The organism is Streptomyces sp. NPDC087263 (genome assembly GCF_044744645.1).
Classification (GTDB): domain Bacteria; phylum Actinomycetota; class Actinomycetes; order Streptomycetales; family Streptomycetaceae; genus Streptomyces.
Window position 1 is genome coordinate 330242 of record NZ_JBIUYT010000003.1, and the last position, 56297, is coordinate 386538.

A 56297-nucleotide genomic window follows, 5' to 3' on the forward strand; every position below is an offset into this window, starting at 1 on the left:
TCTAAAATTCTTTTTTGTGCCCCGCACCGCCCCGCCGGGGGCCCCCCCTCCTCAAAAAAAACCACCCCCCCCGCGGGGTCCACCCCCCCCACCCCACCCCCCCCGCCGCTCGACTCGATCAACAACTTCTGGTGAGGGCTTTCAGCCGACGGTCAGCACCAGCTTGCCCGCGGTCCGGCCGGTGTCGCCGAGTGCGTGCGCCTTGGCGGCCTCGGCCAGCGGGAACGACCCGGCGATGGTCGCGCGCAGTTTCCCCGCCTCGACCAGCTCCGCGACCCCGTTCATCCCGGCGTGATCGGCCTCGACCAGCAGCTCGATCGCCCGTACGCCGAGCTTCTCGGCCTCCTCGATGAGGTCCTTCGCACCCCGGGGCAGGATCGACACCAGGAGGCCGCCCTCGCGCAGGACGCGCAGCGAGCGGGATCGGTAGTCGCCGCCGATCGTGTCCAGGACGACGTCCACGTCGCTCACGGCCTCGGTGAAGTCGGTCTCGCGGTAGTCGATCGGCTCGTCGACGCCCAGTTCGCGCAGGAAGTCGTGCTTGCCCGCGCTGGCGGTACCGATCACATACGCGCCGCGCGCCTTGGCGATCTGCACCGCCAGATGTCCGACCCCGCCGGCTGCCGCGTGGATCAGCACCCGCTGCCCCGGCCGTACGTCGGCGGTGTCGACGAGGGCCTGCCAGGCGGTCAGCGCGGCCAGCGGAATGGCACCCGCCTGCTCGTGGTCGACGTTGGAAGGCTTACGCGCGAAGGCGCGCGCGGGACCGGTGACGTACTCGGCGTGCGCACCGACGCCGAACGGATAGGGCAGCATGCCGAAGACCTCGTCACCCGGCTTGAACAGGGTGACCCCCACCCCGACGGACTCCACCACACCCGAGACGTCCCAGCCCAGGACGAACGGTGGTTCCTTGAGGAAATGGCCGCCCGCGCGGTGCTTCCAGTCGGTCGGGTTCAGCCCCGCCGCGTGCACCCGGACCAGCAGCTCGCTCGGCCCCGGTACGGGCCGTTCCTTCTCCACTTCCTTGAGCACCTCGGGCCCGCCGAGGACGTCCTGACTGATCGCGCGCATCGTGTTCGTTTGGCTCATGTGCATCAGCCTGCCGGGGTACGGCCACCAGGGAAATGGCAAGATTGCCAATAACCGATAAGATCGTGCCATGCCTCCTGTGGAACGTGTCGTGGTCCTCGCGCTCGACGGCGTCTACCCCTTCGAGCTGGGTATCCCCAGCCGGATCTTCGGTGCCGCGGACGGCCGGTACGAAGTGCTGACCTGCACCGTCGACGGCCGGCCGGTGCGGAGCAACGCGGATTTCTCGGTCACCGTCGAGCACGGCCCCGAAGTGCTGCGCACGGCGGACACGGTGGTGATCCCGGCCGTCAACCCGGACAGCGTCACCGTGGAACTCCCCGAAGAGGTGGCCCGCGCCCTCGCACTGATCCGGCCGGGCGCCCGCATCGTCTCCATCTGCACGGGCGCGTTCGTGCTCGCGGCGGCCGGTCTGCTGGACGGACGGCCGGCGACCACGCACTGGCTGCTGGCCGACCTGTTCCGGCGGATGTTCCCGCAGGTGGCACTGGACCCGGACGTGCTGTTCGTCGACGACGGCACGATCCTCACCTCGGCCGGTGCCGCGTCCGGAGTCGACGTCTGCCTGCACATCCTGCGCAAGGACCACGGCAGTGAACTGGCCAACAAGGTGGCCCGGCGCTGCGTGGTGCCGCCCTGGCGCGACGGCGGTCAGGCCCAGTACATCGAACAGCCCGTGCCCGAGTCCGCCGCGACGGGCACCGCCGCAACACGAGCGTGGGCTCTTGACCGACTGGGTGACCCGCTGGCGCTGTCCGATCTCGCCGGCCACGCCCGGATGAGCCCGCGCACCTTCGCCCGCCGCTTCAACGACGAGGTCGGTCTGAGCCCCGGCCGCTGGCTCATCCAGCAACGTGTCTCCCGGGCCCGCCATCTGCTGGAGTCCAGCGACCTGTCGGTCGACCAGATCGCCGGCGAGGTCGGCTTCGCCACCGGCACCTCCTTGCGCCAGCACCTGCACGCCGCGATCGGCGTCGCACCCCAGGCGTACCGACGTACCTTCCAGGCGGCCCGCTAGGCACTGAACGATCACTGCCGCTCCCGCGTCGGAGGAGGGAACGAGAGAACGGCAGTCGGCGGACAGGGGTGGGCATGCGTAAACGGATCGCGGCGACGGTGATGGTGCTGGGGCTGACCGTGGTGGGGTGCGGCGAGGGGATGCGCGAGGGCCTCGTGGTCACCGGAACGCCGCCGGCCACGCCGTACGCGGGGCGTCTGGACCTGCCGTTCAGGGAGAGCGCCGACGGCAGTGAGCGAGAGGCCGAGGAGGGTTCGGGCGCGGCCGGGCGGGCGCTGGAGTGCGACGGCGAGATCTCCTACGGCAGCGGAGGCGAGACGTGGACCAAGGGGGACGGCGGCTCGACACCGGAGGAGGGCCTGAACGCGTTCTTCGACATGGACCAGCCCGAACTGCCGGACCACGGCTACCGGATCGAGAGCAGGCAGGGAGACCGTGTCCTGTTCTCCTACGACGTCGACGGCAGGACGAAGGTCGCCGTCGTCGTCGCCAAGGACCAGCCGGACCGCCCTGGTTGGGGCCCGGAGACCAACGCCTCCTGCGACCCCGCCGAACTCCCCGCGAGCTACACCGACTCGATTTCGCAGGAGATCTGGACCGACCGCGCCGGTCACCGCGTGGCCACCACGGTGCTGTCCAGTTACGCGGGTGCGGAGCACTGCGGCTGGGAGAGCGCGCACTTCCTGGGGACGGGCCAGGACGAGGACAGCAGGCAGTACGCGCGGGATCCGAAGGGGGTACTGGGGAGCGAACTGCTCACCGCCGCGTACGACGGTGACGTCCCGATGCCCGCCGACGCGCACGATACCGGATACCGCTTCAAGGACTGGCAGCTCTGGCTGACGGACGACAAGGCGACGGCGTACATACGCACATCCCAGAGAGTCGAGGCCTGGCCCGAGTCGAAGGACTTCGTGGGCTGTATGTGAGGCGTCATCGGCTCCGGTGCAGGGTGACGAGCAACTGCCAGACCTGGTGGGCGACTTCCTCGGGAGTGGCGTCGAGCAGCCCGTGCAGCCAGTCCCCGAGGACCCCCGCGAAGGTGGCGGCGACGGCGGAGGCGACGAGCGGGGCGTCGGGCGCACCCAGGAGGGTGCGCTCGGCGAGGCTGCGGGCGCGCAGGTCGCGGTGCAGCACGCGGCCGAGCGGGCCGCCGCCGCCCGGGCTCAGGAGGGCGCGGTAGAGAGGTGCGTGCGGGGGGAGCCCGGCGAAGAACGCAAGGAGGGCGGGCGGCGCGGACACCGGGTCGGGCCGCCCGCGCCACGCGTGCAGTGCGTCCACTGCCTCCCGTACGACATCGGCGCAGGCGTCGACGGCCAGCGCCTCCAGGTCGGCGTAGTGCACGTAGAAGGTGGCCCGGCCGACCCCGGCCCGCCGCACCAGGGCGGCGACACCGACCTCCTCCAGCGGGCGCTCGGCGCACTCCTCCAGCAGGGCCTGGCGCAGCTTCGCCCGGGTGCGGGCGGCCCGCGGATCCTGCGGCGTCACCGTGCGACGAGGACGGCGGCCAGGGCGAGCGCGCCCGGCAGCGCCTGCGCGAAGAGGATGCGCCGGTTCGCGGTCACCGATCCGTACACTCCGGCGACGACCACGCACACCAGGAAGAAGACCTGGACGCGGAAACCGGTCGGGTCGGCGGCGATCAGCCCCCACACCAGTCCCGCCGCCAGAAACCCGTTGTAGAGACCCTGGTTGGCGGCCAGCGGCGCGGTCGCCCGCGCCATCTCCGCGTCGAACCCGTGCAGGCCCCGCCCCGGCCTGCGCTCCCACAGGAACATCTCCAGGACCAGGATGTACGCGTGCAGCGCGGCCACCAGGCCCACCAACACGTTCGCGACTGTCTCCATCGTTCGGCAAGCCCCGCTGCTCAGTCATGCACTTCTTGGACAGCTGTCCACTATACCTGGGCGGCTGTCCAAGAAGCCCCGCGGCTGCTGCACGAGGTGTCAGGCGTCGGGCGCCGCGTGGACGCGCTCTCCGCCCACATAGGTCAGCGCGACCTTCGTCCCGGCGATCGCCTCCGTCGGCCCGGCGAACGGGTCGCGATCAAGGACGACCAGATCCGCCAGGGCCCCCACCCGTACGCTCCCGGTCTCGTCGAGGTGGTTCGCGTAGGCCGATCCCGCGGTGTACGCCGTCAGCGCGGCCAGGAGACCGATGCGCTCGGCGGGCAGGAACACCGGGCCGCGCTCGTCCGGGGCCACCCGGTTGACGGCGACATGGATGCCCTGGAGAGGGTCGGGGCTGCTGACCGGCCAGTCGCTGCCCGCCGCGAGACGCGCCCCGGAGCGCAGAAGCGCGCCGAACGGATACTGCTGGGCGGCCCGTTCGGGCCCCAGGAAGGGGATGGTCAGCTGGTCCATCTGCGGCTCGTGAGCGGCCCACAGCGGCTGGATGTTGGCCGTGGCACCCAGGCGCGCGAACCGGGGTACGTCATCGGGGTGCACGACCTGGAGATGCGCCAGGTGCGGACGCGTGTCGCTCGGCCCGTTCGCCTTCCGTGCCGCCTCCACGGCATCCAGTGCGTCGCGTACGGCCCGGTCACCCAGCGCGTGGAAATGACACTGGAAGCCGAGCGCGTCCAACTCGGTCACGTACGAGGCCAGTTGCTTGCGATCGATGAAGCTGGTGCCCCGATTGGCGGTGGCGCAGCCGCACTTGTCGAGATAGGGGTCGAGCAGCGCGGCCGTGCCCGTCTCGGCGACTCCGTCCAGCATGAGCTTGACGCTCGTGGCGCTGAACCGTCCGTGGCTCAACGCGGCCCGCCGCTCGAGGAGTTCGGGAATCTGCTCGGCCCCGCGCTCCCGGTCCCACCACAGCGCGCCGACCACCCGCGCGGTCAGCGAACCCTCGCGGGCCGCCGTCAGACAGGCCTCGGACGGATCGTCCATCCCGAGGAACTCCCCGACCAGCGCGTCCTGCCAGGCGGTGATGCCGAGCGCGTGCAGATGCCGTTGGGCATGCAGCAGAGCGGCGAGCCGGTCCGAAGGCGTGGCCGACGGCGTGAGCCGGCCGACGTACTGCATGGCGCCTTCCTGAAGCATCCCGGTGGGCTCGCCCGACGCGTCCCGCTCGAACCTGCCGTCGGCCGGATCGGGCGTGTCCCGCGTGACGCCGGCGAGTTCCAGCGCACGGCTGTTGACCCAGGCGCCGTGATGGTCGCGGTTCGGCAGATACACCGGCCGGTCCGGTACGACCGCGTCCAGCAGCTCCTTCGTCGGCGTACCGCCCTCGAAGGCCTCCATGGACCAGCCGCCACCGGTGATCCACTCCCGGTCGGGGTGCGCGTCGGCATACGCGCGGACGACGGCGAGCGTGTCCCCGGCCGTCTTCGTCCCGGTCAGGTCGCACCGGGAGAGCTCCAGGCCCGCCGGCACGGGGTGGATGTGCGCGTCCTGGAACCCGGGCAGGAGCAGCCGTCCGGCGAGATCGACGACTTCGGTCCGCGGGCCGATCAGTTCGCGCACCTCGGTGTGCCCGACGGCGGTGATCCGGTCGCCGGTGACAGCGACGGAAGCCGCGGCCGGCCCCTCGGGGGTGAGGACGGGGCCGCCGGTGAAGAGGAGGTCAGCGTGCATGTTCCCTTTCCTTGGTTGACCGGGTACGAGAGGGCGACGACGATCCCGGCCGGGTTGACCGTCGCCACGACGATCCGCGCCAACTCTTCACCATCAAGCTCTACTTCAGGTGGCGCCACAGCGTGTACAGGCCTGGCGCGAGGTCAACGAGATCGCCGGGCGCCACCTCATGCGCGACGGTGAATGGCTCGTGGCCGACTGAATCCGCCGTACGCGGTAACACGGGAGGACGAGGCAGCGGACGCCCGGGGAGGCCGTCGGCGCCCGGGAACCCGTACGGAGGAAGCATGACACTGGTCACGGCAGGCGTCGTGGTGCTGGACTGCGCCGAACCCGAGAAGCTCGCCGCCTTCTACAAGGAGCTGCTGGACGCCGAGGAGACGGACGCGAACGCGAACCGCGTGGAGATCAGGGGTACCGACGGCATCCGGATGGCGTTCCGCCGGGACATGTCGGCGACACCGCCGAGCTGGCCGCGCCCCGAGAGCTCCCTCCAGGTCCACCTGGACTTCCACGTGGACGACCTCGACGCGGCGGAGCTCAGGATCATCGGCCTCGGCGGGCGCCCCATCGAGACGAAGGACCCGTCCGGCCCCTTCGAGGAACGCGGCTACTCCGACCCGGCCGGACACTCCTTCACCCTGCGCCACGCGGCGACGACCGCGCCGAAGCAGGACTGACAGCCCAGGTACGCCGCCGGAGCGGAGGCGGAACCGACAGCCGGAGCAGGTCCGGCGGCCGGCGAACGCCGCTGTGGCTGAAGTACGGGGCCGCGGCAGAAGCACGGCGCTGACTCCGCAGCGCGGGTCCGACGGCCGCATTCCGTCAGGGGCGCCCCCGCGCCGGAATCCTCTCGCCCTCGGGCACCGGGCCCGGCGCGGTGCCGTCGCCGAACGGCCGGCCACCGAGCTCATCGCGGTGATGAGGTGTCGGCCAGCCGGAGAGGTCGGGTCCGAGGGGGACGATGCCGGTCGGGTTGATGCCCGTGTGGACCTGGTAGTAGTGCCGTTTGATGTGGTCGAAGTCGACGGTGTCGCCGAAACCGGGCGTCTGGTAGAGGTCGCGGGCGTAGGCCCACAGGACCTGGTTCTCGGTCAGCTTCCATTGGTTGCACTTGAAATGGCCGTGGTAGACGGCGTCGAAGCGGACGAGCGTGGTGAACAGCCGGATGTCCGCCTCGGTGATCGCCTCGCCGACGAGATAACGCCGGGAGCCGAGCCGCTCGGCCAGGAGATCCAGCCGCCGGAAGACGCCGCGGCAGGCCACCTCGTACTCCTCCTGGTGCGAGGCGAAGCCGGCCCGGTACACGCCGTTGTTGACGTCCTCGTAGACGTCCGCCATGACCTCGTCGATCTCGTCGCGCAGCGCTGCCGGATACAGATCGGGCGCGCCGTCCCGGTGCAGGGCCGTCCACTGGGTGGCGAGGTCGAGTGTCAGCTGCTGGTAGTCGTTGGTGACCAGCTGCCCGCTGGGTACGTCCACGAGCGCGGGCACGCTGACGCCTCCGGGGTAGCCCGTCTCCCGCGCGTCGTAGGCCTCGCTGAGGAAGCGGATGCCGAGAACGGGGTCGCGGCCGTCCGGGTCCAGGGTGAACCGCCAGCTGCGGTCGTCCTGGATCGGATCGGTGATCGCCAGCGAAAGGGCGCCCTCCAGGCCGAGGAGACGGCGCGAGATCACCGCCCGGCTCGCCCAGGGGCAGGCGCGGCTGACCACCAGCCGGTAGCGGCCCGCCTCCACCGGCCAGCCGTCCCGGCCGTCCGCCGTGACACGGTCCGCGAAATGGCTCTTGGACCGCTTGAACGCCTTCTTGCCGAGTTCGGCGTTTCCCTCAGTTTCGCTCACGACGCCTCACTTCCTTGATGCGCGTTATGCCGCGATACGGGTTCCCAGGTGCATTCGTTCCCCGATTCCCGCCGAGTCCACGGTGTGAGGCGGGTGGGCCTGGGAAATCGGCCGGAATGAGCAGCCAATCGAAGGACCAACCGAACCCACCGGGCCAGCCCAACCAACAGGGCCGGTCCGATGGGGCGGACCGCAGGACCCGGGTGACCGTGCTGGTCGCGCTGGGCGCCAATCTGCTGATCGCCGTGGCCAAGGCGGCGGGCGGGCTGCTCTCCGGCTCGCCCGCGCTTCTCTCGGAGGCCGCGCACTCGGTGGCCGACAGCCTGAACGAGGTCTTCCTGCTCGCCGCGCTGCGCCGCAGCCGCCGTCCCGCCGACCGTCGCCACCCGTTCGGCTACGGCAAGGAGCGGTTCTTCTGGTCGCTGCTCGCCGCCGTCGGCATCTTCGTGATGGGCGGCTGCTTCTCCTTCTTCCAGGGCTTCGAGGCCCTCAGGAACGGCGCTGACGAGTCGTTCGGCGGCTACATCGCGGGGTTCGTCGTCCTCGGGGTGTCCCTGTTGGCCGAGGGCACCTCGCTGCTGCGGGCGCTCCACCAGGTGCGTAAACAGGGCGGCAAGGCCGGTCTGCGCGATCCGGCGCTGCGTACGGTCGTCGCCGAGGACGGCACGGCGGTGCTCGGTGTGACCCTCGCGATGGCCGGCATGGCCCTGCACATGGTCACGGGCCAGGTCGTGTGGGAGGCCTCCGCCTCGCTCGCCATCGGGATGCTGCTCGTCGGTATCGCCTACCGGCTGGGCAGTGACGCGCGCGAGCAGCTCATCGGGCAGGCCGCCGATGAGGAGCAGCGTCGCGAAATCCTTGCCGTACTGGACGCGCAGCCTGAGATCGACAGCGTGGAGGAGCTGTTCACCATGGAACTGGGCCTCGACTCGACCCTCGTGGCCGCCCGCATCGACCTCGCTCCCGGGCTCGACAGCGAGGAGGTCGAAGACGTCGCCATCCGCATCAAACGCTCCGTCACCCGGGCCGTCCCCCAGGCCGGCCACGTCTTCCTCGACGTGACCGACGCACGAACCGCACGGGCAGCCGCGCGTACGGACGGGACAAGGGAAAACCCCGCCGCGACGGGGGGACGCGGCGGGGCCTGATCCTCGGATGCCCGGCGGTCGGCCGGGCATGCGTGCCGACGCGAAGGAAATTTGGCGTCGGTCAGTCGCTCGTCGGCTCCAGCACGAAGACCGGGATCTGCCGGTCGGTCTTCTTCTGATAGTCGGCGTACGGGGGATACGCCGCGACCGCGCGCTCCCACCACCGCGCCTTCTCCTCGCCGGTGACTTTCACGGGCCGTGTAGTCCCGGCGCTCGGCGCCGTCCTGAAGCTCCAGGTGGGGGTCCGACTTGACGTTGAAGTATCAGACCGGATGCTTGGGGGCGCCGTAAATCATCCACTCGGGCCGGGCGCTCTCGGCTGGCACACCTTGTGGCCCGGTAAGAAGCTGCCAGCATGAACATCGACATCTCGATCTCGATCGACAAGGACGTCTGTATCGGCGCCGGGCAGTGTGCCCTCGCCGCCCCGGGCGTCTTCACCCAGGACGACGACGGAATCAGTGAGCTGCTGCCCGGCCGCGAGCACGGCGTGGGCCACCCGATGCTGCGAGAGGCGGCACGGGCCTGCCCCGTCGGGGCCATCACGGTGTCCGAAGTCTGAACGCCGCGCCTACCGCTGAGCCTCCACCAGCAGCCGCGCGGCCGCCCCCGCCTGCTCGGCCGGATCCGCGTTCCCCGTGATGCCCGCGGTCACCATGGCCCCCTCGGCGAGCAGATACAGCTGGTCGCCGAGCGGGGCGGGGAGCCCGGCGTCGGTCACGAGATCCCCGAGGTACTTCCTGAACGCCCGCTTGTGGGCGCGGACCTGGGCGGTCACGCGTGGCGACGTGGCGCCCAGTTCACCGTAGGAGTTGATCCAGGCGCACCCGCGGAAACCGGGCTCCGCGAACCACTGCCCCAGCCAGTCGAACACCGAAAGGACGCGCCGCTCGGGCTCTCCCTGCCGGTCGACGTACTCGGCCAGCCGCTGCCGCCAGCGGATGTCGCGCCGCTCCAGGTACGCCACCACCAACTGCTCCTTCGCCGGGAAGAGCTGGTAGAGGCGCTTGAGGGAGATCCCCGAGGCGCCGCGGATGTCGTCCATGCCGACGCTCTGGACGCCACGGCCGTAGAACAACTCCTCCGCGGCGTCCAGCGCCTGCTCGCGGGCGAGACCCAGTGCCTGTTCCCGGGCGAGATCCGGTGCCTGCTCGCGCGGGGCTGTGCTGTCCATGTACGGGCCAATCCTTGACGCGAGAACCACCGTTCTCTACGGTAGCAGTCACCAGGGAGAACGCTCGTTCTCCCTTTGTTCCAGGGAGACTCGATGTCCGACCGTCCGCCCCTCCCGCCGTTCACCCGCGAGACCGCCGCCCAGAAGGTCCAGGCGGCCGAGGACGCGTGGAACACCAGGGATCCCCAGAAGGTCTCGCTCGCCTACTCCGAGGACTCGGTCTGGCGCAACCGCGACGCCTTTGTCACGGGCCGCGCCGAGATCGTCGAACTCCTGACGGCGAAGTGGGCACGCGAACTGGACTACGCCCTCCGCAAGGACCTCTGGGCCTTCGACGGCAACCGCATCGCCGTCCGCTTCCAGTACGAGTCCCGCGACGCCGACGGCCAGTGGTGGCGCAGTTATGGCAACGAGCTCTGGGAGTTCGACGAGCACGGCCTGATGACCCGGCGCGAGGCGAGCATCAACGACGTACGGATCGAGGAGAGGGAACGCCGGATCCTCGGCCCCCGCCCCGACTCCGAGCGCGGGGACACCTTTCCGGTTCACTAGGGTCTGCCGCGTGAGCGAACACCCGGAGAAGCCCTTCCTCTATCTCGTCGTCTGCGCGGCCGGTATCGCCTCGGACATCGGCGAACTGATCACCGCGGCACAGGAGCGGAACTGGGAGGTCGGCGTCATCGCCACCCCGCAGGGCCTTGGCTTCATCGACGCCACGGCCGTCGAGGCGCAGACCGGCCGTCCCATCCGCTCGGCCTGGAGGGCCCCAGGAGACCCCCGGCCCTTCCCCCCACCGGACGCGGTGGCCGTGGCACCCGCCACCTTCAACACCGTCAACAAGTGGGCGGCCGGGATATCCGACACGCTCGCCCTGGGAACTCTCTGTGAGGCGTACGGACTTGGTGTCCCGATCGCCGTACTGCCCTGTGTGAGCAAGGCGTTGGCGGCGCATCCCGCCTACCGGGCGAGTGTCGACCGGCTGGGCGCGATGGGCGTCCGGTTCGGCACGCCGTACTCCGGGGAGGTCCCACAGGACGGCGGGAGCCCGGAGTTCCGCTGGGAGCGGGTGCTGGACCTGCTCACTCCTCGCACGTGACGGTGGGCCCGACGAGCATGCCCCCGGTGAGCACGGTCTGGCCCTGAGGCATCCAGTAACCCGCCTTGGAGACGACCGTGGAGCAGGTGTCCTGCACCGACACCTGGACGACGACGGTGGAGGGCCGGCCCGGCTGGAGATCGGTGAGCGCGCAGTCCAGCGCGTGGCCGCTCCTGGTCGTCGACGGGTAGCGGCCGGTCAGCGGATTCACGCAACGGGGGTCGGACGTGGTCAGCTCCACGTCGGACGACTCCTCCGCGATGAGACCGAGGCGTGCGCTGCCGTCCCCGCGGTCGCTGTCGCGCGCGACCGTGTACGTCAGCGCGGTCACGGAGTGGGGCCGCAGCACGCTCCGGTCGACCTCGATGCGGTGCGTCGGTGACGTTTTCGGCTCGGTCAGGGTCAGCGTGGCGTGGACCTCGCCGCGCAGATCGACACCGGCGGGCGACGAACGCACGTGCACGCTGCCGCTGATGTCGTAGGTCCCGGGGCCGGGGTACTCCTTGCCGCTGGGGAGCGGGCCCGTCGCGATGGTCTGCCCGTCCCGCCGTACGGTCCAGGTGCCCGACGTGAGACAGGTGTACTTCACGGTCCCGGGTCGCCCGCAACGGGCCGGAGCGGACACGGAGATGTTCGGACCGCCGGTGCCCACGCAGAGGCTGACCGAGGCACGCTGCCCGCCCTCACCCTTGAGGATGCCTGCGTCCGAACAGAGGGTCGCCGGAGCAGGCACCGGGGGAGCGGCGGACCGGTGAACGGCTTCCGCGGACGGCTGCCCCAGGAGGGCCACCTCGGCGGCGGCCAGCACCGCCAACGCGGCGAGCGTCCTACGAGACGTGGGACTGGTGAGCACCGGATCCTCCTGCACAGCCGCGACCGGCCCGGTGCCGGTCATGCGCTGTTGACGATGCGCGACCGGCCGACCGCCGCGGGGCTCCCACGCCGGACCGTCACCTGAGGGCAGGAGTGTCCGCAAGCTCCGGCTTACGGCCTGCGGAAGATCGTGATGGAGTGGCCCACGTCGTCGATCGGCGTGCTCCCGTCGAGCAGCTCCGCCAGCGGCCCCTCGGCCTTGGCGATCGAGGAGTCCGACACGACGAGCAGACCGTGCACCTGGCCCGGCGGCACCGTACGCGGGTCGTCCGCCTCGATGCCGTAGTACGACGGCTCACCGGCGCCTTTGTAGACGAGCCAGACCCGCTCCTGCGGGTAGCGCTCGTCCAGCCGGTCGGCCAGGCGGCCCAGGTCCTGGCCCCAGTCGACGTTCGAGTCGTGCAAGCGCAGATGGGTCTTCGACGGTCCGCCGAACGCCTCGTTCGAGTAGGGCAGGTAGTACGGGTACGCGCGCAGCGAACTGACGGCGACGAACAGCACCAGGGCCGCCGTGACGACGTACGCCCATCGCCGGCGGAGTGCGACGACGGCGGAGGCCACCACCGCGAGGAACAGCGGCAGGAAGAGGGCGTAACGGACGCCGAGATCGCGGGAGCCGCTCATCGCCGTGGCCAGCAGCAGAGCCGACGGGATCAGGAGGTACGGGGCCGCGGGCCGCAGTCGGGGAACGGCGACCATGGCCACCGCGCCGGCCGACCAGAGCACCAGCATGCCCAGCGGCGTCTTCACCAGCAGCGCGGCCGGCAAGTAGTACCAGAGCGTTCCGCGATAGTGCCGGCCGAACAGGAAGCTGTCCCACGTGTGGTTCTCGTAGCCGAACTGGACGCGCATGCCGTCCCGGTACGGCTGTGGGAAGGGCAGCAGGTCGCTGAGGAGCGCGCGCAGGCCATGGACGGCCGGGAGGTCCGCGGGCGTGGTCCAGCGCAGGTGCGGGTCCACCGCGAGATACGTCGCCCACACCACGGCCAGGGCCACCAGCGCGACGCCGGACGCCGCGGCCACGGCTCGCCGCACCTTCGCGCGCGTGTCGAGGCCGGGCGCCCGCCAGACGGACACGACCGCCAGGAGCAGCAGTACCGGAACGACGGGCAGCATGCTCATCTTCGTGGCCACCGTCGCACCCAGCGCCGCCCCGGCGAGCGGGAGGTGGAGCAGTGGACGCCGGCGCGCCCGCCACAGCAGCCACACCGACGTGAGCAGGAATCCGCACGCGGGTACGTCGAGGGTGGCGAGTGAGCCGTGTGCGATGACGTCGGGCGAGAAGGCGTACAGGGCGAGCGCCACCAAGCCGCCCTTGCGGCCCACCAGTTCACGGCCGAACGCGAGGACGACAAGTCCGAACAGCAGCGTCAGCACGATCACCGGCAGCCGGGCCCACAGCATCAGCCGCCAGGGATCGTTGCCCGACTCGTACAGCACCCGCTTTCCCAGCGCCGTCTGGTCACCCGTGAAGCCGGCGTCGAGATGTGGGTGGGCGAACACCAGCCCGCTCCCGATGATCAGTTTGCCCAGCGGCGGATGCTCGGGGTTGTAACGCAGGTCGTGCTGCTGGACGTAGACCACCGCTGTGCCCACGTACACGGGTTCGTCGATCGTCGGCGTCTGCCGCACGGCCGTCGTGACCATCGCGACCGCCATCTGGGCCAGCAGTGCGACCACCGCGAGCAGGAACAGCCACTGCCGGGGCACCCGGAAACGCCTCGGCGGGCGCCCGGGGTTCGCCGACGGGCGTTCGTGCTGCTCGACGGCGTGCAATGTCACCATGCCCTTTGGTACGTCCACTTCGTGGGCCCCCGTTCACCCGAGGGCACCTGTCTTCGTGTGCTCGTCGGCCCGCCGGAGGTGGTCATCGGGTCCTGCGGACATAGTCCGCGTCGCCGGGCGTCGACACCAGCACATCCCGGCGCACGATGCTCAGCCGGTCACCGAAGGCGGAGCAGGCCTTGCGCAGCCCCCGGTCGGTGTACTCGATGACGACCACCCGGTCGTCGAACGCCTTCGCGTACAGCCCGCACTCGTCGTACTCGCCGCACTCCTCCGCCACCGCGAAGTCGAGCCCGGCCCGCTTCCTGAGTCCCGCCAACTCCGCGGCGTTCTTCTGGCCGATGGCGAGATGCCGGGCGTGTGCGTGGGCCGAGAGCAGGGTGATGAACGCGGTGGCGTCGGCGGCGGTCAGCAGCTTGCGTGAGCGGGTGTAGCTGTCGTAGTTGTCCGGCTCGACCGCGTCGAAGCCCTTGTCCGCGCAGCCGTCGATCCACCGGTTGACCCGCGCGGCGACGCGCTTGCGCTTGGCCGCTGTGCGGATGTCGAGCAGCGTCTCGTCCCAGTCGCCGTCGACAACGACCTTGCCCCGGCCGTCGCGCAGCAGCAGGTCGGCGGGCCACTGCTTCTCTTCGCCCGGCTGGACCTGGAAGGCGTTGACGTAGCAGATGTTGTAGAGGCCGGGCGCCGGGGAGGCCGAACGGTCGCGGCTGACGATGCGGACACCGGTCGGCGGGGGATAGGCACCGCCGATCTGGTAGTCGAACCCCGCGTGCAGGGGCGGGAGGTCGACGGCCGGTGAGGTCGAGGCAGACCTGGAGGGTGGGGTTGCGTCAGGGCTTGGGCTCGAACTTGGTATCGGGGTGGGGGCTGGCTTCGAGGTCAGGGCCGCGGTGGGACTCGGCTTCCGCGGTGTGGCATCCGCGCCGTCGCTCGTGCCCTCGTCCTCGCCGGAAACGCAGCCCACGAGCAGGGAAAGAGCCACCAGGACGGCGACCGATCCGAGGCCACCGATGCGGGCAGCATGCTTGGCGGACATGTCCGCTCCATCAATCGCGAGTACGACCCCGCCTCGGACGCTCCCGCCGTCCTGGCGACTTTGGCCGGACTTGAACGGTGTCCGCTACCGGCTGGGCGTACCTCTGCGTACCGGGTCGCAACACGGCACCCGATGATCCAAGCGCCCGGTTCCGCCCGCGTCAAGTGCCCACTACCGAACGGTACGTCGGCCACGCGCAGGGGGGGATCAGTGCGGAGCCGGCGCCGCGAACTCGGTGCCGCAGGGGCCCGCGCCCTCGCTCTCGGGCAGCGGGACGGGTTCCCCGCTCATCGTCAGCGTCCGGTAGAAGCCGCCGATGCGCCGGGTGGAGCGGCCGACGTAGTGACCGATGAACGAACGACGGAAGCGGTCGGTGCTGCGGTTGGGCCCGGAGCCGTGCACCAGGCTGCCGTTGAAGAACAGCACGTCGCCCGGCGCCATGTCGACGGGCACGGCGGCCAGCCCTGGCGGCGGGGGCACGTATTCGCGTACGAACGACAGCTCCGCGTCCGCCTCCTGCGGGCAGAACAGGTCCATGCGGTGGGTGCCCGGCACGACCTCCAGGCCGCCGTTCTCACGGTCGATCACATCGCAGGCGATCCAGGCGGCCACACAGGTGCCCGGCTCGACCCGCAGATAGAAGTTGTCCTGGTGCAGCGCCTGGCCCCGGGCGCCAGGGGGCTTGAAGTAGAACATGCTCTGCGCGGCCAGGACTTCCTCGCCCAGCAGCGTCTCCACGATGCTCCCCAGCCGCGGGTCGAGGAGACGGCGCAGCGCGAGCCTGTTGATGCGGTGCGGGTGCAGGACGCGGGGATAGGCGTGCAGCGGATCGGCCGGGCCGTCGGCCTCCGTGGCGCGGGGCTCGAAGTGACCCGGTACCGGGCCCGCGGCGTGCAGCGCCGTGAACTCCGCGCACAGCGCGTCGATCTCGGCGCCCTCGAACAGCCCGCGCACCACCGCGAAACCGTCCTCCTCGAACCGGTGGCCCAGCCCGTTCCTGTCGTGACCGTCATCCGGCTGTCCCTTCCTGGCTGTGTCCAAGATGCCCCACGCCAGTGCGCCGCGCCCATCGAGGGAGTGGCCTCCGAGAACGTGTCTGCCGGACCTAGTGGGGTGGCAGTGTCGTGACGTCCGGTGCCGGTTCGGGCCAGACCAGCAGGACGGGGCAGGGCGCGTGGTCGACCACGAAACGTCCCTCCGGTCCCAGACTGCGCGGGCCGAGTCGGGAGCGGTCGCCGTCACGGGCCAGTACGAGCAGGTCGGCGCCCTCCGCGGCGGCGACCACCTCCCGCTTGGCGCGCCCGGCGCGCTCCAGCCGGGTGCAGGGGCGGGCAAGTCGCTCGGCCGCCGCGTCGAGGAGCCGCGTCGCGGACGAGGTGCCGAGGTCCGCCAGGCTGTCTCCGGGGTCGTGCCCGGAATGCGCGCGGCCGAGCAGTCCGGCGAAGGCGCCGTGCGCCAGGCCCGGAGCATCGGGCTCGTCGACGTACAGCAGGACCACATCCGTCGCGTGCGGTGCGTGCCGGTGCACGGCGTCCACGCAGGCGGGCCACGTTCCCTCGACGAGCCAGACGATCACCCGCATGTGTGTCAGCCTCCGATGACTTGGAGTGAGAGCCAGAGGGCCAGTACGGCCGGGATCAGCGCGGCCGGCACGGCGATCAGACCGAGCCGGGTGAACTCCTTGAGATCGACGCCATGGTCGTGCTGGTGCACGATACGCCGCCACAGCAGGGTCGCCAGGGACCCCGCGTAGGTCAGATTGGGGCCGATGTTGACCCCGAGCAGGACGGCCAGCACCGCGCCGGGTCCGGACGTGGCGGCCAGCGGGATCAGCACGAGGACCGCGGGCAGATTGTTGATCATGTTGGCCAGTACGGCGGCGAGCGCCGCGATGCCGAGCAGCGCGAGCAGGCCGCTGCCTTCCGGGAGCAGTCGCCCGAGGGCGTCGGCGAGCCCGTGGTCGACCACCGCCCGCACGACGATGCCCAGCGCGAGCACGAACGCCAGGAAGGCGGGCGCGGTGGCACGCAGCACGGTGAGCGGGGTGGCCCGGCGGCGGACGAGGGCTCGGGTGGCGAGCACCAGCGCCCCGGCCGCGGCCGACCACGCCGGATCGATGCCGAGGGCGGAGGCGAGGACGAACCCCGCCAGCGTGCAGCCCACCGTGACCAGCGCGAAGAGCGGCATGGCGGGCGGCTCGGCGACGTCCGGCGTCGGCGTGGCCGCCGCGCCCAGGTCGCGGGCGAAGAAGCGCCGGAAGACCAGGTACTCGGCGCCGATGGCGACCAGCCAGGGGAGAGTCATCAGCGCGGCGAAGCGGGTGAAGCTCAGACCGCTGGCGCTGAACGCGAGCAGATTGGTGAGGTTGGAGACCGGCAGGAGCAGGGAGGCGGTGTTCGAGAGGTGGGTGCAGGCGTACACGTGCGGCTTCGGGCGGGCGCCCATCCGCGCCGCGGTGGCGAACACCACGGGCGTGAGCAGCACGATGGTGGCGTCCAGGCTGAGGACCGCCGTGATCGCCGAGGCGAGCCCGAAGACCGCGGTGAGCAGCCGGCCGGGGCGCTCCGCCGCCCAGCGGGCCATCCACGCTCCGCAGGCCCGGAAGAGCCCCTCGTCGTCGCAGAACCGGGCGAGCACCAGCACCGCCGCGAGGAAGCCGATCACCGGTCCCAGGTGTGCCGCCTCCGCGACCGTGTGGTCCCAGGTGATCGCCCCGGTGACGATCACGATGGCGGCGGCCGGAACCGCCACGGCCGCCTCGGGCCAGTTGAAGGGGCGGATCACGGCGCAGGCGAGCACCGCGACGAGCAGGACGACGGAGAGGGTTTCGGCGAGCGGGGCGTTCAGGATTCGGTCCTCCGGGACACGGTCATGATGCCCCTTCATCAAATCAGGCAGACGGCATCAGGGCCCGTACCAGGGAGAGTCGCGGGGTCGGGTAAGCCCCGATCCCGAGCGGGTCCGGTAAGCCCGATCCCGGGCGGGTCCGTACGCCCGTTCCCGGGCGCGTCCGGAAAGCCCCGTTCCCGGGCCGGACCTCCTTCCTGGCCGTCCGCCGTCATTCCTCGACCAGCGTCAGCTCCGCCCAGATCGTCTTGCCGTCCGCCGTGTGGCGGCTGCCCCAGCGTTGCGTCAGCTGGGCGACCAGCAGGAGTCCCCGGCCGCCCTCGTCGAAGGTCCTGGCCCGGCGCAGATGCGGTGCGGTGTGGCTGCTGTCGGAGACCTCGCAGATCAGGGTGGTGGCGTCGTGGATCAGGCGCAGCCGGATGGGCGATTCGCCGTACCGGATGGCGTTGGTGACCAGTTCGCTCACCACGAGCTCGGTCGTGAACGTCGCCTCGCTCAGGTCCCAGTCGAGCAGCTGGGCGACGGCCTGCTTGCGTATCGGCGCGACGAGGGCGGGGTCCGCGGGAATCTCCCAGGTCGCCACCTGGGACGCGGGGAGCCCGCGGGTACGGGCGAGCAGCAGAGCCACGTCGTCCGGGGCGCTGCCGACGGGCAGGAGCGTCTGGAGGATCGCGTGACACGCCCCTTCCAGGGAGTCCGAGTTGCTCTCCAGCGACTCGCGCAGAAGCTGATGGCCCGCGTCTATGTCCCGCTCGCGGCTCTCGATCAGGCCGTCGGTGAACAGCGCGAGGACCGTGCCCTCGGGAACGTCGAGTTCGACGGACTCGAAGGGCAGTCCGCCGAGGCCGAGCGGCGGTCCAGCGGGGAGTTCGATCTCCCGGGCCGGGCCGCCCGGCGGAAGCATGACGGGCGGCGGGTGGCCCGCCCGGGCCAGGGTGCAGTGCCGGGAGACCGGGTCGTACACCGCGTACAGGCAGGTGGCGCCGACCTCGCCGGTGGTGCCGTCGGCGCCGGCCTCCGCGGACAGTCGTACGACGAGGTCGTCGAGGTGCGTGAGGAGCTCGTCCGGGGCGAGGTCGATGTCGGCGAGGGTGCGGACGGCCGTGCGCAGCCGCCCCATGGTCGCCGAGGCCTGGATGCCGTGGCCCACCACGTCGCCGACGATCATGGCGACCCGCATCCCGGACAGCGGGATCACGTCGAACCAGTCGCCGCCCACCCCGGCACGTGCCGCGGGGAGGTAGCGCGAGGCGGCTTCCACGGCGGCCGTCCGGGGCAGCGACTGGGGTAGCAGGCTCCGCTGCAGGGCCAGCGCGGTCGCGCGCTCACGGGAGAAGCGGCGGGCGTTGTCGATGCAGACGGCGGCTCTCGCCGTCACCTCCTCGGCCAGCAGGACGTCGCCGGAGGTGAAGGGGTCGATCCGCTGGGACCGGTTGAAGACGGCCACCCCGAGCGTCGTGCCGCGGGCTCGGATCGGTACCGACATCGTCGTGTGGATGCCGTACTCGCGTACGCGTTCGCGACGCACCTCGTCCCGGGCGAGCCAGCCGGCGAGCGCGGCGGTGGCGTCGGCTGCCACGATCGTCCGGTCGGCCGCCAGGGAGTCCGCCTGGGGCGAACCGGTGGGGTAGATGTCGCTCTGCCCGGGTTTGACCACCGCTTCGGGCGATCCGGGGTGGATCGACTGGTGTGCCGCACGGCGCAGCGCGACCGGTACCTTCGGCGGTCCCGACTCCCGATCGCCCCCGTCCTCCGGGGGATCCAGCAGGTCGACGCTGACGAAGTCGGCGAGGATGGGAACGCAGACGTCGGCCAGTTCCTGGGCCGTCCGTGTGACGTCCAGCGTGGTCCCGATGCGGACGCTGGCCTCGTTCACCAGTCGCAGGCGCTCCCGGGCCATGTAGTGCTCGGAGAAGTCGTGGGCGGTCATGCACACACCGCGCACCCGCCCGTCGGCGTCGATCAGCGGCGCCAGCAGTCCGAGCCAGGCGTGCGCGCGCTCCTCGCCACCCGCCCGCACATACCCTTGTGTCTCGCGCCCCTGACCCGACTCAAGGACGTGCCGGAGTTCCTCTTCGATCTCCTCGCCGTCCAGATTGCCGCCGACCTCGGGGGTCGAGAGGCCACGGATGTGCGCGGCCGGGAGACCGAGCACGGCGGCCATCGCCTCATTGACCCCGTGCAGGCGCAGCCGGTCGTCGTAGACGGCCGTGGCGCAGGGGGACTGCTTCAGGGCGGCAGTCATCAGGAAGTCGTCCTGCGGATCGGGAGTGTCGTCGTTCAGCGGGGTGAGCACCAGCCAGTCGCTGCCGCTCTGCCGCGGGGGCCCGTGGTGGGCGAGCAGCCACACGGACAGCGTGCGGCCGTCGCGGTGGCGCAGCTCGACGGTGCCGCTCCACCGTTCTTCGGCGGGGCCGGGCAGCGGGACCGTGTTCCCTGTGGCCAGCAGATCCGCGGCGGGCCTGCCCTCGACCTCTTCCGACGCATAGCCGAGCAGACGGCGGGCCCCCTCGCTCCAGCGGATCAGGGTGCCGTTCACGTCGATGACGACCCGCGCCGTGGCGGGCCCACCGAGGGTTGTCTCCGGGCTCATCGTCGCCACTCCATTGCGCACACACACAGTGAACAAGCGCGTCACTCGTGTTCCAGCCTAGTCCGTGGACGGCCTTCGCACGCGGCACACGGCTTACGTACCAGGAGCCACGCCACGCAGGCGTGCCACCCAGCAGGAGCCCGAGTGCCTCGACACCCGCGAGCACCACAACCCGGGCCGCCGCGCGACCGCACATCGAGCTGTCGCCTCCGGTCGGGGAGCCTTCGGTCCCGGGCGTGGGAGGTACCGCACCACATCGTCGCTGAACTGGGAGTATTTACGCGTAAGTACCCGGGCGGTACCGTGAGGGCATGCCAGCTCTCAATGTGGAGTTCAGCGACCGCGAGCTAGAGGACCTGAGGCAGATCGCCAAGGAGCGCGGTACGTCGATGAAGGCCCTGGTGCGGGAGGCGGCCGCGGCCGACATCGTGCGGCACCGAGCGCTACAGGAAGGCGCGGAGGTGTTCCGCCGGTTCTTCGCGGCGCACGCGGCGGAGTTCGCCGCCGCGTTCCCCGAGGACGAACCGCCCCGCAAGGGCGAGGGCCGGGCAGCCTGACCCATGGCACCCGTCATCCATATCGACGTGCCCTGGCTGCTCCAGCGCCACGACGAGGTCATGCCCGACCAGCCCACGGTCGACGACTTCTCGGCGCTCGTCGCCGCCGTGGCCCGGCACCGCGTCGACCCGCCCCGCCTCGGCGTGGACTCCGACCCGGCCTGGCGCGCGGCCGCGCTCCTGCACACCCTGGCCCTGCTGAAGCCCCTGCCGGCCGCGAACGCCCGCTTCGCCTGCGCGGCGGCGGTCGCCTACATGTTCGTCAGCGGTGTCGGCATCGACCCGCCGTACGGAGCCCTCGTCGACCTCGCCCGCGACCTGATCGACGGCAAGACGGACGTCTATGGCGCGGCGGACCGCTTGAGGTCCTGGCAGATCTGACACCGGCCGGGGGAGCGAGCAGGTCGACCCGCCCTCGGGGCCGCCGACCGAGGGCGGGAGATCAGGGTCGGCGGCCGGTTTCGCGCGGGAGAGCCGCCGTACCGCGCGGGGCCCCCGAGAAGGGCCGGTTCCAGTGGACCGCCCGGTGATGCGCGCCGGGAGCGTGCGCGGGCCACCGGCGCGTGCGTGCCGTTCACACGGGGCGCATGAAATTTCGAAAACCGGTACGAGTCGCGAGAGTTGCCGACCGGATCTGACTTTCTCTCACTGGGACGGAAGTTACTCATGTGTCTTGTTGGTCACGAGCTGTTGTGCGAAGGTGACCTTCCTGTGCTGGGCCAATGGCCGGGTCCGAATCGCTGTTCGGTATTCAAGGCCGTCGAGGAGCCCGAAAGGCTCTTGGCGACGGTTGTCGTTACGGACTTCGCCCCGGCCGTTTTCCCGGCGCTCCGTCATAAAGGTATGCACCAATGAGGAGCTCCTTTTCGGCGGTGAAGGAACTTCTATGTGCCACCTTGCGCCTTGGAAGGAACCCGCTCTGTGCCCACCCCCCACCCCCCACGTCCTCCCTATCCTCCCGGCGGCGCTCCCGGGGAGTCCGACGAGAGTCTCGCCGCACAGCTGCGAGGCCGGCCGGAGAGCGAGACGGCGCACCCCGTCGCCCTGCTGATGGCCCGGCACTGGCAGCCGGCGTACGACTACTCGGTCATCTGCCTCGCTTCCTCGGCGAACGTCGCCTCGATGGTGACCGCCGCCTCCTTCCGCCGGACACTCGACCGCCTGACGCGCGGCGAGTCCGGTGTCGCCGTGCGGCCCCGGATTCTCGTGGCCGTTCGGGACACCGTCGGGGAGTGGGCCGCGGAGGACCGGATAACCGGTGTACTGCCGGACCTGAGGAAACCCGCCGGGGGCCGCGGTTTGCGGGCCGCCAAGTCCATGACGGCCGAAAACCGGAAGCTCGCCGAGCGCGCTTTCCACGCGCTGCAGCCAATCGCCCAGGGCCTGCTGTGGCACACCGAGGTCGAAGCCGAGGACATATCCGTACCGACCGGTCTGTCGGGCATGGATACCGACACCGCGTCGGCCGCTCTGGAACAGGCCCGCGAGCAATTCCGTGAGGGCTGTGTACGCGCCCACCGGGAACTCGCGCCGACCCAGGAATGCGCGTTCCACAACCGGTTGCTCGACGTTCCGATTCGCCGCGGCGGCGCCTTGCTGCCCGATGTCCAACAGCACCTGATGGAGTGCCGCTACTGCCGTTTCGCCGCCGAACAACTCAGCCATTTCGAGGGCGGGTTGGGCGCGCTGCTCGCCGAAGCGGTACTCGGCTGGGGCGCCCGGCGCTATCTCGACTCCCGCCCCGGGCGCGCACAGCAAGGAGTGCGCCCCCGGGGTGGAGTACCGCTCGGCGGCAGACGCCAGGGCGGCGGTGGCGGGCTCCCGGGAAACAGCGGACGTCATCGTCTGCTGTCCCAGATACCCGCCCCTCGCGGCATGCCCCAGCCCGCACAGCGCCACGCCAAAGCCCTGATCACCGGAGCGGGCGTGGTCTCGGCCACCCTGCTGGTGACCGTCCTCGCCACCACGCTGTGGTCGGACGACGAGCCGGGCGCCGACCCCACAGCCTCCACCGGCGCGAGCAACGCCCGCACGCTCTCGCCCGAGCCCGGCTCCGCGTCACCGCCCCCCAACTCGGCCGGGCATCCCACGAACACCGAGCAGACCCGGCTGCGCAACCTCTCCGCCGATCTGTGCCTCGACATCCAAGGCGGCGAGGCGAAGGCAGGGGCCGCGACCGAACTCGCGGTGTGCTCCTCCGCCTGGACCCAGCAATGGTCGTACGGCGGCGACGGCCTCCTGCGCAGTGTCGCCAACCCCGAACTGTGCCTGGACTCCCGTGCCGACGACGGCTTCGTCGTGCTGGAGCCCTGCGCCGCCGAGGACGCGGCGCGCGGTGACGACGTGCGCTACGACCTCACCGCGCGGGGCGAGTTGCAGCCCCGCTGGAGCGACCGGCTCGCTGTCGCGCCCGATTCCGCGGATCCCGGGTCCGCCATCGTCGTCAAGGTTCGCGACGGCTCCGGCGCGCAGCAGTGGCGAACCGATTCCGAGTCGGCCAGCCCCGAATCACTGTCGATCTCGGGCACGACCAGCCCTTCGCCGCAGGCCTCCAGCGGTGTGCCGTCCGCCGGCGGCAGCGCGCCCGAGCCGCCGGACGGGCAGGCACCCGGTGAGCAGCCGCCGGGTGAACAGCCTCCCGGCGAACGGTCGACGGGCGTGCCGACCGATCCGGAGGCGACCTCGTCGGAGCCCTATCAGGAACCCCGCTCCGTGACGGTCGGCGACAACGCGAGCCCCGAGCCCGTGCTGCCTCTGCTCGTACAACTCGACGCGGTGATCAAGGGAATCGGCCTGTATGGGTTGAGCGAGCAGGAGTGACGGGACGACGTCCAGGGGCGACCGCCGTCCACGAAGGCGGAGGTGTTCCGGACGGCCGGCGGTGCGATCCGCCTGAGGGTCTCGCGCGTGACACCCGCGACATGCGGGAATCGCACCGCGCTCTGGGGCTCAGGGTCGAAGACGCCGAGGCCCGCTCGGGTCGGGGCGCTCGCGCGGTATTGCTGTCAGGCGGTTTCCTCGATCAGGTCGTCGGGACCGATGTCGCCGGGGCGGGCGTGGCCGGAGAGGGCGAGTGTGAGGTCGAACTCGGCGAGCAGGCAGCGGATGACGTGTTCGACGCCCGCCTGACCGTCGAGGCCGAGTCCGTAGGCGTACGGGCGTCCGACGAGCACGCCCTGTGCGCCGAGGGCGAGCGCCTTGAAGATGTCGTCGCCGGTGCGGATCCCGCTGTCGAAGAGGACGGTCAGACGGTCGCCCGCCGCCTCCACCACACGGGGCAGTGCGTCCGCTGCCGCGACGGCCCCGGCCACCTGACGGCCGCCGTGGTTGGAGACGACCACGCCGTCCATCCCGGCACTGGCCGCACGACGGGCGTCGTCCGGGTGCAGGACGCCCTTGAGGACGATCGGGCCGTCCCAGTTCTCCCGCAGGAACTCCAGGTCGGGCCAGGTCTTGCCGGGGTCCGCGAACATACCCACGAAGTGCATCACAGCGGCGTTCGGGTCCTCGTGCACCGGCTTCGCCAAGCCTGCCTGGAACGCCGGGTCGGTGAAGTAGTTGGCGGTGCCCACGCCGTGCAGGAACGGCAGGTACGCCCGGTCGAGATCGCGCGGCCGCCAGGCCAGCAGGGGAGTGTCGAGGGTGACGAACAGTGCGGTGAACCCGGCCGCCTTCGCCCGCTCCAGGAAGCTCCGGGTGACCTCGCGGTCCTTCGCCCAGTACAGCTGGAACCAGCGCTCCGCGTCACCCATCACCTCCGCGACCTGCTCCATGGATGTGCTGGAGGCCGAGGACAGGATGTACGGGACGCCCTGTGCCGCGGCGGCCCGTGCGGCGGCGGACTCCGCGTCCGGGTGCATGATCGACAGTACGCCGACGGGTGCGAGGGCCAGCGGTGCGGGCAGCGCCCGTCCCAACAGCTCGACGGACAGGTCGCGTTCGTGGACGTCGCGCAGCATGCGTGGCACGATCCGGCGCCGGTCCAGGGCGGTTCGGTTGGCCCGTGCGGTGCTGCCGTTGCCCGCGCTGCCCGCCACGTAGCCGACCGGGCCGGGGCCCAGGCGCTGCTCGGTGAGCTCTTCCAGCCGGGTCAGATCGGTGGGCAGCCGCGGTACGGCGCCTGTCATCCCGTTGAGATAGATCTCGTACTGGAAGTCGGCCCAGTGCTTCGCCATCCGTGCGTCCCCGTCCCTCGTCCCTGAGCTCGCGCAGTACGGGGTCGATCCTTGCGACTTGGACAAGATCCGTCCACTGTGGTGCGCGGATCGCGGAGCCGGGGTGGGGTTTTCGCCCCTCCGCCCCTGCCCGTCCCTTGTTCCTGGGCTGCCCCAGACCCCTGCTTCGGCCTGGACGGCCTCGTACTCGAACGCCGGACGGGCGGAAAGACCTACGGCATCTGCTCGGGGTCACTCCTCGGCGTCGGGACCCTGGGCCCGGACGCGCTGTACGTGCTCAAGCGAGTCCCGCAGCTCCGTGAGCCAGTCGTCGGTGTGCCGCTGCACCAGGCGTACGCACCAGGCGAGGGCGTCGCTGCGGCTGCGGGCCACACCGGCGGCGATGAGGGTGTCGAGGACCTGGCGCTCGGGCTGGCGCAGCCGGGTCATGACCGGCGCGGCGATGTGGGTGAACAGGGCGCGCTCGCCGCCGCACTGCGCACCCCACGAGACCTTCTTGCGGAACCGGTGCTCCGCCTCGTGCGCCACCTCGATCCGCTGCTCGCGGGTGCGCTCCCGGAATTCCTGGATACGGGACTGGAGGGCCGCCTCCTTCTCGGCGGCGGAGGCGCCTTCGGCGACCCGGGGCTCGGGGATGCGGCCGACGACGGTGATCTCCTCGCGGTCGACGGTCACCTCCGTCAGGCTCTCGAAGAGGTCGTCGGGCAGTCGGCCGGTGAACCAGCCGCGCAACTTGTCGTGCTGCTCCGTTGTAATCATGTAATAACGATTACTCGCGGAGGGAGGATAGGCAAGGGGATGACCAGGGGGTCCGCCGTGAGCTGAAGCGGAATGTTTCCGGCCTATTGCTGAGCCGTGGAAATCCGGCCATGAAGGCGCTCAGGACGATCAGTAAGCGCTCGCTTCCGGGCTGTTACGTTCGAATCCTGTGACTTCGCGCCACTGATTCAATACTCAAAGTTACTGAAACCCGTGGGTCGGATGTGTGTTTCCTGTCCGGACTCGGCAGACTCGCGCTCGCCGAACCGGCACAGACCGAGCCGGTCTCGCATTCAATCGAGCGGAAGGATGCACACAATGCCGACCACCGCGCGTTGGGCAGCGACTCTCACCCTGACGGCCACCGCCGTCTGCGGGCCACTGGGCGGAACCGCCCTCGCCGCCCCGGGCCCCGGCCCGTCCGCGCTCTACGCCCCCTCTGCCCTCGTGCTCAGCGTGGGCCACGGTCACAGCGCGGCCACCGCCACCGCGGAGCGCGCCGTCACCCTGAACTGCGCCCCGACCGCCTCCGGCACCCACCCCGACGCCCCGCGGGCCTGCGCCGAACTCCGTGAGACGGGCGGCGACTTCGACGCCCTGTCCGTGAGAGCCGGCGCGATGTGCACAAAGCAGTTCGACCCCGTGGTCGTCACCGTCGACGGCGTGTGGCAGGGCAAGAGGGTCGCCTATGAGCGCACCTTCGCCAACGAGTGCGTGAAGAACTCCTACGGGATGAACGTCTTCACGTTCTGACAGACCGGGATCGCGCGGTCCCCGTGGGCGTCCAACGAGAGCCCGATACTGGGGAAGGCGGGCCTCGTCGCGGGTGCCGCGTGATCTCGTACCGGAGGTCGGCCGGACAGAGTGGGGCTGTCGGCCGGCCTCCGGCGTTACCGCACAGGTCCTGACCCGGGCCGGCCCCGACCAGCACCCCGTGGGTCGCCGCGGGCCGTGCCGGGTGCTGCTCCGGTTGGAGGTGCAGCGGATGCCGATCCGCCTCCGCTCCCGGTAGGAGTGGGGCCATGGGCACACTCGGCGAACTGGATCTGCGGCTGTTCCGGCGGGTGGCGGGCTCCCGTTTCCCGGCCGCGGATCCGGCGCTGCGGCGGCTCAGCCGCGCCGCCGACCACGGACGGCTGTGGTTCGGCGCGGCCGCGGGCCTCACGCTTGTCGGCGGCCGTACCGCCCGGCGGGCGGCCGTGCGAGGCACCGGCTCGCTCGTCCTCGCCTCGCTGACCGTCAACACGGTCGTCAAGTGGAGTGCCCGCCGTCCCCGTCCGGTGCTGCACCATGTGCCGTCGATCCGGCACCTTCCACGTCAGCCGCACACCTCGTCCTTCCCTTCCGGACACTCCGCGTCGGCCGCGGCCTTCGCCACCGGGGTCGCCCTGGAATCCACCGGGTACGGGGCTCTGGTCGCACCCTTCGCCGCCTCGGTCGCCTTCTCGCGTGTCTACGTCGGCGTGCACTACCCAGGAGACGTGCTGGCCGGGATCGCGATCGGCGCCGGGGCCGCCGCACTGACCTGCCGCTGGTGGCCGCCGCACCCTGCACGCCCCGAGCGGGAACGGCCCGAGGCCGACGCGCCCGCGCTGCCCGCGGGCCGGGGGCTGGTCGTCTTCGTCAACAGCCGGGCCGGTACCGGTGCACCCCCGACGGGACTGCAGCCCGCCGAACGCCTGCGTGGTCTGCTGCCGGAGGCCGAGCTGATCGAACGCGCCCCGGACGACGACTTCGCCGAGCTGCTCGCCAAGGCGGTGGAGCGGGCCGCGGCGGCGGGCGGCGCACTGGGCGTGTGCGGGGGTGACGGCAGCGTCAACGCGGCGGCGCGCGCGGCGGCCGAGCGGGGGCTCGCGCTGGCGGTGTTCCCCGGCGGTACCCTCAACCACTTCGCGCAGGACGTGGGCGTACCCGACTTCGAGGACACCGCCGTGGCGGTCGCCCGGGGTGAGGCGGTGGCCGTCGACATCGGCGTGGCGCGCCCGGCGGCGGGGCACGAGGTGCGGTTCCTCAACACCTTCAGCATCGGCCTCTACCCCGAACTCGTCCGGATCCGCGAGCACTTGGAGGAGCGGTGGGGCAAGTGGCCGGCGGCCGCCGTCGCCCTCACCCGGGTGCTGCGCACCGCAACCCCCATCGAGCTGCGGATCAACGGCCGCCCCCGGCGCCTGTGGCTGCTCTTCGCGGGCAACGGCCGCTATGTCCCCGACGGCTTCGCCCCCGCCTTCCGGCCACGCCTGGACGACGGACTCCTGGACCTGCGGCTGATCGACGGCGACCACCGGCTCGCCCGCACCCGGGTCGTCGTCTCCGCGCTCGCCGGGGCCCTCGGCCGCTCCCGGGTCTACAGCTCCGAACGCGTCTCCTGGGTCGGGCTGGAGGGTCTCACCGGCACGGACACTCTCGCGTATGACGGTGAAGTCGCGCCCACATCAGGCGAGTTGAGGCTGGAGAAACGGGAGCGGGGACTCGTCGTGTACCGGCCCGCCGTACCGCAGAACGAGCTGGCCCAGCAGGCTCGCCTCGCGGCCGCGACGGCCCGCTATCGGAGGCGGACGAGGGGCCGGCCCGTGGAAGAGGGATGAGGGGCCGCCGTCTCCCTGCAGACGGCGGCCCCTCGGTTCAGGGGTGATCGTTGATCGTTGGGTCAGGACGCGATCACATGTGGACGACCGGTGCGGCGTCCGGGTCCTGCTCCAGCTTTCCGCGGTGGTAGAGCAGGAAGGTGATCACCGCGCCCGCGGCGAAGAAGCCGGCCGACCACCAGAAGGCGGTGGTGTAGCTCTCGATCGTCGCCTGCGCCTGGACCAGCTTGTCGGCCGGGTTCCTGCCGGCCAGGTAGCTCGTCGCGGCGCTCGCGGCCAGGGTGTTCAGCAGCGCCGTACCGATCGAACCGCCCACCTGCTGCATGGTGTTGACCGTCGCGGAGGCGACTCCCGCGTCCTCGGCCGCGATCCCGATGGTGGCCAGCGACATCGCGGGCGGCATCACGATGCCCAGACCCACGCCGATGAGGATCAACTGCGGCAGGACGGCGGTCGTGTAGGACGAGCCGACACCGATGCCGGTCAGCCAGGCCATGGCGAGCGCGGCGATCGCGAAGCCCGCCGGGATGACGACCTTCGGCCCGACACGGGGCACCAGGATCGTGGTGGAGACCTGGGCCATGACCATCAGGGCGGCCATCATCGGCAGGAACGACAGGCCCGTCTTGGTCGGGCTGAAGCCCAGGTTGAGCTGGAGGTAGTAGGTGAGGAAGAGGAAGACGCCGAACATGCCCGCGCCGGTGACCAGAACGGCGATGAACGAGGCGGCGCGGTTGCGGTCGAGCAGGACGCGCAGCGGAAGGAGTGGGTGCTTGGCACGGGTCTGCCAGCGGGTGAACGCCGTCAGCAGCACGCCGCCCGCGGCCAGGAAGCCCCAGGTGGCGGGCGAACTCCAGTCGTGCGTCTCGGCGTTGGAGAAGCCGTAGACCAGGGCGAAGAGTCCGGAGGAGACCAGCAGGGTGCCCGGCAGGTCCAGCTTGGAGTTCGCGGCGTCACGGTGGTTGTTCAGCAGCATCCAGCCGCCGACGAAGGCGACGATCGCGAAGATGAGGTTGACGTACAGGGTCCAGCGCCAGTCGAGCGCGTCGGTCAGTACACCGCCGAGCAGCAGCCCCAGCGCGCCACCGGCGCCGGCGATCGCGCCGAACACGCTGAACGCCTTGGCGCGGTCCTTCGCCTCGGTGAACGTCGTGTTCAGCAGCGAGAGCGCGGCCGGTGCGAGCAGCGCGCCGAAGATGCCCTGGAGGGCGCGTGCGGTGACCAGCATCCCGAAGCTGGTGGAGGCGCCGCCCAGCACGGAGGCCGCGGCGAATCCGGAGACACCGATGAGGAAGGCGGGCTTGCGCCCGAAGAGGTCGGCGATGCGTCCGCCGAGCAGCAGCAGTGAGGCGAAAGCCAGCGAGTAGGCGGTGACGATCCACTGCCGGTTGCCGTCGGAGAAGCCCAGGTCCGCCTGGGCGGACGGCAGGGCGATGTTCACGATGGTGGCGTCGAGGACCACCATCAGCTGCGCGATTCCGATGATCGCGAGGATCCACCACCGCTTCGACGCATTCGCCGCCGGGGCGTCCACGGCGCCCGTGCGGGCACCTTCGGTCACTGTCTGAGGCATCAGGGAAACTCCAGGGAAGTTGCAAAGGGTTTCGTGCAGGTAAACGAAACCGTTTCGTACACCTAGAGGCTAGACCCCTTCTATCGAAACTGCAACGTTTCGATGGGTGACCCAGGTCTCGTCGGAGTGTCACGCCGTGGACGGGCCCTGACCGGCGGGGTATTCCTTGACCGTGCCCGAAGCCCCAGCAGTGCCCTCCCCGAAGGACTGAGCCGCCATGTCCGCCGAGTCCCAGGCCTCCACCGGCAGCTACCTCACCCTCGACGACGGCCGCCCCGCCGTCCGTTTCCGCCGGACCTACGACCATCCCGTCGACCGTGTCTGGCAGTTCGTGACCGACCCCGACGAGCTGGCCCACTGGTTCCCCTCGCGCGCCGAGATCGACCTGCACCCCGGCGGGACCATCACCTTCAGCGGTGACCCGAACATGCCGGGGTCCACGGGCCGCGTCATCGCGGTCGACTCACCCCGGCACCTCTCCTTCGAGTGGGGCGGCGACGAGCTGCACTTCGGCCTGGAGGCACTGGACGAGAAGCGCACCCGGTTCACGCTCACCGACGTCCTGGAGGCCGAGAACACCGCCGCGCGCAACGCCGCCGGCTGGGAGGTGTGCCTCGGTGCCCTCGACGCGCAGGCGCGGGGCGAGGAGCACGGGGGACCGCACGCCGGGAGCACCGCGACCTGGCAGGAGATCTACCGCCGGTACGTCGAGGCCGGGCTCCCGTCCGGAGCACCGGTCCCCGGGCTCGACTGACCGCTTCACCGCATCTGCCGCCGCACCAGTTCGTGCAGCCGCCCGCTCGTGTCCGCGAGGAGCTGCGCGGGCGGGCCCTGCTGGGCGACCTTGCCGGCCTCCATCACGATGACGCGGTCCGCGTCCATCACGGTGGACAGCCGGTGCGCGATCACCACGCGGCTGGCGTTGAGCGCCCGGGTGCTCTCGATGACCGTGCGCTGGGTCTCGTTGTCCAGGGCGCTGGTCGCCTCGTCGAAGAAGAGGATGCGGGGGCGGCGGATCAGCGCCTGGGCGATCATCAGGCGCTGGCGCTGGCCGCCGGAGACCGCGCCGCTGCCGGAGACGAGGGTGTGCAGGCCCATCGGCATCCGCTTGATGTCCTCGGCGAGGCCCGCCATCTCGGCCGCCGCCATCGCCTCCTCGGGCGTGTACGGCTCGGTGCCGCAGATGCAGTCCAGGATCGATCCGGTGAACGGCTGCGCGTGCTGGAGCACGACACCGCACTGGCGGCGTACGGCGGACTGGTCGAGGGCCGCCAGATCCTGGCCGTCGTACAGGACGCTGCCCGACACCGGCTTGTCGAAGCCGATGAGCAGCCGCAGCAGCGTGGACTTGCCGCAGCCGCTGGGGCCGACGATCGCCACGAACTCGCCCGGCTGCACGTCGAAGGACACCTCGTCCAGGACCAGCGGGCCGTCGTCGGTGTAGCGGAAGGACAGGCCGCGGGCCTCGATCGCGCCGGACAGGACTCCGGGGCGGGTGCTCGCCACGCGCACCTCGGGTGTCGCGTCGAACACCGGCCTGATCTCCTCGAACATCGGCAGGGCGGCCGCTGCCGAGACGAACGCGCCGGTGATCGAGGTGACCGAGGTCAGCAGCATCGTCATCGAGGTGTTGAAGGTGAGGAACTCGGCGGCCGACAGCGAGTCGCGCGCCGGGCCGGCGAGCAGCATGAACATCAGCAGGGAGCAGAGGGGCAGATAGACCGCGCCCATCACCGTGGTGAGGTTCTTGATCCGGCCGACCTTCTGCTGGAGCTCACGGCTGCGCGCGAACTCGCCCGCCCAGGCGGCGTACGCGTAGTTCTCGGCCGCCGCGACCCGCAGTTTGGGCAGGCCGCGCAGGGTCTGGAAGGCCTGGTTGTTCAGTTTGTTGCTGAGCACGACCAGATGGCGCTGCCAGCGCACCTGCCACAGGCCGAGTCCCAGGAACACGGCGGCGATGACGACGAGCATGCCGATCGCGGCCAGTGCCATGGGGACGCTGTACCAGAGCAGCAGGCCCAGGTTCATCGCGCCGACGGTGCCCGCCTGGGCGAGGGTCGGGCCGACGCCCGCGAGGAGACGGCGGATCGCGCTGATCCCCATGGCCGCGCTGGCCAGTTCGCCGGTGGAGCGGGAGGTGAAGAACTTCGTGGGCAGGCGCAACAGCCGGTCCCACACGGCAGGTTGGAGCGTTGCCTCGATCCGGCCCTCCAGCCGCAGGATGGTGAGGTTCTGCAGCAGCGTGAACGCCGCCGACACCACGCTGGTGATCATGATGGCGAGGCAGACCTGCACGATGAGGCTGTGCTGCGCCTTGGGCACGTACTCGCCGAGCACCTTGCCGGTGGCGATCGGCACGATCGCGCCGATCGCGACGGTCACCAGAGAGCTGATCGCGAGGTTGCGCATGTCGCCGCCGGTGCCCCGGAGGCAGAACCTCATCAGCCGCAGGGGGCTCAACGACCGTTCGGGCAGCGGTCGGTAGAACATCACGGCCTGCGCTTCGAACTCCCCGGCGTTGGCCTTCTCGACCGGCGTCTCCCGTCCCGAGGACGGCTGTACGGCGACGTATCCGCCGCGCCGCCACAGCAGGGCGACCGGACTGCCCGAGACGGCACGGTGGCCGACCAGCGGGCCGATGTTGTCGTGCCACCAGTGTCCGTCGAGACGTACGGCACGGGCGCGGACGCGCGAGGCGATCGCGATCCGCTCGACCGGGTCGATCCGCTCGCTCTCCGTGCCGCTCTGGTGGGCCTTCGTGAGGGTGATCCCGGCCGCGTCGGCGACCAGCTTGCAGGCCGCGTACGTGGCATCCGCGTCGGCGGCCGTCGGGCGCTTCGCCGACTGCTTCCCGATCGACGCCAAAAGCGTCCGGTCGGCCTGGGCGCGGACGGCCTCGCCCGCCTTGATGCCCGCCGCCGTACGGTCCTCGTGGCCTGACTCCAGCCGCTCGATCCAGCGGTCGAGTGTGGTGAGGAGCCGGTACTGCTGGTCGACCATGCGCTGCCAGACACCGGAGTCCATCAGCAGGTCGGCCGCCGCCTCCGCGCCGTACAGGGAGCCGTACTGCACACTGCCGGGCGGCACCTGCATCCAGAAGACGTCGTCGTCGGTGAGCGCGGCGGCGTTCTCGTGGGCCATCGGCGCCTGGAAGAGGATGGAGAGGCTGCGGCCCACGCCGAGCGCGAGGGCGTACTCCAGGGGGCTCGAAGTGGGCGGCACGTACTGGGCGTTGCCGTACTCGTCGTACGACCAGGTCCGGGTGTCGGCCTGCTGGTACAGCTCGCGCAGCCCGATCCGGCGCACCACGCAGTCGCGCAACGGCCGCCCGACCAGGGTGTGTTGGGGGCCGGTGACCGGGCCGAGGAGCAGGGAGCCCGCTTCGAGGCGGCCGAGGTGGTGCCAGTGGCCCTGCTGGACGGCGTCGACCGCGAACAGGTCCATGGCGCCCGCCGCGACGAGCCACAGGGTCTGCGGGCCCTCCAGATCAAGGCGGTTGAGGGCGGAACTGTCGACGGGGGTGCCCATGCCGCCGAGCGCGCCGAGGACGACATCGCCCTCGTTGACGGTCGTCATCTCATCGCTCCTTGACCAGCTGGGCGTACGGACCGCCGGCCGCCACCAGGGCGTCGTGCCGCCCGCGTTCCACGATCGTGCCGTGCTGGAGTACGACGATCTCGTCGCTGTCGCGCACGGTGCTGAGCCGGTGTGCGATCACCACACACGCGCAGCCGCGCTTGCGCAGGTTGTCGATGACGGTCTGCTCGGTCTCCGCGTCCAGCGCGCTGGTCACCTCGTCGAGCACCAGGATGCTGGGCCTGCGCACCAACGCCCGCGCGATCTCGAGGCGTTGACGCTGGCCGCCGGAGAAGTTCCGGCCGTCCTGCTCGACCCGGCTCTGGATGCCGCCCGGCCGGCGCGTGATGACGTCGTACAGCGCCGCGTCCTCCAGCGCCGCGACGACCGCCTCGTCCGGGATCGACGGGTCCCACAGCGCCACGTTGTCGCGGACCGTCCCCTCGAAGAGGAAGACGTCCTGGTCGACGAAGGAGACGGAGGAGGCGAGGGCGCCGCGCGGGATGTCGTCCAGGCGCCGGCCGTCGATACGGATCGTGCCCTCCCACGGGGCGTACAGGCCCGAAATCAGCCGGGACACCGTCGACTTGCCACTGCCCGAGCCGCCGACCAGGGCGACCTGCTGGCCCGGGCCGACGGTCAGGGAGAAGCCGGTCAGCAGGGGCTTGTCGAGCGGGCTGTAGCCGAACGTGATGTTCTCCAGCTCGACATGGCCATGCAGGCGGCGGGTGGAATCGGCGTTGCCGGGGCGGTCGTACAGCGGGTCCGCCTGGAAGTTCTCGACGTCCTTGAGGCGGGCGACGTCGGCCGCGAAGTCCTGGATGCGGCCCGCGACACCGTTGAGGCGGGTGATCGGCGCGGTGAAGCGGGTCACCAGGGACTGGAAGGCGACGAGCAGACCGACCGAGATGCCTCCCTCGATGGCCCGCATCCCGCCGATCCACAGGATCAGCGCGCTGTTGAGCGTCGCGAGCATCGGCGCGACCACGCCCAGCCAGGCGCTCGGCACGCCGAGGCGCTGCTCCTCCTCCAGCGTGGTCGCGTGCTGCCCGGCCCACTTGCGGAAGTAGCCGTCCTCACCGCCGGTGGCCTTCATCGTCTCGATCAACTGGAGCCCGCTGTATGCCGTGTTGGTCAGCCGGGCACTGTCCGCGCGCAGCTTCGCGGTGCGCGTCGAACGCAGCCGGATCACCACCCGCATCGCGACCACGTTGAGCAGCGCGACGCCGATGCCGACGGCCGTGAGCTGCGGGTCGTAGGTGTAGAGGAGTACGGCGTAGAGCACGACCACGACCGCGTCCACCCCGGCCGCCGCCAGGTCGCGGGACAGGGTCTCGGCCACCGCGTCGTTCGACTGGAGCCGTTGCACCAGGTCGGCCGGGCTGCGCTGGGAGAAGAAGGTGACCGGCAGTCGCAGCAGATGGCGCAGGAAGCGGGCGCTGGAGAGCGTCGAGGAGATGGTGCGGCCGCGCAGCAGGTTCGCCTGTTGCAGCCAGGTCAGCACCACCGTCAGTGCCACGGAGGCGCCCATCGACGCGAACAGCACGCCGAGCAGCGAGGACTGACCGCCGATCAGGTAGCTGTCGATGTACGTCCGGCTGAGCGCGGGCACCGCCGCGCCGACCACGACAAGGAGCAGACTCGCCAGGACGGCCGCGGGCATGGTGCCCGAGGTCCCGCGCAGCCGGGCCGGCATGGCGCCCAGGACGCCCGGTTTGCGGCCGCCCCGGTGGAAGTCGGGGCCCGGTTCCATGACCAGGGCGACGCCGGTGAAGCTGGTGTCGAAGTCCTCCATCGGCACGAAACGACGGCCCTTGCCGGGGTCGTTGATGTGCACGCCGCGCCGTCCGAACCGGCGCCCCATTCCGTCGTACACGACGTAGTGGTTGAACTCCCAGAACAGGATCGCGGGCGCCCGCACCTCGGCGAGCGCGGCCGTGTCCATCTGCATGCCCTTGGCCGTCAGGCCGTAACTGCGCGCCGCCTTCAGCAGGTTGCTGGCGCGCGAGCCGTCGCGGGAGACACCGCAGGCGATGCGCAGCTCTTCGAGGGGGATGTGTCGGCCGTAGTGGCCGAGCACCATGGCGAGCGAGGCCGCACCGCACTCCACGGCTTCCATCTGGAGCACGGTGGGGGTGCGCACCGTCTTGCGTCTGCCCTTGGGGGCGGGGCGTTTGGGCGGGGTGGCGCGGCGTCTGCCTTGGGTGTCCTGCGCGGTGGTCACGGGAGGAGCCAATCGACGGGGCGCTGGTCGGCCAGCCGGATCGAAGCCGTGGCCAGGGTCATGGAGGTCAGCGCGAACGGCGGTCCGTCCGCCGAGGACCACTTGAGGCCGCTCTTCGTGCTGGACCTGGGGTCGAGGCGGACCAGGACGGCCACCGGCCTGCCGTCCTTCGTGAACTGCTCGCCCAACTGGCTGTCGCCGAGGAAGGCGGCGATCTGCTGCTGGGTCTGCACGGTCCGGCCGACCGCTTTCACATGGCCGCGCAGCACCCCGTACTGCTGGGTCGGCACCGACTGGACGGTGAGGTCCACCGCTGCGTTCTCGGGGATCGTGGCGGCGTTCTCGGCGGGGACGTACACCGTCGCGTACAGCGGATCGTTCACGTGGGCGACCTTCTCGACGGCCGCGACGTTCGCGCCGGTCGAGATGATCGCGCCGATGGTGGCGGCCAGGGCGGTGACGCGTCCCGCGGCGACCGTGCGGACGACGGCCGTCTCGCCCTGCGCGGTACGGACCTGGAGTAGGGGAGCGTTGGCGGCGAGCCGTTCGCCCTCCTCGGCGAGAACCGCGGTGACCTGCCCGGCGAACGGACTCTGCAGCACGTAACTGCCCTCCCCGTGCGTGAGGATGGCTGGTGCGTCGACCGTGGACGCCACGGTGCCCGTCACGGCCCAGACCGAGGCGGCCGCCATGACGAGGACCGTCACGGACAGGACGAGCCAGCCCTGGGGGCGGGCGAAACGCACCGGAAGGTCGAGTTCTTCCGGCGACTGCAGCTTGGCGAGGGCCTGTTGGCGGAACTGCAAGGGGCTTCCCTCACCTGTTCGATAGTCTTACGGCACCCGAGAGTCCCGGAACCATGGAGCGGTTCCGGGACTCGACGGCGCTGATGGAGATCAGAGACCGGCGACCACGCCGGTGACGTTCAGGCCGGTGAGACCCTCGACGGTGCCGACGACCGAACCGACCAGCGGGAGGACGCCCGGGGCGACCGAGTCCACGATGCCCGTGACGGTGCCAACGGCGTCCAGACCGAGACCGCCCGAAACGGCGTCGAGGTCGGCGTCCGAGATCTCGGCGGTGGCAACCTGGGGGGTGGAGTTCATGATGGAACTTCCCTTCGTGTGCGTATTCATAAGGGGGAGAGCGGCCCCCTCTGGGGACAGATGGTCGGCCGCGACCGCGGGCGTCGGGCACCCGTTGCCGGGAGCCTGGAATGACCCGTGACCCCCGCGGTGCCATGGATCAAAGCACGCTGCCGCGGCACGCCTCCAGTCAACAGCCGGTCGCATCAGGGCGATTGATCACCACAACCGGTCAACCGTGCAGGAGCGTGCACCGTTCGACGGCGAGTCCTTCACAGTCCGCGTGTCCTCGCTGTGTGCGTGCGCTCGGCATCCGGTTTCCGAACTGGACACTCCCGCCCCAATGGCCCCGCGTGCCCCGGCGCTCTGTGGAGATCCGTCGCACGGGGTGACCTCGTTGCGCATTCGATGTGCAGATTCGCAGAATCCGGGATTCCGCTCGGTCTTGTCGACGGCCTGTGACCGGACACGCGCGGAGCGTGCCACATGGCTCACCGAAGGGGCCTGTAGGCCGGGACGGGCGCACAGAAGGACCTGATTGCCTCGCAATCCACGCCTTTGGCCTGCCCAACTCCCGCCATGTGCGAATGGAGTTGAACACCCCGTGTGACGCGTGCGTATCAACAGGCATCCAGGCGCCCCCCAGTTCAGCCGCAAGACGGTGGCAACGGACCCCGTCCCCAGGAGGTCAGAAGTTGAGTCACAAACGCATACCCAAGCGCAAGGCCGCGATAGCGGCAGGCAGCGTGGCGGCGCTCGGAGCGGCGGCACTCTTCCTGCCGAACGCCATGGCGTCCCAGACGGACTCGGACGACGCCACCGCGAGCGCCAAGACCTTCAAGGCGGCCGACGTATCGGACCTGGCCTCGCAGCTCGCCTCCCAACTGGGTGACGCCTTCGCCGGGTCGTACTACGACGCGGCCAACCAGCAGGTCGTCATCAACGTCGTCGGTGACAACAGCAAGGTGATCAACGAGATCAGGGCGGCCGGCGCGGTCCCCAACCAGGTGCGGAACAGCACCGACACGCTCGAGAACGCCGCCGCGACGCTCAAGGCCGACGCGACGATCCCGGGCACGGCGTGGTCCGTCGACCCGAAGACCAACGAGATCCGCGTCACCGCCGACTCCACCGTCACGGGCACCGGCTGGGACACGCTGGAGTCGACCGTCCAGGGCCTCGGCTCGGGCGTGGCGACCATCACGAAGTCCGCGGGCACCTTCAAGACCTTCGTCGACGGCGGCGACGCCATCTTCAGCGACGGTGCCCGCTGCTCCCTCGGCTTCAACGTCACCGCGGGCGACGGCACCCCCGCCTTCCTCACCGCGGGCCACTGCGGTGTCGCGTTCGCCGAGTGGTCGGACGCGCAGGGCGGCGCCCCGATCGCCACCGTCGACCAGGCCACCTTCCCCGGCGACGGCGACTTCGCCCTCGTGAAGTACGACGACCCGGCCACCGTGACGGCCAGCGCGGTCGACATCGGCGACGGCCAGAGCGTCGAGATCGCCCAGGCCGCCGAAGCCGCCGTGGGCCAGCAGGTCTTCCGCATGGGCAGCACCACGGGTCTCTTCGACGGCACCGTCCTGGGTCTCGACGCCACCGTCAACTACCCCGAGGGCACGGTCACCGGTCTCATCCAGACCGATGTATGCGCCGAGCCCGGCGACAGCGGCGGCTCCCTCTTCACCCAGGACGGCAGCGCGATCGGCCTGACCTCCGGCGGCAGCGGCGACTGCACCGTCGGTGGCGAGACCTTCTTCCAGCCCGTCACCACCGCGCTGGCAGCGGTCGGTGCGACGCTCGGCGCGGGTGACGCGGCCGGAGACGCCGGAGCCGGAGCGGTCGCGCCCGGCGACGGCGCCAGTGCCCCGGCGGCCGGCGACGAGGCGGCCGGGGGCGGCAGTGACGAGCTCGGCCAGGACCAGTCGGGAGACACGGGTGCCGACACCGGCTCCGGCCTGGACGACGGCTCGGGACTCGTGAACATCAACCCCTGACACCGGAGACCGCCCCACACCGGTGCTCCCCCCACACCGGTGTCCCCCCACCCCCGGTGTCTCAGAACCACTGACCCGGCCGCGGCATACAGCGACCCCGGCCGACAGTGGAAAGGTCCGGCCCTCCGGCGGGAGGGCCGGACCACTCCGCGTCCACGCAGACGGCCTTCAGCCGAGCGCCCGCAGAAGCAGCAGCGCGACATCGTCGGGCCGCTCCTGTGTCGCCGCCTCGTCGTCGGGTTGGACGAGGGTGTCGGCCAGTACGTCGAGCGGCTGGTCGCCCTTCTCGGCGAGTTGTCGGCCGAGGGCGGCGAGAGCGTCCTCGATGTCGACACCCGGGGATTCGATCAGGCCGTCGGTATAGAGGGCGAGCACGGAACCCGGGGCGAGCGGGACCTCGGTCGTCGGATACGTCGCCGAGGCGTCGATCCCGAGCAGTGGCCCCCCGGCCAGGTCGAGCACCCGGACTCTCCCGTCCGGTCGGCGCAGCAGCGGAGGCGGATGCCCCGCCCGCGCCATGACGGCCACCCCGCGCGCGGGGTCGAGCCGCAGATAGAGACAGCTGGCGAACAGTTCACTGCCCAGGTCGATCAGCAGCCGGTTGGTGCTGCGCATGACCTCCCCGGGAGGCTGGCCGACGGTCGTGTACGCCCGTACAGCCGTACGGATCTGCCCCATCAGGCCCGCCGCCGTCACGTTGTGCCCCTGCACGTCGCCGATCACCGCCGCCGCCCGGCCCTGTGAGAGCACCAGGTCGTAGAAGTCCCCGCCGATGTCCATCCCCTGGGTGGCCGGGAGATAGCGCGCGGCCGCCTCGATCGAGGGCACCGAGGGCAGGGAGTGCGGGAGCAGCGCGGCCTGCAGACCGTGCGCCAGCCGGAGCTTGGCGTCATAGAGGAGGGCCCGCGCCAGGGCCTGCGCGATCAGACCGCCCAGGCTCGTCAGGACGGCACGCTCGTCCGCGGGGAAGGAATGTGTTTCCGGATATCCGAGGACGCAGACGCCCACCGGACGACCGGAGGCGATGAGCGGCAGAAACGCCCACGCCGCCATGCCGTCGGGTGTCGTGGGCCGGGACGGATAGAGACGCTCCAACTGCTCACGGGAGTCGAAGAAGGCGGGAACACCGCTGCTCAGCGTCTGTACCCCCGGCGTCTCCGCGTCCAGCGGCAGCCCGTCGAAGCGCTCCACGACACCGGCGTCGGGATACCCCCGATGCCCGAGCACGTGCAGACGTCCGGCCCGGGTGCCGAGCACCACCAGGGTCTGGCTGCCGACGGCGGGCGCGATCTCGTCGGCGACCAGTTGCACCACGTCCTGCACACTCGCCGCCTCCGTCAGCGCGCTGGCCAGGCTCAGCACATGGGAGATGGTCACCAGCCCCGGGGCGGGATCGTCGCTGTGCTCCGGTTCGGCCCGCCGCATCTCGGACACCGCCCGCGCCCGCGAGATCCGTACGCTCAGCCCGTTCGCACTGGGATAGAGACGGAACGACAGCCAGTCGCCGGGCGGCCGCAGCGCCACGAAGGACGTCACGTGCTGGCTGATCAGCGCGGCACGGTAGCGGTCCTCGTAGACCGGGTCGTTGAGCCAGGGCACGGACGCCCACAACGGGGTACCCAGCAGGTCTGCGACCGGGACGCCGAGCAGCTTCGCCGTCGCCGCGTTGGCGAAGCTGACACGCCCGTGCAGGTCCAGCGCGCACAGCCCGTACGGCAGTCGCGCCACCATCCTTGCCGCCTCCACCGTGCCGGGCGTGCCGGACATCGTTGCCGCGGCGGCCGTGGCGAGCAGATCCGCCTCGGGACGGACCGGATGGTTCGCCGCGGCGGCCCGTTCAAGGCGCAGCGCGAGCCGGTCGCAGGCCGCGGTGAGCTGGTCGCGCTCCCGGTCGGACAGTTCCGGTGGATGCGATCCGGGCCAGGTCACGTAGACGGCGCCGTACACGGTGTGCTCGGTCGCCACCGGGAGCGCGGCCAGTGCGAAGGGGTAGGGGAGCACCACGGCGACCCGGGGGAAGCGGCCGGCCATCTGTTCCTCGCCGCTGACCCAGACCAGCTGCCGCTCCCGTGCCGCCTCGGCGACCGGGATCGGCGCGCTGAGCCCCACCCGCTCCCACGGGGCGGCGAAGGCCCTGGGCAGCCCAGCCATCACCGCCATCTCCAGGACCGCTTCACCGGGCGGCAACAGATACACGGCGCCGGAGTGGGCGTCCACCTCGTCCATCATCGAGGCCAGCGCAAGAGACAGCAGGGGGCTTCCCTCCGGCACTATTCGAGTGGCCGGTGCCTGCCCGGATCCATGCGAGTCGGACACGTCGGCCACCTCCTCGCAGGGCCGCGTGATCAGGTCCCCGAGGTCAAGGCTCTCTCCTGGCGGCTCCTCGCGCACGGCGAGCGGGAGCCGCCGGGGACCAGTCGTGGGACCGCGGTGGCGGGCTTTGCCAGAGGTCTGGCAGGTCCGGAACGGTCACAGGGGCTGCGCCGGAGCGCCGGAAGCGCTGTAATGACGGACGTGGTCAGTGAGGACGTTGCGGGACGCAGAACGAGAACGCCACGCGCCGAACTTGCTCTAAAAACGCTCACAACCGATCTCGAACCCCGCGAGCGGCTCCGTCGCGTACTCGAACAGGCCCTCGTCTTCACCGGCGCGACCGTCGTCGCGGTCTACTCCCCGATCCGGAGCGGCGAAGAACTGCGCCTCGCCGAGTCGGCGGGCGTGCCCAGAACGCTCTACGGGCTGCGCGACGGCTACCCCGTCACCGGCGGATCCCCGGTCGCCGACGCGCGCCGCTCGGGCCGGCCGCTGTGGCTCGGCCCGCAGGAGGTCGACCGGCGCGCCGACGCCCGGCGCCTGCCCTCCCAGGACTTCTCGCTGGCCGTCCTGCCGCTGCGCGACGACGGCTGTCTGCTCGCCGTCAGCGAGCACCCCTCCGGCTTCGGCCTCGAGGACCGGGAGTGCCTGGCCCTGATCGCGGAGGCCGTCGTCTGCCCGCCGCCCGCACCCGAGACGGACGCCGACGAGCTGCCCGCCAGCTCGTTCAGCCTCGCCATGGACACCGGGCGCGTCGAGGTCGACGAGGAGATGCTGGAGCTCTTCGGCCTGAGTCCGGCCGACTTCGACGGCAAGGTGGAGACGCTGCTGTCGCTGACCGTTCCGGAGGACCTGCCCTCGCTGATGTCCGTGGTGGAGGCGGACCACATGTCCATCGGCGACCGCGAGCTGGAGTTCCGGATCCTCCAGCCGTCCGGCGAGCAGAAATGGCTGCGACTGCGCGGACACCTCCTGCCCGGCGGCGAGGGCCTCCCGGGGCGCCTTGTCGGCACCGTCTCCGACGCCTCGAAACTGCGCTCGGGGGGCAACGAGGTCGCCCGCGTCCAGCGGCTCGCCGCCGCCCTGGCCACCGCCGGCACCGTCCGCGACGTGGGCCGGGCCGTGGTCGCGGCCCTCCGCAAGCCCCTGCGGGCCGACCGGATCGCCGTCGCGGAACTGGAGGGCGACCGCCTCATCGTCACCGTCCTGGACCCGCCCGAGCCGGAGGCCTGGCCCGAACTGTGGCGGGCCGAATGGCGCTCGGAGTGGCCCGACGCGCCTGTGCGCGGCATGCCGACCCTCGCCGCGGCCCTGAGCGACGGGCGCGCCGCGATCTGGCCCGCCGGGACCGACCTGGAACCCGCCCTCGCCGACGTGGGCCCCGGCGGCCTCGCCGTCCTGCCGCTGCCCGCCGCCGGACGGATCGCCGGAGCCTGCCTGATCGGCTGGGACGCCCCGCACGACTTCGGCCCCGACGAGCGCGCCCTGCTCACCGCGGCCGCGGGCCTCACCGGCCAGGCCCTGATGCGCGCCCACGCCTTCGACGCCGAACACGAACTGATCGGCATGCTCCAGCGCACCCTGCTCCCGCGCCGCCTGCCCAAGCTGCCAGGCGCGGTCGCCGTCGCCCGCTATCTGCCCACCACGTCGGGCCTGGAGGTCGGCGGCGACTGGTACGACGTGATCCCGCTGCCCGACAACCACGTCGCCCTCGTCATCGGCGACGTCCAGGGACACAACGCCTCGGCCGCGACCCTGATGGGCCAGATGCGCACCGCCCTGCGCGCCTACGCCGTCGAAGGACACCCCCCGGACGTCGTGGTCTCGCACGCCAACCGACTCCTCATGGACCTGGAGACCGACCTCTTCGCGACCTGCTGCTATGTCGACGTCGACATGGAGGAGGGCTTCGCGTGGTACGTGCGCGCCGGGCATCTGCCCCCGGTGCTGCGTCACCCGGACGGCCGTACGGAGATCGCCTGGTCCGAAGGCGGGCCGCCACTGGGCGTCCTCACCCAGGCCGACTTCCCCATGAGCCCGCTGCGCCTGCCGCCCGGCACGATCGTCGCCCTGACCACGGACGGTCTCGTCGAGTCCGCGGAGATCGACATCGAGGACGGCCTGGACAGGCTCGCCGGAGAGCTGGCCGCAGCCGACCCCGCTCACCTGGGACTCGTGGCCGACCGACTCCTCGCCGGCGCGAACCGCGGTGACGACGTCGCCCTCCTCCTGATGCGCTACGACGGCATGGAGCTGCGCCCACTCCGCGAGAGCTGGACGGTCTGGCGCGTCCCGGAGGCGGTCCGGCACGCCCGCCGCTTCACCAGGCGCACCCTGCACGCCTGGGGCAGGCGTGGCGACGCGGACGCCGCACTCCTCGTCGTCTCCGAACTCGTCACCAACGCGCTCGTCCACACCGACGGACAGATCAGGCTCGACCTCACCCTCATCAACAACCGCTTCAGAATCGCGGTCGCCGACAACTCACCGCGTACCCCGATCAAGCCCACCAACATCGGCTGGGAGGCCACCGGCGGACGCGGCATCCTTCTCGTCGAGGCGATGTCGGCGGCCTGGGGGACCGTGCCGGTCAGCGGCGGGAAGCAGGTGTGGAGCGAGATCATTCTCGACTGACACCCTTGTGGACCGATCTCCCTAGTGGACCGATCCCCCTCGCGGAGTGACACCCCTCGTCGGGTGACACCCTGGGGGCGTGCGCCTGCTGCTGATGTCCGACACTCATCTCCCCCAGCGAGCCAAGGAGCTCCCCGCCCAGCTCCTCACCGAACTCCCGCTCGCCGACGTCATCATCCACGCGGGCGACTGGGTGGACACCGCCACCCTCGACCTCCTGGAGGCCCGCTCCCGCCGGTTCGTCGGCGTCCACGGCAACAACGACGGCCCGGCCCTGCGCGCCCGCCTCCCCGAGGTCGCCCGCCTCGAACTGGACGGCCTGCGCCTCGGAGTCGTCCACGAGACGGGCGCCGCCCAGGGCAGAGAGGCGCGCTGCGCCCAGCGCTTCCCCGACCTCGATGTCCTGGTCTTCGGCCACAGCCACATCCCCTGGGACACGACCACGGACACCGGCCTGCGCCTTCTCAACCCCGGCTCCCCGACCGACCGCCGCCGCCAGCCCCACTGCACGTACATGACGGCGTGGGTGACGGACGGCCGACTGGGTGAGGTACGTCTCCACCGGCTGCCCCCGCGCAGCTGACGCGTAGCTCTCCGCCCTACGGTGCTTCTCCTCGTGGTGGACCGCCGGGCCTCGGATGAATCGCCCCGCCCGTCGCCGTGAGCGGCTCCCCGCTGCCGCCCCAGCGCAGCGCCACGATCTCCGCGGCGACGGACACGGCCACCTCCTCGGGCGTACGGGCACCGAGGTCGAGCCCGACCGGTGAGCGCAGCCGGGACAGTTCGCTCTCGCCGAGCCCGGCTTCCACCAGCCGCTTCATCCGGTGGTCGTGGGTACGCCGGCTGCCCATCGCGCCGATGTACGCGGCCGGGCGGCGCAGTGCCTCCTCCAGCAGCGGCACGTCGAACTTCGGGTCGTGGGTGAGGACGCAGATCACCGTCCGCGAGTCCGTCGTCGTACCGCCGAGGTAGCGGTGCGGCCAGTCGACGACGACCTCCACGCCCGCCGGGAACCGTTTCGGGGTGGCGAAGACCGGGCGGGCGTCGCAGACCGTGACGCGGTAGCCGAGGAAGGCGCCGATGCGGGCCACCGCGGCGGCGTAGTCGATCGCGCCGAAGACCAGCATGCGGGGTGGGGGAGCGAAGGAGTGCAGGAAGACGGTGACGGCGTCCTCGCGGCGCTCACCGTCCGGGCCGTAGTGCCGCTGCCCGGTGGCCCCCTGAGCCAGTTCCCCTCGGGCGTCCGCCGTGACCGCCACGTCCAGACCGGTCGACCCCAGCGAGCCGGCCACCTCGTCCGGCCACACCGCGAGGGTGGCCCCGCGTGACGCCGGACCGTCGAGCACCGTCGCCACGGTCACCGGGCGGCCCGCGGCCACCGACTCGGCCACCGCCCCGAAGGTGGGATCCTCCTCGCGCGTCACCCGGCGAACGAGGAGTGTGATCTCCCCGCCGCAGGTCAGCCCCACGGCGAACGCGTCCTCGTCGCTGTACCCGAAGGTCTCAAGGCGTGCCTCGCCGGAGGCCACCACCTCTTGGGCCAGCTCGAAGACCGCGCCCTCGACACAGCCGCCGGACACACTGCCCTCGGCCTCGTCGCCGGGGCCCACGGCCATGGCCGCGCCCGGGTCGCGCGGCGCGCTGCGGCTGACGGCGACCACGGTGGCGAGCCCGAACGGGGATCCCGCCGCGTACCACCGGTTGAGCGCCGGAAGGATCTCACGCATCGCCGGCTCCCTTCGCTGCGGAGTGCACTGTCGAAATGCTGCCGGTCCAAGCGTCGCATCCGGCCCGTGACCAGGGCAGGAGCGCCACGCTCCCGGCGAAGCCGGCCGGCCGAGAGCTTAAATCCGTTGCTGTCGCGCACGGCGGTCTGCTGCACTACTCGGGACCAGTTCACCGGGATCAAGGAGCAGCAATGCGCACTTCGTTCATGTCCACCCAGGAAGGAATCACTCCCACTCCAAAGGACATGACACCCGGTGCATATGCTCAACCTGGGAATTCTGGCGCACGTAGACGCCGGTAAGACAAGCCTCACCGAGCGGCTGCTGCACGCCGTCGGAGTCATCGACGAGATCGGCAGTGTCGATGACGGAAGCACCCAGACCGATTCCCTCGCGCTGGAGCGGCAGCGCGGTATCACGATCAAATCCGCCGTCGTCTCCTTCACGATCGACGACGTCACCGTCAATCTGATCGACACACCCGGACACCCGGACTTCATCGCCGAGGTGGAGCGGGTGCTGAGTGTGCTGGACGGCGCCGTACTCGTCGTCTCGGCCGTGGAGGGCGTACAGGCCCAGACCCGTGTGCTGATGCGGACGCTTCAGCGGCTGCGGATCCCCACGCTCGTCTTCGTGAACAAGATCGACCGTGCCGGAGCGCAGTACGAGCGGGTACTGGAGCGGATCTCCGCGCGACTCACCCCCGCGATCGTCCCGATGGGCGAGGTCGGCGAACCGGGCACGCGCGGCGCCCACTTCGTTCCCTTCGACGACGCCAGGCTCAGGGCGCCGCTGCTCGACCTGCTCGCCGAGCACGACGACGACCTGCTGACCGCGTACGTCGAGGGCCGCGTCCCCGATGGTCGGCTCCGCGCCGCCCTCGTCCGGCAGACCGGTCAGGCGTTGGTGCACCCGGTGTACTTCGGCTCGGCCATGACGGGCGCCGGTATCGCGGAACTGATCGCCGGCATCAAGGAGTTGCTGCCTTCCGGTGAGGGCGATGCCGACGGCCCGGTCTCGGGGACCGTCTTCAAGGTCGAGCGCGGCCCAGCGGGGGAGAAGATCGCGTACGCCCGCATGTTCTCCGGGGCGCTGTGGACGCGCGACCGGCTGACCTTCCGCGACGGCGAGGCCGGGAAGGTCACCGCGATCAGCGTCTTCGACCGGGGCTCAGCCGTCCGGGAGACGTCCGTGGCCGCGGGGCGGATCGGCAAACTCTGGGGCCTGGGAGACATCCGGATCGGCGACACCATCGGCGTACCGCGGAAATCGTCGGCGGGTGAGCAGCACTTCTCGCCGCCCACGCTGGAAACGGTGGTGGCTCCCAGCCGTCCGCGCGACAGAGGGGCTCTGCATCTCGCGCTCACCCAACTCGCCGAGCAGGACCCGCTGATCAACCTGCGCCAGGACGAAGTGCGCAAGGAAACCTCGGTGTCGCTCTACGGCGAAGTACAGAAGGAGGTCATCCAGGCGACACTGGCCGACGAATTCGGCATTGATGTCGTCTTCCGGGAGACGACCCCGCTGTGCATCGAGCGGCTGGTCGGCAGCGGTACGGCGGTCGAGTTCAACGGAAAGGGATCCCATCCCTTTCTCGCGACCGTCGGACTGCGCATCGATCCGGCGCCCGTCGATTCCGGTGTGGAGTTCCGCCTGGAGGTCGAACTCGGGGCGATGCCCTACGCGTTCTTCAAGGCGGTCGAGGACACCGTGAAGCAGACGCTGGAACAGGGAGTCCACGGATGGCGGGTCACCGACTGCACGGTCACCATGACGCACTCCGGCTACTCGCCAAGGCAGAGCCATGCCCACCAGGGCTTCGACAAGAGCATGTCCAGCACCGGCGCCGACTTCCGGGGCCTGACGCCACTCGTGGTGATGAGCGCGCTGCGGGAGGCGGGCACGCGGGTGTACGAGCCGATGCATCGGTTCCGCCTGGAGGCCCCGGCGGACACCTTGGGCGCCGTGCTGCCGCTGCTCGCGAAGCAGCGAGCCGTGCCGCAGGCCACGCAGATGCGCGGCGCGACGAGCGTCCTGGAGGGTCGCGTCCCGGCCGCCGAGGTGCATGAACTGGAGCAGCAGCTACCGGGGTTGACGCGCGGCGAGGGCGAGCTGGAGTGCGTCTTCGACCACTACGCGCCGGTCGTCCGCGCAACGGTGGCGGACCGGCCGCGGACGGATCTCAATCCGCTCGACCGGAAGGAGTACCTGCTCAACGTGACGCGCCGGGTCTGAACGCGGCGTGCGCGGGGTTTGAACATGACGCGTCCGGCTGGGCGACGAGGGCGACACGGCGGCCGGTGAAACAAGAAACTTACTCAGGAGTCAGGGGTGTTGACGGTCCGACCTGCGCCCGCGCACTGTAATGAACATGTCGAAGTTGCGCGCGCGTCTGTTCGGCGTCCTCGTACTCCTCACCGGCTTCCTCTCGGCGGCGGGCGCCCAGCCCGCCGCCGCGGACGGACTCCCCGACTCCCTCTGGTTCGACGAATCCGCGGCCGCCACCCTCACCGTCCAGGACGGCCACTTCACCGACGGGCTCGGCCGCGAGGTCGTACTGCGCGGCTACAACGTCTCCGGCGAGACGAAGCTGGAGGAGAACGGCGGACTGCCCTTCGCGTCAGTCGCCGACGCGCGGAAGTCGGCGACGGCGCTGCGCACTCTCGGCGGCGGCAACTCCGTACGCTTCCTGCTCTCCTGGGCACAGGCCGAGCCCGTACGCGGCCAGGTCGACACCACCTATCTCGCGGCCGCCACCGCCCAGATCGGCGCCTTCCTCGACGCCGGAATCCGTGTGTACCCGGACTTCCACCAGGACCTCTACTCCCGCCACCTCTTCAACCCGGGCAGCTGGTACACCGGCGACGGCGCCCCCAAGTGGGCAGTGGACACAGGGGGTTACCCCCAGGAGTCGTGCGGGATCTGCATCCTCTGGGGTCAGAACATCACCACGAACGAGGCCGTGAAGCAGGCGTCGTACGACTTCTGGCACAACGAGTACGGCCTCCAGGACGCCTTCCTCACCACGGCCGAGGCGACCATGGCCTACGTCAAACAGCACCTCACCACCGACCAGTTCGCGGGAGTCGTCGGCTTCGATCCCTTCAACGAACCGCACGCCGGGACGTACGACTCCGGTCAGACCAGCCGCGCCTGGGAAAGTGACGTGCTCTGGCCCTTCTACGTGAAGTTCCGGGCCCGGATGGACGCGGCCGGCTGGCAGGCCAAGCCCGCCTTCGTCGAACCGAATCTCTTCTGGAACGCCAACATCGACTTCCAGAAGCAGGAGGGCGGACTGCTCGACGCGGGCACGCTGGGCTCGCGCTATGTCTTCAACACCCACTTCTACGACCAGAAGGCGATCTCCGGCATCTTCATGTGGGGCAAGGCTGAAGACGGCCAGTACGTCACCGACTTCGGGACGGTACGCGACCGTGCCTCGGCCGCCGGTACGACGGCGATCATCAGCGAGTTCGGCCATCCGCTGGCCGGATCGGTCTCGGACAAGGCGCCGACGGTCCTCAAGGCGATGTACCAGGCCCTCGACTCCCGCCAGAAGGGCGCCACTTGGTGGGCGGACCCGGCTGCCTCCGGCCCGGTCCTGTCCGGCAGCCAGTGGCAGTGGGACATCTACAACGGCCGCCACCACGAGCTGATGAACGACAACCCCGACAAGGTCATGACCACCGGCGACGCCTGGAACGACGAGGACCTCTCCGCCGTGCGCCTCGACGACTCGGGGACGGCCGTACTGCGCCAGGACGCCCGCCTGCTGGACCGCGTCTACCCCAGCGCCACCGCGGGCACCGCGATCGCCTTCACCTACGAGGACCGCTCCCGGGACGGCACCACGACCCTGACCTGGAACCCGGTCCCGAGCACCCTGCCCCACGTCTCCCAGCTCGTGGGGTCGGGCCAGTACAGCCTGCTGGTCTGGCGTTCCGACGGCACGAACACGCCCACGGAACTCCATCTCCCGGCGTCCTTCCCGACCTCGGCCACCACGGTCGTCTCCGACCTCGGCACGACGGCCACTCCACCCTCGTACACCACCACGACCCCCATCGCCGTGGCCCCCGAACCGGGCGGCACGGGAAGCCGCCGCCTGCTGCTCACCGCTCCCGGCACGGGGACGCTGCACTACGCGCTGGCCACGAACGGGGCGACCGCTCCGTCCGCCGGTCTGCTGAGCGCGGCCAGGACCGAGCTGGCGTCATGGGCCGCGGCGGAGTTCAACTAATCGACGGAGCAGTCCAGTTCGCCTCCACATGGCCGAGGCGAACGCGCTGGGGGTGATCGCCGACCGGCACCGACACCGTCTTCTGCCCGGTGCCGAAGTCGATGGCGGTGACCTGGTCGGCACCGCTCTCCGAGATGACACAGGACTTGCCGTCGCCGCTGACGGTCGCCCAGTACGGCTTGGAGGCGGCGACGAGCGGGCCTTCTTGAAGGGTCGCCCGGTCCACGACGGTCGCGTAGTCGTCCATCGTGCCCGCGACGCACAGCTTGGTGCCGGCGGGGTTCATCGAAATCCCGTGGTGGCGTGAGTCGTTGACCCACGTGGTGCGGTCCGTGCTGGTCGCCGGGTTCTTCGGCAGGGTCTTCACGCGCGTGATCCTGTCGGAGGCGATGTCGTACTCCAGGAAGCCGTTGAAGAACGACACCTGGAAGTACAGCTTGGACTCGTCGGGGCTGAACGCGGCGGGCCGGACCGCGTCGGAGAAGTCCGTGAGACCGATCGCGTCGAGCCGCTGACGCATGTCGATCACCTTGACCTGCTGGAAGGTGGCCGCGTCGACGACGGTGATGTACCTGTTGCCCTTCGTCCAGTCCAGCCACGGGTCGTCGAGGGCGGTGGTGACGTCACCGATCGCCATGTTCCAGATGTACTTGCCGTCGCTCGTGAAGATGTTCTCGTGCGGCTTGTCGCCGGTGGCGAAAGAGCCGAGCTGACTGCCGGTGTTGATGTCGAGGACGTGCACCGTGTTCGCGGTCGAGGCCGAGACGGCGACGCGGGTACCGTCGGGGGACACCGCCATGTGGTCGGAGCGGTAACCGGACACCGCGAAACGCCAGTTGACGTTCCCCGTAGCGACGTCGATCGAGACGACGTCGGCGAAGCTCGGGCGGGAGACGACCACGGACTTGCCGTCGGGTGTGGAGTACATGTCGTCGACGAACTGGTCGTGGCCCTCGCCGACGCCGCTACGGATGGCCATGAAGTAGATCCACTTGATCGGATCGGCGTTGATCTCGGCCAGCCGGGCCTCCTTGTCCGGTATGACGTTGATCCGGCCGATCTTCGCGAAGTCGCCGGTGGACTTGATGACGTCGGCAGTGCCGTCCCAGTTGTTGCCCACGAACATCACCTCGCGCAGCTCGGCGGCGGAGCTCTGGGCGGTGGCCGCTGTCGCCGTAGCGCCGAGAGTGAGGGCGAGGACGGCGGCGATGGAACAAAGGCGTCTGGGTCTGAGGTCAGACATGGTGGCTCCTTGTCGTCGGTGGGGAGTGCGGGTGAGAACTTGCCAATGGCAAGGCGCGGCAGGGGGGCGTGACAAGGGAGATTCTGAACACGCCCGCTTTCAGATTGACTTACTGGAAAGTAAGGAGGGGTCGGCCCTCTCCACAAGGGTCCGTACACGACAAAATCGTGGGAGCACGAATGGTTCATCGGATGGCCAGAGGGGGGACGTGTGGCGGGCAGGCTCAAACAGCCGACCGGCCGGTACGGGGGCCGTACCGCCGAGGAGCGGCAGGCCGAGCGGCGCGGCCGGTTCCTGGACGCCGCGCTCCAACTGTTCGGCGATACCCCGGGTTTCCGGGCCACGACCGTAGCCGCTCTGAGCGAGGCGGCAGGCCTGTCGACCCGCCAGTTCTACGAGGAGTTCCGCACTCTTGAAGATGTCCTTGCCGCCCTGCACCTCCAGGTCAATGACTGGGCCGAGGAGTCCGCCCTGGCCGCACTCGCCGACGCCCGGGACCTGCCGCTTCCCGAGCGGGCCACCGCGATCTTCCGCGCCTACGCCACGAACGTGACGAGCGATCCGCGCCGGATCCGCATCACCTTCGTCGAGGTCATCGGCGTGAGCCCGCGACTGGAGGAACAGCGGCTCGCCCGCCGTTCCCGCTGGGTGGGCTTCATCTGTGCCGAGGCTGCCGTTGCTGTCGCACGTGGGGAGGCGGCGCGGCGCGACTACCGGATCGCCGCCACGGCGTTCATCGGCAGCGTGAACGGGCTGCTCCATGACTGGAATGCCGGGTGGCTGGACGCGACCCTCGACGAGGTGGTCGAGGAGCTTGTCCGGCAGTTGCTGGGGATCTTGCGGCCGACGGAGGGAACGGGGAGGAGCGGGTGAAGCAACGGCGTGGGCCGGAGGCTGATCCTCCGTTCGGGGCGCCCAGAGTTGTTAATCCGGCAGCTGTCTGATTATTGTGGATGGTGCCCGCCGAGCGCAGGAGGTTCCATGGCAGCCGGACGGAACGCACAGACGCAGCGTGGGCCGGGCCGCCCGCCCGCCGACGCGCCGCTGCCCGACCTGGTGGAGATCCATCAGCGCGGCCTGGAGGCGTTCGCGGAACTGGGCTACGAGGCGGTGTCCGTACGGCAGCTCAACGAGCGCCTCGGCATGGGGCACACCTTCATCCACGACCGGTACGGATCCAAGGAACTCTTCTGGCGGGCGGTCACGGAATCCGCGATCCGCGACACGACCGACGAGGTCATGGCGGCCCTTGCCAAGGAGCAGCCAGCCGACGACCTGGCCCTGCTGATCGCCGGCGTACGGGCCTTCCACCAGGCTGCCTCCGGCCGTCCCCACCTCTCGCGGGTCATCGACTACGAAGCGGGCCGCGACTCACCGCGGCTGGCCCACCTCTACAGGCTGATGGCCCCGCTCAACGACATGGGCCGGCCGGCCTTCGACCGGCTCGTGCGGCAGGGGACGCTGCGAGACATCCCTTGGTACCTGTTCCACTTCGCCGTCACCAAGCCGATGGCCATGTACGGCCAAGGACCGCTGGCGCGGATGTTCGGCCGGAGTGACGACGCCGACGACCACACCCTGATGAGCACGCTGGTCCTCAATGGCCTGCTCATGTGCAACAGCCCGACAGAAGCCGGAGTTCCCCGATGACCGCCGCACAACGCTCCCACAAGAACACCACCGTGTGGTGCCTCACCGCCGTTGTTCTCCTCGGTCAGCTCCTGTCGGCCTTCGTGCACGGCCTGACGATGCTGGTGATCGTGGTGCAGGTCGGCTTCGTGTTCCTGCACGGGGCGCGGCGCTACGGTCGGCGCGCGATCGGGGTCTTCGTCGTCGGGGGGCTGGTGATCAGTAACGCCCTGGAGAACCTCAGCATCCAGACCGGCTTCCCGTTCGGCCACTACCACTACACCGGCGACGGCAAGATCTTCCAGGTGCCGTGGTTCATCGGCCCGGCCTACCTGGCCACCGGCTACCTCGCCTGGATCGTCGCCACCGTGCTGCTCGACGACGTGTGCCGCAACTCGACCTGGCTGACCACCGTCGGAACCCCCGTCGTCGCCGCGTTCGCCATGACCGCCTGGGACCTTGCCATGGACCCCTCGTTCTCGACGATCGAGAACCACTGGGTGTGGGAGAACGGCGGCGGATTCTTCGGAGTCCCGCTGGGCAACTTCCTCGGGTGGACCTTCACCGTCTACCTGTTCATGCAGGTCTTCGCCCTCTACGTGCGCAGCCGCGGTCCACTGCCGACCGCACAGCCGGAGTCGACCACGGCCAGTGACCTGCAAGGCGTACTCCTCTACGCGGCGACGACGATCTCGTTCTTCACGGAGTTCGTCACCGGCAGGCACACCACCGTCACCGACGCTGCCGGCGTGACCTGGAGCACCGCCGACATCTACGAGTCATCGGTCCTGCTCACCGTCTACGGCATGTGCTTCATCGCCCTCCTCGCGCTGCTGCGTATCGCCCAGCGGCGGACCACGACTGCGACGTCGGCCCCGCAGGACAGCACGGTCGAGCGGGCGGAGCCGAACCCGGAACGCCTGTCCGCCTAGGTCCCCTGGGGGGAATGGCGGCCCGCCGGCCGGTTCACGCGGGCATGGGCGGCCTCGGTCACTTCGTCCCCGGTGGTGCTGCGATGCAGCCGCTGCCCCCGCTCGGACTCCCGCTCCGCCCGGGAATCCACCGGCCGCGCGTGGAGCCCCGGACCCGAACCGGCGGCAAGCCGCTCGAAACACCCGTGCGTCACCAGGGTGACCTCGTGCCCGGCACGCGCCGGGCCGAGCCCGCGACCGGTGTACGGCGCACACCGCCTCGGGACCCCGCGGTCATGATCGCCACTCGCACGGCGGCCAGTATGGCGGGAGTTACCGCGGGGCGGTCGCGAGTTGGTTCGCCGACGGGGATCCAGCCAGCCGCCCCGGCGGCCGGCGAAGTCGTTCCGCTGCCGTGACGGTCTGCTCCAGCAGGACCGCGATCGTCATGGGACCGACGCCACCCGGCACCGGCGTGATCAGCGAGGCCCGGTCGCGGGCGGTGTCGAAGTCGACGTCTCCGACGTTCCCGGGGTTGTAGCCCGCGTCGATGACGACGGCTCCCGGCTTGATGTCCTCGCCGCGGATCAGCCGCGGCCGCCCCACGGCGGCCACCACGATGTCCGCCTCGCGTACGACCGAGGACAGCTCGGTCGTACGCGAGTGGCAGTACGTCACCGTCGCGTCGCGGCCCAGCAGCAGCATGCCGACGGGCTTGCCGAGGATCGCGCTGCGGCCCACGACGACGGCGCGTTTGCCTGCCGGGTCCACGTCGTACGCGTCGAGGAGCCGCATGATGCCGCCGGGAGTGCAGGACACGAAGCCGGGCAGCCCGAAGCTCATCGCCGAGTACGAACTCAGCGTCACCCCGTCGACGTCCTTCTCCGGCGCGATGGCCTCGAACGCGGCACGCTCGTCGATGTGCGGACCGACGGGGTGCTGGAGCAGGATGCCGTGCACGGTGGGGTCGTCGGACAGTGTGGCCAGCGTGTCGACCAGTTCCGCCGTCGTGGTGCCGGCGGGCAGGGCGACGTGCCGAGACTCGATACCGGCCCTCCGGCTGCGGTTCTGCTTCATCCGGACGTACGTGACGGAGGCGGGATCCTCGCCGACCAGTACCGTCGCCAGACACGGCGACGCACCCGTGCGGTCCTTGAGGTCGGCCGCGCGCTGCGCGGTCTCCTCCACGATGCGGCGCGCGAGACCGGCGCCGTCCATGAGCTGGGCCTGGGACATGAGCCACTCCTGAGCGTCACTGACACAATCGCCCAGGCGCGCGGCAAAGACCCGTTCGTCAGACCGCTCCCCGGTGGTACTCCACCTCAGCGCCAGTCACGGCCCGCCGACCAGCCTAACCCGTGGGATTTCCGGTCGGCGCGGGTGTTTCCGCTCGCGGCCCGAACGGTCAGCTGCCGCTCTCCGGGGGCGGTGCCGTCGGGTCGGCTCCGGCCAGGAACCCGTTGGCCTGCGCCTCGGTGTCCGCGGCGCCGATGGCTCCGGCCCAGCGGGCGACCTCACGGGCCAGCGCGGCGGCTCCGGCCTCGTCGCCCGCGTCGCGGGCCAGGACCGCCAGGAGCATCTGCTGCGAGAGGGTGCCGGGGACGGCTCCGGCCCCGGCGCCGAGCTCGGTGGCTCGGCTCCAGCGCTCCAAGGCCCGTGCGTGGTCGCCGTGGTCGTGGTCGTGATCGCCGAGGTGCCGCAGCGCCTCGCGGGCTAGCAGGGGGTCGGCCGGCTCAACGGAGTCGGCCGCGCGCAGGGCGGTTTCGTAGTGGCCCGGAGCGAGGTCGCGCTCGGCGAAGAGGTTGTCGGCGATGAGACCCAGGTACATCTCGGCCCAGCCTCGGCGCACATCGTCCGGAGCCCGCTCACGCAGGTTCTCGGCGCGTGAGCGGAGAGCAGCGAGGGCCTTCGGGTCCTTGCCGTCGGGTCCGGGCCGGAACGCGCCGTCGATATGCACAAGACCGAGGTAGTCGTGGCGGAGCCAGAGGCAGTCCAGGTCCCAGCGGTCGTGGCGGTGCGCCCCTGCGAAGGCCTTCTCGGCGGCGTCGAGCCGAGCGCGCGCCAGGCTGGTCCCGCCGAACCAGTCGCTCTCCAGCGAGACTTCGGCGGCGGCCACGGCGAGCCGGGCACGGGCCGACGGATCGGTGACCTCGGCCGCGTCCAGCAGCACCGACGCCCGTTCCCATCGGCCGCCGATCCTCAACTCGCGGACGGCAGCCAGGAGTTGGTCGAGCGGCACGGCCGCGGCCGTACGGACTGTGCTTGCGGTGTTCGTCATGCGAGGAACGTAGTAATACGAAAAACTATCCACAAGAAAACTACTTTTGGGGAGGCACGTATGGGGGACCCTTCGGCGGGGGATTCGGTCGACCGGCACGTTGCGGTCTGGTCGAAGGAGCTCGCCTGGATGGACCCGGTCACCGAGGCGATCTTCGTCCGGCTCGCGATCCTGGCCCGGCACACGGTCCAGGCCCGCCGGGACACCCTGGACTCGGACGGGCTTCGACACTGGCAGTTCAAGGTGCTGCTGATGTTGCGCAGGCTCGGTCCGCCGTACGCGGCGAGCCCGTCGCAGCTCGCCGACCTGCTGGGTCTGACCCGCGGCGCACTGTCGGCACGTCTCGGCCCGATGGAGGACGCGGGGCTGATCACCCGCACGAACGAGGCAGCCGACCGCCGCCGTGTACAGGTGAGGCTCACCGAGGCCGGATATGACGCGTTCGAGCAGCACGTGGCGACGGAGGGTGAGGGTGAGAACGCGCTCCTCGGAGTGCTGACCGCAGAAGAGAAGCGGACACTCGCAGACCTGCTGCGGAAACTGGTGGTGGCAGCCGAGTCCGGCGCGAACGCGACCGGCCCATCCCCGCACTCGCCGAGAAGGTCCAGGTCAGCTGCGAATTGATCCGGACCTTCGGCCACCAGGTCCTTCCTACTCGTCCCATGCCTGTAGCAGCGTGTGTTCGACGATCTTGCCGTCGCGCAGCGAC

48 protein-coding genes, 2 pseudogenes and 1 riboswitch (1 of these 51 cut by a window edge) are annotated in these 56297 nt (G+C 70.7%); of the genes and pseudogenes, 22 read left to right on the top strand and 28 right to left on the bottom strand.

The features are described 5' to 3' along the window. Nucleotides 1-141 precede the first annotated feature (141 nt). The gene (locus ACIPC1_RS10795) at nucleotides 142-1092 is read right to left on the bottom strand and encodes an NADP-dependent oxidoreductase (RefSeq protein ID WP_402515417.1); all 951 of its coding nucleotides are present in this window, start codon (nucleotides 1090-1092) and stop codon (nucleotides 142-144) included. Between the two features lie 70 nt (nucleotides 1093-1162). On the opposite strand from ACIPC1_RS10795, the gene ACIPC1_RS10800 reads away from it, so the two are divergent. Both ACIPC1_RS10800 and ACIPC1_RS10805 read left to right on the top strand, forming a co-directional pair. After that, nucleotides 1163-2110 (top strand): GlxA family transcriptional regulator, encoded by a 948-nt coding sequence (locus tag ACIPC1_RS10800; protein WP_402515419.1) that lies wholly within the window; start codon nucleotides 1163-1165, stop codon nucleotides 2108-2110. Between the two features lie 74 nt (nucleotides 2111-2184). Next, nucleotides 2185-3039, top strand: coding sequence for a hypothetical protein (locus ACIPC1_RS10805; RefSeq protein WP_402515422.1), 855 nt, complete (start codon nucleotides 2185-2187; stop codon nucleotides 3037-3039). Between the two features lie 4 nt (nucleotides 3040-3043). Here the strand turns inward: ACIPC1_RS10805 and ACIPC1_RS10810 are convergent, their stop codons facing one another. The 3 genes from ACIPC1_RS10810 to ACIPC1_RS10820 form a co-directional block, all read right to left on the bottom strand. Then, the gene (locus ACIPC1_RS10810; protein ID WP_402515423.1) at nucleotides 3044-3598 is read right to left on the bottom strand and encodes a TetR/AcrR family transcriptional regulator; all 555 of its coding nucleotides are present in this window, start codon (nucleotides 3596-3598) and stop codon (nucleotides 3044-3046) included. Further along, a complete protein-coding gene (locus ACIPC1_RS10815; protein ID WP_402515426.1) occupies nucleotides 3595-3957 on the bottom strand; it encodes a DUF1304 domain-containing protein in 363 nt (120 codons plus the stop codon). The genes ACIPC1_RS10810 and ACIPC1_RS10815 overlap by 4 nt, the downstream gene beginning before the upstream one ends. Nucleotides 3958-4056: 99 nt before the next feature. After that, the gene (locus tag ACIPC1_RS10820) at nucleotides 4057-5688 is read right to left on the bottom strand and encodes an amidohydrolase (RefSeq protein WP_402515427.1); all 1632 of its coding nucleotides are present in this window, start codon (nucleotides 5686-5688) and stop codon (nucleotides 4057-4059) included. Between the two features lie 287 nt (nucleotides 5689-5975). On the opposite strand from ACIPC1_RS10820, the gene ACIPC1_RS10825 reads away from it, so the two are divergent. Further along, on the top strand, nucleotides 5976-6368 hold the full coding sequence (locus tag ACIPC1_RS10825) for a VOC family protein (protein ID WP_384379161.1): 393 nt from the start codon (nucleotides 5976-5978) through the stop codon (nucleotides 6366-6368). A 145-nt stretch (nucleotides 6369-6513) separates the two neighbouring features. Here ACIPC1_RS10825 and ACIPC1_RS10830 read toward each other — a convergent pair whose 3' ends face one another. Then, nucleotides 6514-7530 carry a glutathione S-transferase family protein gene (locus ACIPC1_RS10830; RefSeq protein ID WP_402515430.1) on the bottom strand — a complete coding sequence of 339 codons (1017 nt, stop codon included), beginning with the start codon at nucleotides 7528-7530 and terminating at the stop codon, nucleotides 6514-6516. Nucleotides 7531-7646: 116 nt separating this feature from the next. Between ACIPC1_RS10830 and ACIPC1_RS10835 the strand changes: the two genes are divergently transcribed. After that, nucleotides 7647-8678, top strand: a complete 1032-nt coding sequence (locus ACIPC1_RS10835) for a cation diffusion facilitator family transporter (RefSeq protein WP_402515431.1) — start codon at nucleotides 7647-7649, stop codon at nucleotides 8676-8678. 61 nt (nucleotides 8679-8739) lie between these two features. Here the strand turns inward: ACIPC1_RS10835 and ACIPC1_RS10840 are convergent. Continuing rightward, a pseudogene (locus ACIPC1_RS10840) lies at nucleotides 8740-8965 on the bottom strand (nitroreductase/quinone reductase family protein); the annotation flags it as partial. A 68-nt stretch (nucleotides 8966-9033) separates the two neighbouring features. Here ACIPC1_RS10840 and ACIPC1_RS10845 point away from each other — a divergent pair. After that, nucleotides 9034-9240: a ferredoxin gene (locus ACIPC1_RS10845; protein ID WP_402515432.1), complete on the top strand. Its 207-nt coding sequence runs from the start codon at nucleotides 9034-9036 to the stop codon at nucleotides 9238-9240. A gap of 9 nt (nucleotides 9241-9249) precedes the next feature. Here the strand turns inward: ACIPC1_RS10845 and ACIPC1_RS10850 are convergent, their stop codons facing one another. Beyond that, nucleotides 9250-9852 (bottom strand): TetR/AcrR family transcriptional regulator, encoded by a 603-nt coding sequence (locus ACIPC1_RS10850; protein WP_402515435.1) that lies wholly within the window; start codon nucleotides 9850-9852, stop codon nucleotides 9250-9252. Between the two features lie 93 nt (nucleotides 9853-9945). On the opposite strand from ACIPC1_RS10850, the gene ACIPC1_RS10855 reads away from it, so the two are divergent. Together ACIPC1_RS10855 and ACIPC1_RS10860 are read left to right on the top strand one after the other, a co-directional pair. Next, complete coding sequence (locus ACIPC1_RS10855) at nucleotides 9946-10404, top strand: DUF1348 family protein (RefSeq protein WP_402515437.1); 459 nt, start codon at nucleotides 9946-9948, stop codon at nucleotides 10402-10404. Nucleotides 10405-10414: 10 nt separating this feature from the next. Beyond that, the gene (locus ACIPC1_RS10860) at nucleotides 10415-10948 is read left to right on the top strand and encodes a flavoprotein (protein ID WP_402515439.1); all 534 of its coding nucleotides are present in this window, start codon (nucleotides 10415-10417) and stop codon (nucleotides 10946-10948) included. On the opposite strand, the gene ACIPC1_RS10865 is transcribed toward ACIPC1_RS10860, so the two are convergent. The 7 genes from ACIPC1_RS10865 to ACIPC1_RS10895 all read right to left on the bottom strand — a co-directional run bounded on the left by ACIPC1_RS10865 (nucleotide 10932) and on the right by ACIPC1_RS10895 (nucleotide 20082). After that, entirely contained in the window at nucleotides 10932-11843 is a 912-nt protein-coding gene (locus ACIPC1_RS10865) for a hypothetical protein (protein WP_402515441.1), read from the bottom strand. The two genes, ACIPC1_RS10860 and ACIPC1_RS10865, sit on opposite strands and share 17 nt — an antisense overlap. An 89-nt stretch (nucleotides 11844-11932) precedes the next feature. Then, entirely contained in the window at nucleotides 11933-13606 is a 1674-nt protein-coding gene (locus tag ACIPC1_RS10870; RefSeq protein ID WP_402515443.1) for a phospholipid carrier-dependent glycosyltransferase, read from the bottom strand. An 82-nt stretch (nucleotides 13607-13688) separates the two neighbouring features. Continuing rightward, the gene (locus tag ACIPC1_RS10875) at nucleotides 13689-14642 is read right to left on the bottom strand and encodes an endo alpha-1,4 polygalactosaminidase (protein WP_402515446.1); all 954 of its coding nucleotides are present in this window, start codon (nucleotides 14640-14642) and stop codon (nucleotides 13689-13691) included. 207 nt (nucleotides 14643-14849) lie between these two features. After that, nucleotides 14850-15683, bottom strand: coding sequence for a phytanoyl-CoA dioxygenase family protein (locus tag ACIPC1_RS10880; RefSeq protein WP_402515448.1), 834 nt, complete (start codon nucleotides 15681-15683; stop codon nucleotides 14850-14852). Between the two features lie 64 nt (nucleotides 15684-15747). Further along, entirely contained in the window at nucleotides 15748-16224 is a 477-nt protein-coding gene (locus ACIPC1_RS10885; protein WP_402515450.1) for a universal stress protein, read from the bottom strand. Nucleotides 16225-16229: 5 nt separating this feature from the next. Beyond that, nucleotides 16230-17528 carry an arsenic transporter gene (locus ACIPC1_RS10890; RefSeq protein WP_402515453.1) on the bottom strand — a complete coding sequence of 433 codons (1299 nt, stop codon included), beginning with the start codon at nucleotides 17526-17528 and terminating at the stop codon, nucleotides 16230-16232. A 172-nt stretch (nucleotides 17529-17700) separates the two neighbouring features. Further along, the gene (locus ACIPC1_RS10895) at nucleotides 17701-20082 is read right to left on the bottom strand and encodes a SpoIIE family protein phosphatase (RefSeq protein WP_402515455.1); all 2382 of its coding nucleotides are present in this window, start codon (nucleotides 20080-20082) and stop codon (nucleotides 17701-17703) included. A gap of 311 nt (nucleotides 20083-20393) precedes the next feature. Between ACIPC1_RS10895 and ACIPC1_RS10900 the strand changes: the two genes are divergently transcribed. From ACIPC1_RS10900 to ACIPC1_RS10910, 3 genes are all read left to right on the top strand, one after another. Next, nucleotides 20394-20639 carry a hypothetical protein gene (locus ACIPC1_RS10900; protein ID WP_384379203.1) on the top strand — a complete coding sequence of 82 codons (246 nt, stop codon included), beginning with the start codon at nucleotides 20394-20396 and terminating at the stop codon, nucleotides 20637-20639. A gap of 3 nt (nucleotides 20640-20642) precedes the next feature. Next, complete coding sequence (locus ACIPC1_RS10905) at nucleotides 20643-21020, top strand: toxin Doc (protein ID WP_402515457.1); 378 nt, start codon at nucleotides 20643-20645, stop codon at nucleotides 21018-21020. Nucleotides 21021-21560: 540 nt separating this feature from the next. After that, entirely contained in the window at nucleotides 21561-23459 is a 1899-nt protein-coding gene (locus ACIPC1_RS10910) for an RICIN domain-containing protein (RefSeq protein ID WP_402515460.1), read from the top strand. A gap of 185 nt (nucleotides 23460-23644) precedes the next feature. On the opposite strand, the gene ACIPC1_RS10915 is transcribed toward ACIPC1_RS10910, so the two are convergent. Both ACIPC1_RS10915 and ACIPC1_RS10920 read right to left on the bottom strand, forming a co-directional pair. After that, nucleotides 23645-24814, bottom strand: a complete 1170-nt coding sequence (locus tag ACIPC1_RS10915) for a lactate 2-monooxygenase (protein WP_402515462.1) — start codon at nucleotides 24812-24814, stop codon at nucleotides 23645-23647. A gap of 231 nt (nucleotides 24815-25045) precedes the next feature. Further along, nucleotides 25046-25573 (bottom strand): hypothetical protein, encoded by a 528-nt coding sequence (locus ACIPC1_RS10920; protein WP_402515464.1) that lies wholly within the window; start codon nucleotides 25571-25573, stop codon nucleotides 25046-25048. 318 nt (nucleotides 25574-25891) lie between these two features. Here ACIPC1_RS10920 and ACIPC1_RS10925 point away from each other — a divergent pair, with 318 nt between their 5' ends. Next, the gene (locus ACIPC1_RS10925) at nucleotides 25892-26326 is read left to right on the top strand and encodes a protease inhibitor (protein WP_402515465.1); all 435 of its coding nucleotides are present in this window, start codon (nucleotides 25892-25894) and stop codon (nucleotides 26324-26326) included. Between the two features lie 269 nt (nucleotides 26327-26595). After that, nucleotides 26596-28158 (top strand): bifunctional phosphatase PAP2/diacylglycerol kinase family protein, encoded by a 1563-nt coding sequence (locus tag ACIPC1_RS10930; RefSeq protein ID WP_402515467.1) that lies wholly within the window; start codon nucleotides 26596-26598, stop codon nucleotides 28156-28158. A gap of 73 nt (nucleotides 28159-28231) precedes the next feature. On the opposite strand, the gene ACIPC1_RS10935 is transcribed toward ACIPC1_RS10930, so the two are convergent. Further along, a complete protein-coding gene (locus ACIPC1_RS10935) occupies nucleotides 28232-29731 on the bottom strand; it encodes an MFS transporter (RefSeq protein WP_402515470.1) in 1500 nt (499 codons plus the stop codon). A 217-nt stretch (nucleotides 29732-29948) separates the two neighbouring features. On the opposite strand from ACIPC1_RS10935, the gene ACIPC1_RS10940 reads away from it, so the two are divergent. Beyond that, nucleotides 29949-30485, top strand: a complete 537-nt coding sequence (locus ACIPC1_RS10940; protein ID WP_402515471.1) for an SRPBCC family protein — start codon at nucleotides 29949-29951, stop codon at nucleotides 30483-30485. Between the two features lie 5 nt (nucleotides 30486-30490). Here ACIPC1_RS10940 and ACIPC1_RS10945 read toward each other — a convergent pair whose 3' ends face one another. The 4 genes from ACIPC1_RS10945 to ACIPC1_RS10960 all read right to left on the bottom strand — a co-directional run bounded on the left by ACIPC1_RS10945 (nucleotide 30491) and on the right by ACIPC1_RS10960 (nucleotide 36637). Further along, nucleotides 30491-33307 carry an NHLP bacteriocin export ABC transporter permease/ATPase subunit gene (locus ACIPC1_RS10945; RefSeq protein ID WP_402515474.1) on the bottom strand — a complete coding sequence of 939 codons (2817 nt, stop codon included), beginning with the start codon at nucleotides 33305-33307 and terminating at the stop codon, nucleotides 30491-30493. 1 nt (nucleotide 33308) lies between these two features. Beyond that, nucleotides 33309-35531 carry an NHLP family bacteriocin export ABC transporter peptidase/permease/ATPase subunit gene (locus ACIPC1_RS10950; protein ID WP_402515476.1) on the bottom strand — a complete coding sequence of 741 codons (2223 nt, stop codon included), beginning with the start codon at nucleotides 35529-35531 and terminating at the stop codon, nucleotides 33309-33311. After that, nucleotides 35528-36337, bottom strand: coding sequence for an HlyD family efflux transporter periplasmic adaptor subunit (locus ACIPC1_RS10955; RefSeq protein ID WP_402515478.1), 810 nt, complete (start codon nucleotides 36335-36337; stop codon nucleotides 35528-35530). Before ACIPC1_RS10955 ends, ACIPC1_RS10950 begins: the two co-directional genes overlap by 4 nt. 90 nt (nucleotides 36338-36427) lie before the next feature. Then, nucleotides 36428-36637, bottom strand: coding sequence for a type A2 lantipeptide (locus ACIPC1_RS10960; protein ID WP_402515479.1), 210 nt, complete (start codon nucleotides 36635-36637; stop codon nucleotides 36428-36430). Between the two features lie 674 nt (nucleotides 36638-37311). On the opposite strand from ACIPC1_RS10960, the gene ACIPC1_RS10965 reads away from it, so the two are divergent. After that, entirely contained in the window at nucleotides 37312-38613 is a 1302-nt protein-coding gene (locus tag ACIPC1_RS10965) for a S1 family peptidase (protein ID WP_402515482.1), read from the top strand. Between the two features lie 168 nt (nucleotides 38614-38781). On the opposite strand, the gene ACIPC1_RS10970 is transcribed toward ACIPC1_RS10965, so the two are convergent. Then, on the bottom strand, nucleotides 38782-40938 hold the full coding sequence (locus ACIPC1_RS10970) for a SpoIIE family protein phosphatase (protein WP_402515483.1): 2157 nt from the start codon (nucleotides 40936-40938) through the stop codon (nucleotides 38782-38784). Nucleotides 40939-41118: 180 nt separating this feature from the next. On the opposite strand from ACIPC1_RS10970, the gene ACIPC1_RS10975 reads away from it, so the two are divergent. Together ACIPC1_RS10975 and ACIPC1_RS10980 are read left to right on the top strand one after the other, a co-directional pair. After that, on the top strand, nucleotides 41119-43560 hold the full coding sequence (locus ACIPC1_RS10975; protein WP_402515486.1) for a SpoIIE family protein phosphatase: 2442 nt from the start codon (nucleotides 41119-41121) through the stop codon (nucleotides 43558-43560). Between the two features lie 79 nt (nucleotides 43561-43639). Next, entirely contained in the window at nucleotides 43640-44143 is a 504-nt protein-coding gene (locus ACIPC1_RS10980) for a metallophosphoesterase family protein (protein ID WP_402515488.1), read from the top strand. Between the two features lie 16 nt (nucleotides 44144-44159). Here ACIPC1_RS10980 and ACIPC1_RS10985 read toward each other — a convergent pair whose 3' ends face one another. Beyond that, on the bottom strand, nucleotides 44160-45287 hold the full coding sequence (locus ACIPC1_RS10985) for an XdhC family protein (protein WP_402515490.1): 1128 nt from the start codon (nucleotides 45285-45287) through the stop codon (nucleotides 44160-44162). A gap of 255 nt (nucleotides 45288-45542) precedes the next feature. Here ACIPC1_RS10985 and ACIPC1_RS10990 point away from each other — a divergent pair, with 255 nt between their 5' ends. Then, nucleotides 45543-47522, top strand: a complete 1980-nt coding sequence (locus ACIPC1_RS10990; RefSeq protein WP_402515493.1) for a GTP-binding protein — start codon at nucleotides 45543-45545, stop codon at nucleotides 47520-47522. A gap of 136 nt (nucleotides 47523-47658) precedes the next feature. After that, the gene (locus tag ACIPC1_RS10995) at nucleotides 47659-49527 is read left to right on the top strand and encodes a cellulase family glycosylhydrolase (protein ID WP_402515495.1); all 1869 of its coding nucleotides are present in this window, start codon (nucleotides 47659-47661) and stop codon (nucleotides 49525-49527) included. Here ACIPC1_RS10995 and ACIPC1_RS11000 read toward each other — a convergent pair. After that, on the bottom strand, nucleotides 49520-50770 hold the full coding sequence (locus tag ACIPC1_RS11000; protein WP_402515498.1) for a YncE family protein: 1251 nt from the start codon (nucleotides 50768-50770) through the stop codon (nucleotides 49520-49522). The two genes, ACIPC1_RS10995 and ACIPC1_RS11000, sit on opposite strands and share 8 nt — an antisense overlap. 210 nt (nucleotides 50771-50980) lie before the next feature. Between ACIPC1_RS11000 and ACIPC1_RS11005 the strand changes: the two genes are divergently transcribed. The 3 genes from ACIPC1_RS11005 (at nucleotide 50981) to ACIPC1_RS11015 (ending at nucleotide 53331) form a co-directional block, all read left to right on the top strand. After that, nucleotides 50981-51643, top strand: coding sequence for a TetR/AcrR family transcriptional regulator (locus ACIPC1_RS11005; protein ID WP_402515501.1), 663 nt, complete (start codon nucleotides 50981-50983; stop codon nucleotides 51641-51643). 108 nt (nucleotides 51644-51751) lie between these two features. Then, a complete protein-coding gene (locus tag ACIPC1_RS11010; protein ID WP_402515504.1) occupies nucleotides 51752-52420 on the top strand; it encodes a TetR/AcrR family transcriptional regulator in 669 nt (222 codons plus the stop codon). Beyond that, nucleotides 52417-53331, top strand: a complete 915-nt coding sequence (locus ACIPC1_RS11015; RefSeq protein WP_402515506.1) for a carotenoid biosynthesis protein — start codon at nucleotides 52417-52419, stop codon at nucleotides 53329-53331. The genes ACIPC1_RS11010 and ACIPC1_RS11015 overlap by 4 nt, the downstream gene beginning before the upstream one ends. 68 nt (nucleotides 53332-53399) lie before the next feature. Here ACIPC1_RS11015 and ACIPC1_RS11020 read toward each other — a convergent pair. The 3 genes and pseudogenes from ACIPC1_RS11020 to ACIPC1_RS11030 all read right to left on the bottom strand — a co-directional run. Then, nucleotides 53400-53608 (bottom strand): annotated as a pseudogene (locus ACIPC1_RS11020) (glycosyltransferase); the annotation flags it as partial. Nucleotides 53609-53643: 35 nt separating this feature from the next. Beyond that, nucleotides 53644-54546 carry a bifunctional 5,10-methylenetetrahydrofolate dehydrogenase/5,10-methenyltetrahydrofolate cyclohydrolase gene (locus tag ACIPC1_RS11025; protein WP_402515508.1) on the bottom strand — a complete coding sequence of 301 codons (903 nt, stop codon included), beginning with the start codon at nucleotides 54544-54546 and terminating at the stop codon, nucleotides 53644-53646. A gap of 23 nt (nucleotides 54547-54569) precedes the next feature. Beyond that, nucleotides 54570-54656, bottom strand: a riboswitch (ZMP/ZTP riboswitch). Nucleotides 54657-54715: 59 nt separating this feature from the next. Next, nucleotides 54716-55588 carry a hypothetical protein gene (locus tag ACIPC1_RS11030; RefSeq protein WP_402515510.1) on the bottom strand — a complete coding sequence of 291 codons (873 nt, stop codon included), beginning with the start codon at nucleotides 55586-55588 and terminating at the stop codon, nucleotides 54716-54718. 60 nt (nucleotides 55589-55648) lie between these two features. Between ACIPC1_RS11030 and ACIPC1_RS11035 the strand changes: the two genes are divergently transcribed. Beyond that, entirely contained in the window at nucleotides 55649-56212 is a 564-nt protein-coding gene (locus ACIPC1_RS11035; protein ID WP_402515512.1) for a MarR family winged helix-turn-helix transcriptional regulator, read from the top strand. A 27-nt stretch (nucleotides 56213-56239) separates the two neighbouring features. On the opposite strand, the gene ACIPC1_RS11040 is transcribed toward ACIPC1_RS11035, so the two are convergent. Continuing rightward, nucleotides 56240-56297, bottom strand: partial view of a nuclear transport factor 2 family protein gene (locus ACIPC1_RS11040; protein ID WP_402515515.1) — the 3' portion only. 308 nt of this gene lie beyond the right edge of the window; only the last 58 of its 366 coding nucleotides appear in the window; its start codon lies beyond the right edge, outside the window; its stop codon occupies nucleotides 56240-56242.

Excerpts from the sequence above, each read along its gene's own strand:
- ACIPC1_RS10795 (WP_402515417.1), bottom strand. The coding sequence starts at position 1,092 with ATGAGCCAAACGAACACGATGCGCGCGATCAGTCAGGACGTCCTCGGC.
- ACIPC1_RS10800 (WP_402515419.1), top strand. The coding sequence starts at position 1,163 with ATGCCTCCTGTGGAACGTGTCGTGGTCCTCGCGCTCGACGGCGTCTAC.
- ACIPC1_RS10805 (WP_402515422.1), top strand. The coding sequence starts at position 2,185 with ATGCGTAAACGGATCGCGGCGACGGTGATGGTGCTGGGGCTGACCGTG.
- ACIPC1_RS10815 (WP_402515426.1), bottom strand. The coding sequence starts at position 3,957 with ATGGAGACAGTCGCGAACGTGTTGGTGGGCCTGGTGGCCGCGCTGCAC.
- ACIPC1_RS10820 (WP_402515427.1), bottom strand. The coding sequence starts at position 5,688 with ATGCACGCTGACCTCCTCTTCACCGGCGGCCCCGTCCTCACCCCCGAG.
- ACIPC1_RS10825 (WP_384379161.1), top strand. The coding sequence starts at position 5,976 with ATGACACTGGTCACGGCAGGCGTCGTGGTGCTGGACTGCGCCGAACCC.
- ACIPC1_RS10835 (WP_402515431.1), top strand. The coding sequence starts at position 7,647 with ATGAGCAGCCAATCGAAGGACCAACCGAACCCACCGGGCCAGCCCAAC.
- ACIPC1_RS10845 (WP_402515432.1), top strand. The coding sequence starts at position 9,034 with ATGAACATCGACATCTCGATCTCGATCGACAAGGACGTCTGTATCGGC.
- ACIPC1_RS10850 (WP_402515435.1), bottom strand. The coding sequence starts at position 9,852 with ATGGACAGCACAGCCCCGCGCGAGCAGGCACCGGATCTCGCCCGGGAA.
- ACIPC1_RS10855 (WP_402515437.1), top strand. The coding sequence starts at position 9,946 with ATGTCCGACCGTCCGCCCCTCCCGCCGTTCACCCGCGAGACCGCCGCC.
- ACIPC1_RS10865 (WP_402515441.1), bottom strand. The coding sequence starts at position 11,843 with ATGACCGGCACCGGGCCGGTCGCGGCTGTGCAGGAGGATCCGGTGCTC.
- ACIPC1_RS10870 (WP_402515443.1), bottom strand. The coding sequence starts at position 13,606 with ATGGTGACATTGCACGCCGTCGAGCAGCACGAACGCCCGTCGGCGAAC.
- ACIPC1_RS10875 (WP_402515446.1), bottom strand. The coding sequence starts at position 14,642 with ATGTCCGCCAAGCATGCTGCCCGCATCGGTGGCCTCGGATCGGTCGCC.
- ACIPC1_RS10885 (WP_402515450.1), bottom strand. The coding sequence starts at position 16,224 with ATGCGGGTGATCGTCTGGCTCGTCGAGGGAACGTGGCCCGCCTGCGTG.
- ACIPC1_RS10890 (WP_402515453.1), bottom strand. The coding sequence starts at position 17,528 with ATGAAGGGGCATCATGACCGTGTCCCGGAGGACCGAATCCTGAACGCC.
- ACIPC1_RS10895 (WP_402515455.1), bottom strand. The coding sequence starts at position 20,082 with ATGAGCCCGGAGACAACCCTCGGTGGGCCCGCCACGGCGCGGGTCGTC.
- ACIPC1_RS10900 (WP_384379203.1), top strand. The coding sequence starts at position 20,394 with ATGCCAGCTCTCAATGTGGAGTTCAGCGACCGCGAGCTAGAGGACCTG.
- ACIPC1_RS10905 (WP_402515457.1), top strand. The coding sequence starts at position 20,643 with ATGGCACCCGTCATCCATATCGACGTGCCCTGGCTGCTCCAGCGCCAC.
- ACIPC1_RS10915 (WP_402515462.1), bottom strand. The coding sequence starts at position 24,814 with ATGGCGAAGCACTGGGCCGACTTCCAGTACGAGATCTATCTCAACGGG.
- ACIPC1_RS10920 (WP_402515464.1), bottom strand. The coding sequence starts at position 25,573 with ATGATTACAACGGAGCAGCACGACAAGTTGCGCGGCTGGTTCACCGGC.
- ACIPC1_RS10925 (WP_402515465.1), top strand. The coding sequence starts at position 25,892 with ATGCCGACCACCGCGCGTTGGGCAGCGACTCTCACCCTGACGGCCACC.
- ACIPC1_RS10930 (WP_402515467.1), top strand. The coding sequence starts at position 26,596 with ATGGGCACACTCGGCGAACTGGATCTGCGGCTGTTCCGGCGGGTGGCG.
- ACIPC1_RS10935 (WP_402515470.1), bottom strand. The coding sequence starts at position 29,731 with ATGCCTCAGACAGTGACCGAAGGTGCCCGCACGGGCGCCGTGGACGCC.
- ACIPC1_RS10940 (WP_402515471.1), top strand. The coding sequence starts at position 29,949 with ATGTCCGCCGAGTCCCAGGCCTCCACCGGCAGCTACCTCACCCTCGAC.
- ACIPC1_RS10945 (WP_402515474.1), bottom strand. The coding sequence starts at position 33,307 with ATGACGACCGTCAACGAGGGCGATGTCGTCCTCGGCGCGCTCGGCGGC.
- ACIPC1_RS10960 (WP_402515479.1), bottom strand. The coding sequence starts at position 36,637 with ATGAACTCCACCCCCCAGGTTGCCACCGCCGAGATCTCGGACGCCGAC.
- ACIPC1_RS10975 (WP_402515486.1), top strand. The coding sequence starts at position 41,119 with ATGACGGACGTGGTCAGTGAGGACGTTGCGGGACGCAGAACGAGAACG.
- ACIPC1_RS10985 (WP_402515490.1), bottom strand. The coding sequence starts at position 45,287 with ATGCGTGAGATCCTTCCGGCGCTCAACCGGTGGTACGCGGCGGGATCC.
- ACIPC1_RS10995 (WP_402515495.1), top strand. The coding sequence starts at position 47,659 with ATGTCGAAGTTGCGCGCGCGTCTGTTCGGCGTCCTCGTACTCCTCACC.
- ACIPC1_RS11000 (WP_402515498.1), bottom strand. The coding sequence starts at position 50,770 with ATGTCTGACCTCAGACCCAGACGCCTTTGTTCCATCGCCGCCGTCCTC.
- ACIPC1_RS11010 (WP_402515504.1), top strand. The coding sequence starts at position 51,752 with ATGGCAGCCGGACGGAACGCACAGACGCAGCGTGGGCCGGGCCGCCCG.
- ACIPC1_RS11015 (WP_402515506.1), top strand. The coding sequence starts at position 52,417 with ATGACCGCCGCACAACGCTCCCACAAGAACACCACCGTGTGGTGCCTC.
- ACIPC1_RS11025 (WP_402515508.1), bottom strand. The coding sequence starts at position 54,546 with ATGTCCCAGGCCCAGCTCATGGACGGCGCCGGTCTCGCGCGCCGCATC.
- ACIPC1_RS11030 (WP_402515510.1), bottom strand. The coding sequence starts at position 55,588 with ATGACGAACACCGCAAGCACAGTCCGTACGGCCGCGGCCGTGCCGCTC.
- ACIPC1_RS11035 (WP_402515512.1), top strand. The coding sequence starts at position 55,649 with ATGGGGGACCCTTCGGCGGGGGATTCGGTCGACCGGCACGTTGCGGTC.